Source organism: Robiginitalea sediminis (assembly GCF_002198115.1).
GTDB classification, from domain to species: Bacteria; Bacteroidota; Bacteroidia; order Flavobacteriales; family Flavobacteriaceae; genus Robiginitalea; species Robiginitalea sediminis.
Genome location: NZ_NGNR01000001.1, coordinates 812,296 through 869,966 on the forward strand (window position 1 = coordinate 812,296; position 57,671 = coordinate 869,966).

The following is a 57,671-nucleotide window of genomic DNA, read 5'->3' on the forward strand; positions in this document are numbered from 1 at the left end:
GCCGGCGTTTTTTTTGGTCTTGGTTTCGCTCGAACCAGGACCCTGCCACCGCGCCATCTGGCCCCTTCGCTAAAACAGTCCACCGGACTGTTTTTTAACGCTCGGTCCGGTTCGAGCCCAAGAGGGGGAGCCCAGTAAACATAAAGCTTCAGCGAGTCTCAGACTTCTGAAGCTTTTTTCATTTGCAAACATTTTGCAAACACCCCAAATTTTAACAGTTTTACCCCTTTTTTCTTGTTCTCCAAGGCTTTGTCGTATCATTCCCCGAGTCAATTCAAGAGCACTTTTTTAACCCAAATCTTACCAAATCTTACCAAAACTTACCTGCTTGCCTAGGCAATCATTTGGAGCAAAATCCACTTTTTTATCATAATTCATAACTGAATATCAATCAGTTGGGATGTTTTTATCATAAAAATGGAATCACTAGTCAAACAAGAGATTCTTCAAGTGATAGAATATAAGCGGATAATGATATCGTAACCGGCGGTAGCCGGTTACCCTCTTGCTTCTTCCGAACCCTTTGCGAAGCAAAGAAATAAATTGCGTCAAGTTGCACTATCCATTTACGGCTCCTACGGCCATTATTCTGAAAGATTGTTGAGTTTACAAGATGAAAGATCTTTCCAAAAATCCTGGAAGTAATAAGACATAATTAAAGCGAGACCACCGAGATTTATTCCCAGGTAGCTGAGCATTCCTTCCAGGAAATTCATGATCTACTATCTTGGGCCTATAAAGGATATTTAGTGCATAATGCACTATACAGAAACGTTGTACGCAAGTTGACCTAATATGACGATAAAAAATATCAAGTCGGAACAACAAGCCGAATTGAGCGAATTCGTGCTCGGAATACAAAACGGGGAATTTGGACTTCGGTTTTAAGAAAATGAACAACGGGACTTGATTGATACGGCAGAATTTTATAAAGGTGGTGGGTTTTGGATTGCGGAGTTGGAACGTGAAATTGTGGGATGTATCGGACTTCAAAAATTGAATGGGAATATTGGGGTTTTAAGAAAGATGTTCGTCAAAAAAGAACTGCGTGGGACGGACTTAAAAATTGCTCAAAATCTATTCGACAAATTAAAGTCGGAATCCGAAAAAATCGGATTTAAAAGTATTCTGCTGGACACACCTTCAGTTGCCAAGGCGTCGCACCGATTTTACGAAAAGAATGGATTTTTTGAATTGGACAGGTCACAAATCCCGCCTGAATATAAGTTTCCCGACAGGAATTCCAAAATATTCGAACTCAAACTGACGGAATAAAAACCTGCGTACAACAAGGTGTATAATTAATTGCGGTCGGAATTTCCAAGTGGAAATTCCTGCCATCAATTATCTTTAGGGCTAGGCGGACATTTTCCGTTGGAATAGTCCGCAACTAATCATACACGAACCGTTAGCGATAATGACAAAGTCAACTTCATTAGATATTTTGCATAGTAACTAAAAAGGTGAAATACATTTCAATCAATCTATATCGTAAAGTGATTAATCATGCTATCGCTGAAGGCATGACCAGAAATGATTTCATTGAACTTCCAACACCGATGTCTGATATTGACAACATTCAAGCTGTACCAGCTGATGAGTTTTTTAAACTCCATGAGATGATCGATGAAAGGCTAGGGCCTGGTTTCTCGGTTAGAGTAGGCCAACAAATGAAAATTGAAGATTATGGTGTTCTGGGGCTCTCATGGCGGACCTGTTCCTGGGCAGGTGAGATTTTCGATAGAAGTGAGCGTTATTTCAAATTACTCTCCAATACTTACGTTTTTAAAGTTGATAAAAAATCAAATATTTCAACTATTTACTTACTACGCGAGCCACATCGAAGAGGTTTAGAGCTTTCTAATGAAGCTACCCTTTCTGCTGCTGTGGTTGTATTAAGAGACATGACAGAAACGAATATTTCGCCCATTGAGGTTTCTTTTAAGCATAACCCGCCCAGCGATCTCAGCACTTATGAAGAAGCATTCCAATGCACAATACTTTTTAATCAACAGCATTACGCAATTACTTACAAGACTTCTGACCTGGAAACCCGTACAGCTAAGGCAGATGCAAGTATCAATCGTTTTCTCGTTGAGCGAGTCGAAGAAGAAACCAATAAACTTGAGGTTGCGGGTAATAAACTGGTTTTTGATGTAGAGAAGCTGATAACAGATGCACTCCCTAGCGGCATCCCAAGCATTCATCACATTGCCGAACATATGGGCATGAGCAATCGCACGTTGACACGAAGATTAACTGAAGCTGGAGTCTCTTACCGCGATCTAATCAAAAAGATTCAGGAAAGCGTTGCTACAAATCTGCTGAAAAAATCATCGAGAAGTATAGCTGAAATTGCATTCGAAACTGGTTTTTCAGAGCAAAGTGCTTTTAACCGTGCATTCAAGCGATGGAAGGGCCTTTCCCCTGTCGAATTTCGGAAAAACTAATTCACACCTCCATTTTGGCGTAAAGTATCAAAGCTTTGGCTCAAAATGTCAAGCATACCCCCTCCCTTACTTTCAATTTTACACTCGTAATCAATTACGAATAAAATGAAAGCAAGACTCATTTAAACATCATGGCTAGGAGTAATAACAGCAGCGCTGATTGTGATTAGCGCTTTTAATACCCAAACAGATATCCATGAGAATCATGGCGAGCTACCTTATAAGGACGAAAAGCTAAAAAAAGAAGCATTTAAGATTCTTGATACGAAATGTAATGTCTGCCATCGCAAACAGAACCCTTTCATGGTCTTTAATGAAAAGAACATATCCAGAAGGGCAAAAAAAATCTATCAGATGGTCTTTGTCGAACGGAGAATGCCTAAAGGAAACGAGATCCAATTGACCAATGAAGAATTCATCAAGCTGAAAAAATGGCTGTTCACTGAAAACATACTATAAATATGGAAATTTCACTAAAAGCAATGGTCTTGTTGGGAGCAGTAATCCTGACTGGCCTTTCAGCAGGCTTGTTATTCGCCTGGTCGGTTTCGGGAATCCAGGAACTAAGCTAATAGGGAATCAACCCTACCTAGAAACTATGCAGTCTATCAACAGGGCAATTCTCAACCCAGCATTCTTTATTGTATTCTTTGGTAGTGTGATTTTGCTAAGCATTGCCAGTATTTATGAGTTTCATTCTAACAAAGTCGTGTTCGGACTTATGCTATCCTCTGCTATAACCTATATGGCAGGAACGATACTAGTGACAGGGCTTGGCAATGTACCACTCAATGATCAATTAGATGTTCTCAAAATTGGAGAAATGAACGCCTCACAGATAGCGCAATTCAGACAGTTCTACGAAACCAACTGGAACAAGCTTCATCTAATTCGGACAGTATTTGCAGTAGTCTCATTCCTTCTGTCGGTAGTAGCGCTCTTTGTTCATGTAAAAGAATCTAATCCTTAAATCACAAATCAAATGGCCTTTTTTAGTTATCTCAACGAAAACTCCGATATAACAGATATTACCTTCAATGATCGTCCAAGGCTCGGCCCTATGGATAAAGCGTCACAGGAAATCATGAGAGGTAAATCCTCTTTTACCGAAGCAGAGCGCGAAATAATGGCTGCGTATGTTTCAGGGCTCAATGCTTGTGCATTTTGCCACGGCTCTCATAAAGCCGTAGCTGAGCAATTCGGTATCAGTCCTCAGGTAATAGAACAGCTGATTGAAGATGTCGATTCAGCACCTATTAACGAATCACTAAAGCCGGTCTTTCATTACCTGAAAAAATTAACCCTGACCGCAAGCAAACTCACCAAAGCCGATGTGGAAAAAGTAATAGCAGCAGGCTGGTCAGAAGATGCGCTGCATGAAGCCATTCTAGTCGGCTGTCTATTCAATTTCTACAACCGATTGCTAGACGGACACGGTATCAAAGGCAACCAGGCAATTTACCAATTTGGAGGGCAGCACCTCGCAAAGAATGGCTATGGTGTCCCTTGGTTCATAGGACTTATTAAGAACACCATCAAAAAAAGCAAACTCAAAAAGCTGCATGAATTAGAGAAGCAGCTTTGAGCAAAGATTTAAACTCAAAATTATAGAAATGAAAGACAATATCTTAGTAATCGGAGGAACCGGTAAGACTGGTCACCGAGTAGTAAAAGGCCTCTCTGAATTAGGCCACCATGTAACCGTAGGGTCAAGGAAAGGCACTCCTGCATTTGATTGGGAAGACTACTCCACTTTTGCGCCTGCCCTTAAAGGAATGGATCGTGCCTACATCGTTTATTATCCTGATCTGGCAGTTCCTGGCGCCAAAGAAGCCATCACAGCATTAACCGAGGCAGCTTTGAAAGCAGGTGTAGAAAAAGTTGTGCTGCTATCTGGAAAGGGAGAAACGGTAGCAGAAGCCTGTGAAGAAATCGTGGCGAATTCGGGGCTTAACTATACTCTGGTAAGGGCATCATGGTTTAACCAGAATTTTAGCGAAGGAGCTTTTCTTGATTTCGTCTTGGCGGGACAAGTAGCGCTACCTATGCCAGAGGCAGAGATTCCATTTGTAGATGCAGACGATATCGCTGAAGTAGTGACGAAGGTGCTGGTAGACGATTCCTACAACGGTGAAACCATCACCGTGACCGGCCCCAAAAAACTAACCTTTGGCCAGATAGTAAAAATAATGGAGCAAGCCATTGGAAGAAACATCCAATACATCCCTATCTCTATCGAAGAGTTCAAAGCAGGAATGAAAGCTGCAGGCCTTCCGGATTCTTATGTATGGCTCTTTGGCTATCTATTTAAAGAGGTGCTTGGAAACCCTGACAATCAGGCAGTGTCTAATGATGTCAAAAGAGTGCTAGGCCGCAGAGCCACTTCTTTTGAAGAATATGTGCAAAAGACCTTAGATACTGGTGTTTGGAATCAAGCCGTATCAGAAAGCATCTAACATCAACTACACACGGACATAGTCATAGCTAATTGGGGTAATAAATCGATGGAATGTATTAAAGAAACAGGCCGACTCTATAGAGACGCAATGATCTTAATCGTTGGCCTGATCTTTTTAGGCTGTTCCAGAATGTCGATCGAAAAGTAGAGTATTTAGTCATTTCAACTACTCAATTATCCGATTATCAAGAGTTGAGTGCTAGCTGTGAATTACTTAAAACGTACAATATTAATTCGGACTAAAAACTACACCCATAAACTCAACATCATGAATATAAGGCACTTAATGAACACATTCACGGCTATAACATCAATTATTCTTTCCTTTTTTGTTATTGGAATAGATGTTCAATTAAACCCAAATAGCTCAGAAAAATTACTCGAGGTTAAAACGGTTCTTTTTACATATACCTCAGATACAACACTAACACTAGAAGAGAAAAGTGTGATAGAAAAAGCACTAACTCAACATACAAATCAGGTGAGTATGGTATTAACAAAGCTTCCAGATACCATTATGTATAAAGTTAATATAGTAGATCACAATCTGGATATAGTCAAAGGTGTCTCGGGGATGACTTTAAGGCATAAGATGAACGCGTTAATTCAAGTTGATCTTTCAAGTCAATATCCTGGAGGGGTAGTTAAAGCAGGGCAAGATGGTTTAAAGAGCTTGCTATGGCACGAATTACATCATGTTCAACGAGGCTGGTCTATTGAGCAAAATGAATTTGAACAGGGTATAGATATCGCAGCAATAAATGAAGGATTGGCGGTAGTTTTTGCTGAAGAATATACAGGAGAGTCAGAAGTGGTGAACTCTACTGCCGATGTTACAGATGCTTGGGTAGATGAAATCCTACAACTGCCAAAAGAAGCCGATTATATGACATGGGTATCGGGAATACACCCTGATGGTAGAAGCTACATTGGCTATAGAACAGGCAATTATATAATCAGAAAAGCAATGGAGAAATCAAGCAAAAGTATATTAGCCTTGAGTGAATTAAGTCCGACTGAGATTCTTGAATTAGCTGGTTATTAACATGAATAAAATAAATCACAAAAAAAACCCCCACCTAAAATCATAGTCACCAATGTTCTGCTATCACCAAGCTCCTTGGCTAATTCAGTGTAGCACTTTTAGTGCTCAGTAGTTAGTTGAAACAGGAATTGAATCTAAATGATGTTTGCCAAGTAAATGAATATCAAACCAATCAATATTGTGGAACCTTGCTGGGGATGCTGTTTTATCTGGGTTTAAAACCATTCCGCATAAAAGTACATAACCTAAAATAGGTTCTTATAGCAGCCTTATAAACTTGATTTTTGAAATAAAATGAGATCTACAAACCTGCTTAAAAATACGAGACTGTCTACTCGAACTACTATATTCTTAACAGTCGGATTGATTGTTATTTGGTGTTCCAATCATATTACAAAAAAGTCGAGATTGATTTCGCTTAGTCAGTCACCTGCCTATGATGAGGCAGTAATTTTTAGTGAAGGAAAAATCTCAACAGATGCCTTTGAGTTTGCGATCACTTTCACACCAGCAATGGACGAAGTATTTTGGACCAGAAGGCAGCCTGACTCGAACAATGAGATTATGACGATGCAACTGGTGGAAGGTCATTGGACAGATCCGGAACCTGTGTTTTTTAAGGCTAAATCTGGATGGGACTTTGAGCCACAAATCAACCCTCAGGGAACGCGACTCTTTTTTGGAAGTACCCGACCTCTGCCAGATTCCTCTACATCTAATGGACTGCACCAATGGTATAGTGTGAGGAATCTAAACGGATGGAGTAATCCGGTTCCATTAGAAAGCCCATTCATTGATGAGTCAGTAATTATGTACTTAACTTCTTCAGAAAAGGGAAATCTCTTCTTCACTACCGGAGAAAAAGGAGACAAACCTGAAGACTGGGTAATCTATCAGTCTATCAATCAAGAAGGAAAGTATCAGCCAATTGAAAGAATGGGAAGTGCCATCAACTTTGAGGGCAAATATATAGCCCATTCTTATATAGCACCTGATGAAAGCTACCTCATCTACGATGCAAAACGTGACTCAGGTCAAGGTGGTAGTGACTTATACATCAGTTTCAACCGAAAGGGTCACTGGACGAAAGCATTGAATATGGGACCTCAAGTAAATACCCCTCTAACTGAAATGTGCCCGAGTGTTTCTCCCGATCAGAAGTACCTGTTTTTCCATAGAGGTGATGAAAACAAGGGAAATATTTATTGGATAGAATTCCAGCCTATAAAAGCACAATTAGAGTTTCAAAGTAAAAACAATTCAAAAAAATGAATAACAAAATATTAATTCTGGTAACACTTGCTCTGGTGTTTTCTTGCAAAGAAAACGACAAGCCACAGAAAACAGAAACGCAATCAAGAAATAACTACGCGGTTGAAATAGACAGTTTTTTGACAAATCTTGCAAAGGATCAAATATTCATGGGAAGTGTGTCTCTCTCAAAGAATGGTGAAGTTGTCTATTCCAATGCGATAGGTTACAGCGACCTTGAAAGTGAGATAAAAGCGAATAAAAACACAAAATACAGAATTGCCTCAATTACAAAAGTCTTTACTGCTGTCCTTATCTTTAAAGCAATTGAAGATGGCAAAATTCAACTTGATCAAACAATTGATAGTTTCTTTCCGACATTATTAGATGGAGACAAAATCACTATAGCTCACTTATTGCACCATCAAAGTGGAATTATGAGCTATACCAAAGACCAGTATTTTTGGGATAATCGCACTCAAAATCAATCTTCAAAAGATTTAATGAATGTGATAATCAGTCTTGATAGAAATTTTGAGCCAGGTGAAAATACCGAGTACAGTAACTCCAATTACTTTTTACTTGCACAACTGCTTGAGCTCGTTTATGACGATCGCTACGAAAACTTATTAGAAAAAAACATCATCAAACCGCTTGGGCTTCAAGATACCTATGTGGGTAAAACCACTCATTCAGATCATAACGAAAGCTTCTCATACACTTCAGAAAATGGAGAATGGAAATTATTCCCTGAAACTCATTTATCCATCGCTAAGGGTAGTGGCTCACTACTTTCAACTCCTTCAGATCTAAACATCTTTTTTAGAAGTTTGATGAATGGTCAATTAATTTCTTCAGCATCGATAGAGAAAATGACCACTATTATTCGCAATCATGGTATGGGTATTTTCAGATACCATATACATGATCAGTCTGGGTATGGGCATGGTGGAAATATCGATGGTTTTACAGCCAATAGCATTTACTTTATGGATCTTGATGTAGCCTTAACTATAAGCTCAAATGCATCATCCATGCCTATTGAGGAAGTATATTCTGAAATCTTGAAAGTCTATTTGGGAAAACAGGAAGTCACCATTTCTGAAGAAGAAGTTGCACAGTTTGTAGGAGTTTATATTTCTGAAAATGACCCTGAAGATCAATGTGTTTTCATTCAAGACAACAATGTTTTAGTCAATTTCATAAAAAATGAATTCAAAGCACCATTAGTTTATTGGGGCAATAATAGGTTTGTTTTAGAACAACTTTATGCAGAATCAATCTCGTTTACTTTTTCGGATGATGGGAACCAATTGATTTTTGAGCAAGGTGATTATAGGGGTGTCTACAAAAAAGAATAACCACCTAAAATACGGCACATGCACTATGCTCTTTGGGCTACGGGATTTATCCACATCGAAATAGTATTATTTATAAAACAGACTTCAATAATAGAGCTCAAATGATGATCAGAAAAGCAAAAGAGATTGATGTACCACTAATTGTAGCAATGCTAGCTGATGACAAACTCGGAAGCATCCGGGAAGATTACCAGCTACCACTACCCTCTTCATACATTGAGGCTTTCCATAAGATTGATAGGGATTCCAATCAGAAACTCATAGTGGTTGAGAACGAGCAGGGTGAGATCATTGGTGCCATGCAGCTTTCATTCATACAGTATCTGACTTATCAGGGCGGAATTCGAGCTCAGATGGAGGCAGTACGTATCCATAAAAATTATAGAGGAACTGGGCTGGGTACTAAGATGTTGAAATGGGCTATTTTCAGAGCCAAAGAAAATGGTGCCCATGTGCTACAGCTTACAACAGACAAAAAGCGACCTGATGCCATACGTTTTTATGAATCTCTTGGATTTAAGGCCACACACGAAGGAATGAAAATGCATTTATAGAGCATGAGAATGGTATGCTCAAATTAACAATACTTACTTTTTAACCTGTAGTAATCCCTCAGAACCAATTTAAACACCAAGTGAATAGAAAACATTTCCTATTGCTCGTAATTGGACTTCATTTAATGTTGCTTGGCTGTAAGCAAACTAATTCTAATCAATCGTATCTAGATCAAGCACCTCCTACATCTACTCCCAAAGTATTTGCATCATCAATTGTTAACACCGACAGTATTGAAATTAATACAGTGTTTAACACTTCTTTTACAGAAGTATTTTTCACAAGAATCATCAATAAGAAATTTGTTATCCATCATTCTGAGTTCACTGATGGTCATTGGAGTTCACCAAAACCTTTACAAATGTTTGCTGATCACGAGAAAGAGTCAGTTGCCATTGATCCTTCCATCAGCCAAGATGGAAATACAATGTATTTTCTGGGGATAAGTCCAGAGGACCGTTTGAAAAAATCTAAACCTGATATTTATAAAAGTCAAAAAGTTGATGGGAAATGGCAATTAGCTACTAAAGTTGAACAGCCTATATCAACTCAGGAATATGCAGAATCATACCCTGTTGTGGTTTCAGACGGTAGTTTATACTTTACATCTGATAGACCTGGTGGTTTTGGAGGAAGAGATATTTATCGTGCGCAATACTTAGGAAATGGAAAGTTTGATACACCAGTAAATATTGGCGCAGAAGTAAATTCTGATAAAGGAGAAAGAGGTACCTATGTTTCACCAGATGAAAGTTTCCTTATCACTGCTAATACCTATACTGATGAAAGGGGCTTTGCAGTTTCATTCAAAAAAAATGGCAAGTGGCAGAGACCTACTGTTTTTAACCTTGGTGAAACTATAGATGAAAACTGGGTTTATTATTGTCCTTATATGTCACCCGACAATAAATATTTTTTCTTTTCCAAAAGATATAGCTATCCATCAAATAGCGGATGGACGGGTGTTATGAAAGGCAAAGTATACTGGGTCAATTCTACTGAGATTTTTAAAAAATGTAATTAAAGTTTGAATCAAAAGAAAAAAAAGAGTGCGCCTTTATGAAAAGATGGGAAAAACAGCTACTTAGGAGGGTATGAAGCTATATCTATGATCAGGCGTTGATAATAAAAAATGAGTTAAAGCATATTATGAAGCCAAATTAGCTATTCGATTTCTACTTTCGATCTTAATTCCTCTTACCCTATTTCACATAAGTGTACTCCTAAAGATCATACCACAAGACATAATATGGGGAGGAAGTTTAGGTAGTGATAGTGAAATGTATATGCTTGAGTGCATTTCGATAATTGTTTCCATTTATTTGACAGTAGTTCTAATGATAAAAGGATCATTTATACGACCGCTTCTTACTTCGAAAGTTGTAAACTTCTCTCTTTGGGCATTTCTGGTGCTGTTTATCCTAAATACGGTTGGAAATGTGCTAGCAAAATCAGCTACAGAGCAACTTTTTGCACTGCTGACGATGGTAATGTCAGTTTTGCTATGGACTGTCTTGAAAAAACAAGATACCTAAAAGAGTTCATAAGTAGGGGTATAATTAATTGCTAACAATAGCTATACGTAAGCCGGGGTTTAGTGCTAAATTTATATTTAGAGAACATTAGCAAACATATTGGTAACCGGAAAGTGAAGTGCCATGAAATCCCGCACTACGAATAGCCAAACCGTTGAAAACTAATGCTCTTAGTCTAAATTGCCTCCACCAGCTTTTCATTTTATGCATCCAGAACGTCCGTTGGAAGTGATTTCAAATAGATTTGTGTTGTATTCAGCTTGCTATGACCCAGCATCGCTGAAATAGCCTGAAGGGGGATGTTTTGAAGCATGGCATGGGTCGCAAAGCTGTGCCGTGAGACATAGGTGGTCAGTCTATGCCGTATCCCACACAGTGCGGCTATTTCTTTCAAACCTCTGTTGTAGCGGTGGCGCTCCCAGTCGTTATCCTTGTGCTGATCTTCCAGGGAAGCCCGATTAATTACGGGAAGGATGAATTCCTTCTCCGATTTTCCTTCGATATAGTATTCGAGCAACTCCCACAAAGCGTCCGTAATCTTTATGTTGTAGTGTTTCGAGGTCTTTTTACGCCTCACCAGAATACGACCTTCTACAATATTCTCTATTTTCAGGAAGCACATATCTACAAAGGACATCCCATAGAGCATAAAGGAGATCAAAAAATAATTCCTGTAATGGAAGAGTTTCGTTCCCATTTCTACTTTGAGTGCCATTATCTTGCTAAGACATTCTGCATCTAAAGCCCGCTTGGCAGTTGGAGTCATTCGGATCTTGTAATGAAAAAATGGGTAGGCCTCTCTTTCGATGTACCCTTCCTTGATCCCTTTGTTGTAAATGGCTTTTAATACTCGCATATAGGAGGCCACCCCGTTTAGTGTATTACCTTCCTTGGAAAGATGGAATTGCTCGAACTTCTTGAGGAAATCGTAATTGATCTCGTTAAATCGAATGTCCCTTCCCTTGCTAAATACACGAAGTATCCTAATAAGTCCTGCATAGGACCGGGCAGTACCGAATCGTTGCGAGGCATTGAGCTCCTCAACTTTCTCTTCGCCAAATGCCAGGAAGGAGTCAAAATTTTTTCTACGAGAGATCCGTTCGCGCACCTGATTGATAGACATATAATCCAACTCTCCCCGGTCGAATAGCTTGTTTAAAACATCCACCATTCGTGTTTTCTCCTTGAGCAATAAATTGTTTATCCGGCTCACGTGGCGAGAACCAGGCCAGGAGGTTTTGATCTCTGATTTTCGAACATCCCAATAGGCAGAATGTACTGAAAATCCCGCGGTGATCGAAGTGGTTTTTCGATGGTGAGTAAGGCGAAAAACGATGGGATAGGATCCGTCCTTTTTCTTCCTTCTCGTATCTTGTAAAAGGCTTAAAAATGTCTTCACAAACCAGAAGGTAGTGAAACAATTTGCAAACAATTTGGTGATATCAATTGAATCCAATTGACATCAAATATTATGTAATGATCAGAAAGTGAGAGTTATATGAAGGATTTTGTATTTAATAATACCTCCCTGGCCGAGGCTGTTAATCAGAGGGTCCTTGGTTCGAGCCCAAGAGGGGGAGCTACAACATAGGCCGGTATTCACCGGCCTTTTTTATTTCTCTTGGTCTCGAGCCAACGCGCCATCTCGCGCCTCACTATCAAAGGTCCACCGGACCTTTGCTGGCCGTTCGGCCGGGTTCGAGCCCAAGAGGGGGAGCATAACGCCGGCGCCTGCCGGCGTTTTTTTTGGTCTTGGTTTCGCTCGAACCAGGACCCTGCCACCGCGCCATCTGGCCCCTTCGCTAAAACAGTCCACCGGACTGTTTTTTTTACGCTCGGTCCGGTTGGAGCAAAAAGCCCATCAGAGATGATGAGTGATCAACCCAGGGATTTGATATAATCCTGTCGAATGCGTTTGGCAGTCTTGTGATGCCCGTCATGGCTCCATCCCGGAGGCATCACTATGTAGGCCAACTTATTGGCTATTCCCGGAGCGTACCAGACGTCTTTGGCCAACGCAATGATTTCACCAAAATAGACGTCTACAAAACTTCCGCTATTGATCTTACGGGTAATGCCGTATTCGGGCTTTTGCTCCATGTCCTCTTCCTGATAGGTTTTAAACACCCGATCCCATATGTTTAAAAGGTTGCAAAAGTTTGTATCCATATACAAGGGATTTCGGGCATGGTGCACCCTATGATGTGAGGGGGTCAGGATCAGGTGGTTCAGCCATCCGAATCGGGCGTCCTTGATGAGATTCTCCCCTACGTGTATAAAGGCGCCATAGGTACCGTCTATGAACATAATCAAAAAGAGTAGTTCGGGACGAACCCCCAGCAGGATACAAATAGAGGTGCGGATGGTATCGGCATAAGGAGCTTCTAGAAAGAAGTGTGCGTGCGTTACCGACAAATTCATGTCTTCGGGAGAGTGATGCGTGGCATGCAGGCACCAAAACAACCGCACCTTGTGTCCCAGATAGTGGTAGATGAAATGCGCAAATTCCCAAATAATGTATCCATAGACAAACCAGTACCAGGTACCCGAGGTCTGAAAAGGTGCGAGGGGTTGAAGCCATCCGATGAGAAAACCGACCATGCCTATGGCGATGAAGCGGCCTACGATACGGTTGAAGACATAGATCAGAAAATTGACCTTGTATACCTTGGTCTGTGGCTTTTTATAGACCCATCCAAGTACAAATTCAAGCAGAATGAGCAAAGGGATGATGGGATAAATGAGTGATGCCACACCCTCATAAGTCCTGAGGGCCTCATAATTGCCGGAACTTAAAATTTCCCAGAGCGAACGGATGCCAAGAAATCCGACGATTTCCTGATACAGGGTTTCAAGAAATTCTATAAAAACCAATTCATACTGAGTTAGGCGAATCTATCTTAAGCACTCCTAAAGCTAACGAATTCTGACGTCTTATTTAAAAGGTCATCTGATTGGAGACAGCCGGGCTTAAAACGGCATTTGGTTTTGTTTGCGGTAATCGCATCGGGAATTTGCTCTGTGGTTGGGAATGAACAAACCATGCCAGGGCTACGGGTATCGTCAAATTGTTAAATCCCTCCCATTTTCCACTGCTGCCTCCTTAGTAATGCCGATCTTCTCAGAAAATTGAGGTAATGAAACAGGTATGCCTTTTTTGTGCGATGCTACTTCTGGCGCAAATACATCTGATTGCCCAGACGGAGTTTGAACTGGACCCCAACCAGAGTATGCTCATGACCGGGAAGGGCCCCGGGCAGGATGGCACTGTAAACCCCTATGCGGGGGAAGACTGCTACGCTATTGTCAGGAACCTTGGGGAGGTGGCCTTTTCCATCCGGATCCAGCAAAAGGGGGAAATTCTCGCAACCATCCCGGTGGGCGGGAGGGAAACCAAAAAAGTAAAACTCCTGGTGGGGCAGGAACTCTACCTGGACCCGGAAACAGACCAAATGGCCCGCGCGAGTGTGGATTACGAAAAAATCCCTTCGTAACTTAGCGCTCAACATTTTCACCGCATCCTATGAAGACTTCTATCCTCCTGCTGTTGTGCAGCATCCCATTCCTCGGGGTTTCCCAATCGGACACGTATACTGTTACCTCTTATTTGGATGAGGGCATGAAAGCCCCCAATACCCATTATATTGGCGAAGCCTGGCTCAATGGCCTGGTCCGGGCCGATGGTGATTTGGGCTACAACATCACCAAGGCCACCTTTAAGGCCAATTCCACCCTGGACTGGCACTGGCACGGAACCCCCCAGGTCCTCATCGTAGTGGAAGGCGCAGGCTATTACCAGGAGCGGGGGAAAGCGCCTATCCTCATGAAAAAAGGAGACGTGATCACCTGTCCGAAGGAAACCGAGCATTGGCACGCCTCCTCTAAGGAAGGCGACGTGACCTACCTGGCGATCTACGGAGGATCCACCCCAACAACCTGGACAGAGGTCCTCACCCAGGAGGCTTACGATGCGGTCGCCCGACAGGTAGGGGGTCAATAAGGGAGTCACCTCAAAACATAAGGCCGGTGTACCTTGTATATGCTCTGGCCGAATGTTAATTCCCAGCATTTCTCATAAAAATTGAGGGTTTCCTCTTGTGTTTTTGCTCTTGAGGATGGTATCTTTCTGTAAGAGTACGTCCTGTTTTCCGGACGCCTTTTGAAAAACCATCGAGCCCATGGCAAACAATGCCCAATGCAACCCTTTTGCAATAACTTTAAGTTGCAGCCACCACGGCCTGCGCCCGCTTCGGAGTTTTCTTTTGCTGTTTCTGACTTTCCTTGCATTCGAAGGAAAAGCCCAATCGGGGACTGACGGCTCCTCCGATTCATGGATCATCACCCCTGGCCGGGGGTACTCCAACCTTTCGTTCTCCCTGGACCAGCGCAAGGCCGAAAATGAGGACCAATTGCTTCGGCAAGTCGTAGACCAGGATAAAGTCAATTTCCGGATTACGGCCTCGGGCGGATATGCCCTGAAGGACGGCTTCACTGTTGGGCTGGGCCTGAGTTACGGGAGGGACCGTGAGGATATTACCTTCCTGAACGAGGACTCCGAGGAAGTCACCTCCCGCAGCATAGGCCAGGACATATCTTTTATCCCGAACATCCGTAAATACATCCCCTTCGGTGACGGGAAATTCCAGGTCTTTGTGCAGTCGGACCTTCGCATTTCACTGGGCGAGTCCGAAAGGCGGAACTTCCTGGTCTCCGACGTGGAACGCATCGAGAATAATTATGTGCAGTTACGGCTCGGGGTACAACCGGGGGCTGTCATTTTTTTCAACCGGAACTGGGCTTTTGAGACCTCCGTGGGGATTGTGGGGCTGTCTTCCAAATGGAGCAAGGAAACGGTGAACAATGACCGGGCCAACCAGACCAGGATCACGGAGAACAATATAGACCTGAAACTCAACCTGCTCGCCCTGAACCTGGGCGTGGCCTATTATTTTTGAATCTGAGTTATGGAAATGAAATCGGGAATAAAAACCATCGCGAAGCCCTTTCTCCTACTGGCACTTATACTCCTCCAGGGATGTATTAAAGAAGATAAGTTCGGGTTATCCGGGTTTAATCAGATAAGAGCCTTTGAAATTCCGGGGCAGGCCGGGCCTACCACCATTTCCCAGGACGAGCTCCGGATTACCATCCCCTTTGCGGAAGGGGAAGATGTCTCTGCCCTGGCACCACAGCGCATCGAGATTTCCAACCTGGCCCGGATATCTCCCCGGGCAGGGGAGGTGCAGGATTTCAGGGAACCTGTCTTGTACACCGTTACTGCAGAGGATGGGAGTGAGGCCGTATGGGAAGTTACAGTACGCGTGGCAGAACCCCAGCCCCAGCTGGCTAACAGCGGCTTCGACCTCTGGTACGATGCCGGGGGGTACCAACAGCCCGGTTCCGATGCGGAAAGTACCATTTGGGACACAGCCAACCCGGGCCTTGCCATAGTGGGAGGGGCCAATACCACCCCGGAAGACCTGGGCAATGGCGATTTTGCTGCCCGCATGGTGAGCGTTCGCGCCCCCTTATTTGTCCGGATGGCGGCCGCAACCCTGTACACCGGGTCTTTTACAGATGGTTTTCCCAACCCCACCGACCCGCGGTCCAATATCGATTTTGGCACCCTGTTCAGTGGCCGCCCCTCGGCCTTCAGGGTGGCCTATCGGTACCTGCCGGGGGCGGAATACCTGGACGGTTCCGGAAATCCTTTACCTGGAGGAGACCAGGCAGACTTGTACATCCTGCTGGAGCGCAGGGAAGGCGATCAGGTAGCCCGTGTGGGTACGGCCTGGTACCGGAGCGGCGATACCGTGGCAGACTGGCAGACCCTGGAGGTCCCGGTCAAATACGGACCGCTTTCCTCATCGGACCCTGAATTTGAGTATGCCAATATCCGACCCGGGGAAACCTGGGCAGACCCGGATGCCCGGCCCACCCATATCACTGTAGTTTTCTCCTCAAGCGCCCTGGGCGATTTCTTTACCGGGGCCATTGGGAGTGAGCTTTGGGTGAATGATTTTGAGTTGGTGTATTAGAGCCATCCCATAAGGTTACCATCCGAATGGCCGCGCCTGCTATTCCTTTTCCGGGGAATATCCCGACAGAAAACGGACCGCGAACATCCGGGAAAACTGCAATGCAACCCATGTTACAAACCCTTCTCCTCAGGATGCCTACCTTTACACCCTAAATAAAAATGTTATGCCCACTGTAAAACTTACAGCCCAGAAATTCAAGGAGGAGATCTTTGATTATACCACAGAAAAGGAATGGAATTTTAAAGGGGAAAAACCCGCCATTATCGACTTTTATGCAGACTGGTGCGGCCCTTGCAAAATGGTAGCCCCTATCCTGGAGGAACTCTCCGACGAAAACCCGGAGATTGTCATCTACAAGGTAGATACCGAAGTGGAGCAGGAGCTGGCGGCCATCTTCCAGATCCGGAGCATCCCGAGCATCCTGTTTATCCCAAAGGAGAAACAGCCTATGATGCAGGCCGGGGCCCTGCCCAAGCACGTCCTGCAGGATGTCATCGACAAGGAATTGCTTACGTCGGTTTCCTAAGCTGCCGTTCCTGAATCGTATGTGCCGGCCCCTCAGGGGGGCCGGTTTTTTTATTTCCAAAAGTGGCTTCTCCGGATGGAAAATCCAGCCACGCGCATGGGCACACAACGGCAGATTATTCCGTACATTTAAGGAGACGAAAACCAACACATACGATGAAAAAAGTACTCTTGTTGCTGGCCTTGAGCGCCGTGTTCCTTTTCGATGGGACATCTCTCAATGCACAGCGTCGAAAAAGCAATGCCCCTGCCAAGGGCCCCGAACTGCCACTGCAAGCCTTTACATTCCGCAACATTGGCCCGGCCTTCCTGTCGGGACGAATTGCGGATATCGCCATTGACCCGGAAAACGAAAGTGTCTGGTATGTGGCGGTGGGTTCCGGCGGGGTTTGGAAAACCGAAAATGCCGGTACCACCTGGATGCCCCTGTTCGACCAGCAGGGGTCCTACTCCACGGGGTGCATTACCCTGGACCCGCAGAATTCCGCAACGGTCTGGGTAGGCTCCGGCGAAGATGTGGGCGGGCGCCACGTGGCCTACGGGGATGGGGTTTACCGGTCCAAAGATGGCGGGAAATCCTGGGAGAATCTTGGCCTGAAAGAAACCGAACACATTGCCCGGATTATTGTTCACCCGGATAACAGCGACGTGGTCTGGGTGGCTGCGCAGGGTCCGCTTTGGAAAAAAGGCGGCCAGCGCGGGGTGTACAAAACCACCGATGGCGGGGCAACCTGGACCCAGGTCCTGGGCAACGATGCCTGGACGGGGGCAACCGACCTTATTATAGACCCGCGGGACCCTCAGGTTCTGTACGCCGCTACCTGGGACCGCCACCGAACCGTAGCTGCCCTTATGGGCGGGGGCCCGGGGACCGGGATCCATAAATCCACCGACGGGGGGGAGACCTGGGAGGAACTCACCAGCGGCCTGCCCAAATCGAACATGGGGAAAATAGGCCTGGCTATCTCGCCCCAGCAACCCGATGTGCTCTATGCCGCCATAGAACTGGACCGTAAAACCGGTGCCGTGTACCGCTCTGCAGACCGGGGGGCCTCCTGGAAAAAGATGTCCAATACGGTTTCCGGGGGTACCGGGCCGCACTATTACCAGGAGCTCTATGCCAGCCCGCATAAGTTCGACCGGCTGTACCTGATGAATGTACGCGTACTTACCTCGGAGGACGGGGGCAAGACCTTCGTCCAGCTCAAGGAGGAGGAAAAGCACTCCGACAACCACGCCATGGCCTTCAAGAAGGACGACCCCAATTACCTGATGATTGGCACCGATGCGGGCATCTACGAGAGTTTCGACCTGGCCGAAAACTGGAGGTACCATAAAAACCTGCCCCTGACCCAGTTTTACAAGGTAGCGGTGAACAACGCCGAGCCCTTCTACCATGTCTTTGGGGGGACGCAGGACAACGGTTCCGCAGGCGGGCCATCGGCTACCGACGAGCGGGAGGGGATTGCCAACAAACACTGGTATAAGACCCTTTTTGCAGACGGCCACCAGTCTGCCACCGACCCCCAGTACAACGACATTATCTATGCCGAGACTCAACAGGGCGGGCTGCACCGCGTGGACCTGAGCACGGGGGAACAGGTGTTTATCCAGCCCCAGGCGGGCAAGGGGGACCCGCACGAGCGTTTTAACTGGGATGCCCCCATCCTGGTATCGCCCCACGACCCGGCCCGGCTCTATTTTGCCTCCTACCGCGTTTGGAAATCCGAGAACCGGGGCGACAGCTGGACTCCTATTTCCGGCGACCTTACCCGCAGCGAGGAGCGCATCGAACTGCCGATTATGGGCCGCCAGCAGTCCTGGGACAATGCCTGGGATGTAGGGGCCATGTCCAATTACAACACCATTACCTCCCTGAGCGAATCCCCGGTGCAGGAGGGGTTGCTCTACGCGGGCACGGACGATGGCTTTATTGCCGTGAGCAGTGACGGGGGCGACAACTGGAACCGGATACCGGTGACGCGCCTGGGCCTTCCGGCCCGGAGCTTTGTGAATGACATCAAAGCGGACCTCCACGACGTGAATACGGTCTACGCAGTGCTGGATAACCACAAGGAAGGGGATTTCCGGCCCTTCCTGTACAAGAGTACAGACCGGGGGCAGACCTGGACCTCACTTTCCTCCGGCCTTCCGGAGCGCACCCTCTTATGGCGTATTGTGCAGGACCACGTAAATAAAAACCTGCTGTTCCTGGCCACCGAATTTGGGGTATACACTTCCTTAGACGGTGGGTCCAACTGGCAGAAATTGCCCGGCACCCCCAGTATGGGCTTCCGCGACCTGGCCATCCAGAAGCGGGAGAACGACCTGGTGGCGGCCTCCTTCGGACGCGGGTTCTTTATCCTGGACGACTACAGCGCCCTGCGCCAGCTTACCCCGGCAACCTTACAGGAAAAGGGAAAACTCTTTGCCCCCAGGACCGCCAAATGGTATGTGCCCCGCAGCAACCTCGGGAATACCGGGGCAGACTTTTACCTGGCCAAAAACCCGGAGTTCGGCGCGGTATTCACCTATTATCTTTCCGACGACTACACCACCGCCAAAGAACGCCGTCAAAAGGCCGAAAAAGAAGCGGATAAGACCGGGGCGGATATTCCGTTCCCCGGATATGAGGGTATCGACAAAGAGAACAGCGAGCAGGAAGCCCGCGTCTGGATTACCATCCGGGATGCCAGTGGCAACGTGATCCGCAACCTGAGCGAGAAGGCCTCCAAGGGGACCCATCGCCTGGCCTGGGACCTGCGCCATGCCAGCACGGGGGCCATAGATCCGGAACTCAGCGGCGGCGGCGGCTGGTTCAGCCGTGGCCCGATGGCAACCCCGGGGACCTATACGGCCTCCATGTCCCTGCAAAAGGACGGACAGGTAACACCCATGGGAGAAGCTGTAAGCTTCCAGGTGAAGCCCATCCGGGAAGGCGTGTTAAAGGGTATGGATTATGACAGCTATAATGCCTATCGCGGGGAGCTTACCCAGGTTCAGGACCAACTGGAGCGGATGCGCGACCAGTTTGAACAGGCCGAAACGGCTTTGAAGGGCTTTAAGCAAGCCCTGGCCCGGACACCTGCGGCCCCCGCCGGATTGGCTTCCGACCTTTTCGCACTGGAAGAAGCAGTGCGTGCGCTGAAAATCAAGGCCGAGGGCAGCCCCGCCCGGGAAGAGATCGGGGAGCGCAACCCCCCGTCCATCCAATCCCATTTTTCAACGGCCTTCCGCGGGATGACTACCACCTATGGGCCTACGCCCCTGCACAGACGCAGCCTGGGGATAGCCCGGGAGATGCTAGCGGAAATGCAGCCGGAACTCAGCCGGATTACCGGGCAGATGATCCCGGCCCTGTCCAAAAAGCTAAAGGACGCTGGTGCCCCCTACATCAAAGGGCAGGACTAAGCTAAAGAAGTGTAATACCACTAAGCCCCACGGGACTCTGTTCCGCGGGGCTTATTTTTTTGATGCGTCTGGGTTATTCTTTTCCGGCCGGTTTGCGCAGGACCTGCCCCGCGCGAAGGTCCATAAACCTTCCCTGGTCGATGGCCACCTGCCCGTTTACCAGGACATAGGGGATGCCTTCCGGATATTGGTGGGGCGCCTCAAAGGTCGCGAGGTCCTTAACGGTAGCAGGGTCAAAAACCGTAATGTCGGCTTTCATCCCGGGTTTCAACAGGCCCCGGTCCGCAAGGTTCAGGGTCCGGGCTGGCAGGGCGGTCATTTTATAGATGGCCTCTTCCAGGGAGAGCAGCTTTATGTCCCGCACATAGTGGCCCAGGACCCTGGGGAAGGTGCCGTACCATCTGGGGTGCGGATGACCTTCTCCCGGCCAAACCAGCCGGCCGTCCGAGGCGATCATGGTTAAGGGGTGCTGCATGATGCGCTGCACGTCGGACTCGTCCATGGCAAAAAATACGCACGAGGCTCCACCGTTTGCCTGGGCTTCCGAAACCAGGAAGGCGCCGTTTTCAGGGGTGGGATCCAACCCGCGCTGCCGGCACCAATAGGCCAATGTTTTGCCCTCGAGCTCCGGCATCCAACTGACTTTGGCAAACTGGATGCGCTCCAGGTCTTCCCCGCCCCGGTCGTTGAGGATGTTAAAGACGATCCCCCTTTGGATGCTGTCCCGGGTTATGGGGTCATCCAGGCGCTGCAGGAAGGCCTCTTGTCCTCCTGCCCGGGCCCAGGCCGGAATCAGTACTGAAATCCCGGTATAACTCGCATTGTAAGGGTACTGGTCTATGCGTACATCCAGCCCTTCTTCCACTGCCGCATCGACCATGGCCAGGGTCTGGGCGCTCTTTCCCCACATGGGCTTCCCGATAACCTTATGGTGGGTCAGGACCACGCGGATTCCGGCTTCCCTGGAAATGCGGATAGCTTCTTCCACCGAATGGAAAATGTCCAGGCCTTCCTCCCGCAGGTGGGAGGTATAGATGCCTCCTGCCTGGGCAGCAACCGCTGAGAGGGCCACCACTTCTTCCGTTGCGGAGAAACTCCCGGGGAGGTATTTCAGCCCTGTTGAGATCCCGAAGGCGCCCTCTTGCATGGCCTGGGCTACATGGGTTTTCATTTGCTCCAGTTCGCCGGCGGTCGGGGCGCGGTTTTCCAGCTCCATAATGTTGCGGCGAACCGTATTGTGGCCAATCAGGTAGGCCACATTCATCCCAACCCCAAGTTGTTCAAGGCTGTCCAGAAATGACCCGAAAGGCCAGGGACTGGTGCCGTCCGGACCCCCCAGGCTGGTGGTAACCCCCTGCCGAAGGTGGCTTTGGCAATCCGAATGCGATAGAATGGGATCCAGGTGGACGTGCAGGTCGATAAAACCCGGGGCAACCGCAAGGCCGGTTACATCGATGGTCCGCTCTGCGGCCTTCCCCTGCAGGTCACCAATGGCAGCAAGCGTATCGGCCCGGATTCCGATGTCGGCTACCACGGGAGCTCCCCCGCTGCCGTCATAGATAGTACCTCCTTTCAGGATAAGGTCGTATGGGGCTTCTCCTGCACATCCGGTCAGGAGCAGCACCAGAAAAAGGAAGACAGGAATCCGGCGCCATGCCGGTTTGGTACTGCCAGGTTGCGAGCCCGGATCAGCCGTTGTGCGACCCATCACAAAACGGGGCATCCCCGGTTTTGCCGCAGTTGCACAGCGAGAACCGGTTGCGGGTGGGGATTTCATTCCCGTCTGCATCCAGGAGCTGGATTTCTTTGGCGTTTAATACGGTAACCTTTCCGGTTTTGGAGATTTGGATAGTGGGTTTTGTGTTTTCCATCTGATTTGTGCATTACCCCCTAAAGGTACAACCCCGGAGGGTTTCCGTCAAAGGGCAGGGTGATGGAAATGAAAATGCGATTGGGGTTTAAACCTTTTGTGCCCGGCAGACTCTAATTACCTGTTGTCCGAGGACCTCATACAGAAACACAAACCCTTTATAACCCATATCCCATGAACCGTAACATCAGCAATCAATTCCGCGTCTTCCACCGCTATCTCGGCTTTTTCCTGGCCGGGATTATGGCCGTATACGCCATTAGCGGCATCGTCCTAACCTTCCGCAACACCGATTACATGAAAAGCGAGGTGGCGGTGAGCCGGACCCTGGAGCCAGGCCTGGAAGGCGATGCCCTGGGGGCTGCTCTCAGGAAGCGTGGGTTTAAGGCCGATAGGACCGAAGGTGATATGGTCTACTTTGACGGGGGCAGTTACAACAAGGCAACGGGAGCAGCCGAGTATACTGAATTGCGCCTCCCGCTGGTGCTCGAGAAGATGAACAACCTGCATAAGATGCATTCGGGTAACCCTTTATTCTGGCTCGGAATCTTTTTTGGCGTGGCCCTGCTGTTCTTTTCGGTTTCGGCCTTCTTTATGTTTATGCCCGGGGCGCCGGTCTATAAAAAAGGGCTGTATTTTGCGGCCGCCGGCTTCCTGCTTACAGTTGTCCTGCTCTTTGTTTAGTCCCTTCCCGCATAGGGCTTACTACCGGATTATGCCCTGGCAGGAGGGCTCAAGGTCCCGTTATACAGAGAAGGGAGGGGAAGCCTTTGGTCCAATTCCGTACCTTTAGGGGAAACCCTCCAGATGAAACAGACGATTCTGGCAGTACTTGGGTGCTGCCTGTTGGCGACGGCCTGTCGCCAGCAACCCCTTTCCTCCGGGGAACATGCCCTAGCCGGGGTCTCCGAGCCCGTAGAAGTCTACCGGGACCCGTATGGAATCAACCATATTTATGCGCAGAACGAACACGATCTGTTCTTTGCCCAGGGATACCTGGCGGCCAAAGACCGGTTGTTCCAGTTTGAAATCTGGCGCCGCCAGGCCACCGGTACCGTTGCGGAAATCCTCGGGGAACGGGCGTTGAAACGGGATATCGGCACCCGGCTTTTCCAATACCGGGGAGACCTGGATGCTGACCTGAACCAGTACCACGACCGGGGCTCGGAAATTATCCGCGCCTATACCGACGGGGTTAACGCCTACATTGCCGAGGCCCGGGAAAAACCGGAGCAACTCCCCCTGGAATTCCGCGCCCTGGGAATCCTGCCCGAACCCTGGACCCCGGATGTGGTGATTTCGCGCCACCAGGGCCTTTTGGGCAACAGCCAGGAAGAACTCGCCATTGGGCGTGCTGTGGCTGCCATCGGGGCAGATTCCGTTAAGGCCTTGCTTTGGTTCCACCCCAGGGAACCCGATCTGACCCTTCATGGGGGGGTCGATGCCGAGGGCTTGTCTGAAGACATTCTGGAGTTGTATAACGCCTACCGCAAATCCGTGGTTTTCCAGGCAAATGACCTCTTGCCCGAGTACCGTAGCCAGGCGGCGGCCCTTAGCTTTCCTGCTCCCAATAACAACCCTCCTGACAGCCTGGGGATAGGCAGCAACAACTGGGTGGTGCGGGGCGAGAAAATGGCCAATGGGAAACCCCTGATGGCCAACGATCCCCACCGCAGTATCCGGGTGCCGTCCCTTCGGTATATGGTGCACCTGTCGGCCCCGGGCTGGGATGTCATAGGTGGGGGAGAACCCGAGATTCCGGGGGTGTCCATCGGGCACAACCCATACGGCGCCTGGGGCCTTACCGTTTTCGAGACCGATGGGGAGGATTTGCTGGTGTATGAAACCGACCCGGAAAACCCGAATCGCTACCGCTACCAGGATGCCTGGGAGGAGATGGAGGTCATCCGGGAAGAAATACCTGTTAAGGGCCAGGACCCGGTGTCGGTAGCCCTGCGCTATACCCGCCACGGTCCTGTACTTTTTCAGGATACCCTGCGCCACCGGGCCTATGCCATGCGGTGTGCCTGGATGGAACCTGGGGGTGCGCCCTACCTGGCGTCCCTGCGCATGGACCAGGCACAGAACTGGGAGGAATTCCGGGAAGCGTGCCGCTACAGCAACATCCCGGGGGAGAATATGGTTTGGGCAGGCGTCGATGGGGCTATCGGGTGGCAGGCCGTTGGGATAGCGCCTGTACGTAAAGGTTTTTCCGGACTGGTGCCCGTGCCAGGAGACGGACGGTTTGAGTGGGACGGCTACCTTCCCATTAAACAAAAACCCTCCGCCTATAATCCTGAATCGGGCTATATAGAAACTGCCAACCAGAATGTTACCCCGGCTTCCTACGACCGTTGGGATGCCATTGGCTATACCTGGTCCGATTCGTTCCGGGGCAGGCGGATCGAGGAGGTACTGGAGCAAAAAGACCTGCTTACCCTGGAGGAGATGAAGGCCCTCCAGAACGACTACCTGTCCCTCCCGGCCCGGACCCTGGTGCCCTACCTGGAGGCCTTACAGTTGCCGCCTGCTGCAGACAGCCTCCGAAGGCGCCTTAGCGGGTGGGATTACCGCCTGGACCCGGATGCAGTGGCTGCGGGCATTTATGTGGCCTGGGAAAATGCCATCAGGGAGCTAGCCCACGAGCGGTTTGTACCGGCCCGCGCCAAGGCTTATATACAGACCCTTCAGCTGGAGCGTATCCTGCAGTGGGTAGCGTCCCCGGAACCCCATTTTGGCAGTACGGCTGCTCGGGATGCCTTCCTGCAGGAAGCCTTCCTCCGCGCAGAGAGTTTCCTGAAAAAACAGTTGGGCCCGGATCCGTCCAAGTGGGCCTATGGCCAACCCGATATGAAGCATATCACTATAAGGCACCCGCTTAGCCGCTCCCTGGTTGCCGATTCGGCCCAGGGCCTCGATTTCGGCCCCGTATCCCGGGGTGGAAATGGGTTTACCCCGGGTTCCACCGGGAACAACCTGAACCAGAGCAGCGGGGCTACCTTCCGGGTTATTGTCCCGGTAGGAGAATGGGACAAAGCCCTGGGGATTAACAGCCCCGGACAATCGGGGAACCCGGAAAGCCCATACTATGGGAACCTGTTCGAAACCTGGGCGTCAGATGGGTATTTCCCCCTCTACTATTCCCGCGATTCCGTCCAGCGGCATGCCGATGCCCGTTTGGTCCTGACACCGGCTAGGTAGCAATAGGCTACCCTAGGTTGCTTTATTCCGGTGCCACCAGGTTAAACGCCCCCCGGAACAGGACTTCAGTATCCGCACCCAACGCGGGGCTGCTAACCGGGATGTACCCGCCCCGGGGAGTACCGGTTTCAACAGCAGCCTGGCGGAAGAGGTAGCCTGTATCCGTACGCTCCTGCAGGAGTAGTATATAGGACTTCCCCTGTTGGGTGACCACCGCAGATTCGGGTACGGCCCACTGGGGTGCTTCCGCGGTTTCTACCCCTACTTCAATAGAAGCGCGTACGTACATACCCACCAGGAAACCGGAATGCGCTTCCTCCTCCAGATGGGCGTGGACTTTTACTGTGCGGTCCTCATCGATGGCGGCCCCGATCAGGTGGACATGTGCCGCATAGGTATTCTCGGAGTATTCCGGCAGGCGAAACCGTATCTCCTGGCCAACCTTTAGTTTTGAAATGTCTTTTTCGTAGACATTGAGTTCCAGGTGCAGGTGGTCGTTATTGACAATTTCGGCAATTTCCGTTGCCGGGGAAACAAAGACTCCCTTACGCACATTGACCCGTGTGAGGGATCCTGCTATGGGGGCGTAAACCGGGCTTTCCGAAGTAAGCTCCCCCGCTTCCACCCGGCCTGCCGGGATGTTGAGCAATTCCAGCTGTTTTTTAAGGCTGTTCTGTTGGGCCAGGGTAGTCCGGTATTGACTCTCGGCTTGCAGATATACTTTTTCCGAGGTGATGTTTTCGGAAAACATGGTTTTCTGCCGCTCGTATTCGGCCTTGAGGTAGGGCAATTGTTCCCAGGCTTCCAGGTACTGTTGCTGCAACTTCAGGAACTCCGGGCTTTCCAGGGAAACAATGCGCTGCCCTTTGCGTACCTGGTCGCCAACCAGCAAGGAGATATCTTTTACAAAGCCGCCGTTCAATGCGCTTACCACTGCCCGGTTCTCCGGGGGTACGTCTATGATCCCGCTTACTTCGAGGGTTTGAGGGAAGGCCTTTTGTTCCGGTTTCCCGAGGACCATACTATTGGCTTCGAACTGATTGTGAGCTATGGAGATCAGTCCTTCCTGCCCGGTAGGTTCCGACGGTTCAGAAGGGTTCTGCTGGGCTTCCCTGCACCCGGGGAAGGCCAGGAAGACCAGGGCTGGGATAAGGAAGAAGCGAAAGGAGGTGCGTTTCATGTTAATACGTAATAAAATTAATGTTCAGGACACTCTGGTTATAAGCGTGGAGTTGGTCCAGGTATGCCAGCCGGATTTCGTATCCGTTCTCCAGGGACTGTATGTATTGGAAATAGTCGATTTCCCCATTTTGGAAACTCATTTCTGCGGCGCGCAGAATGGCTTCCGCCAGGGCGTTGCCTTCGTTTTCGTAATAGGCCAAGGCCTCCTGCTGCCGTTCCAGCTCCACCTGTAGCTGTGCCAGTCGTGAACGCAATTGCAGGGCATAGTCGTTGCGCTCTTCGGACAGGGCCTGCACAGTTAAGCGGGCCGTCCGGATCCTCGAGGCCTGGGCCCCGAAAAGCAAGGGGATTTTCAGGCCGAAACTAAAGCCCTCCAGGTTGCCTTCTATGGCGGAGTTGGTTCCATAGAAGTACTCGGCGCTGAGGTCTGGCAAAAGGCTGTTGACCTCTGCGCTTCGTGCCGCCTGGCTTGCGCCGATTCGGCTATCGTACAGGCGCATTTCAGGCGTGGAGGCCAGTTCGGGGGGCATTGGGGTAAACCGAACAGGGTCTGCCGGGGTAAGCTGCAGTGCGCTGTCTGCCTGTATCAGGTGTTGCAGCCGGGTTTCCAGCTGGGAAACCAGTGTGATTGAGGCTTCGAGCTGCAGGCGTACCTGGCGTTGTTTGGAACGCGCGGTGACCTTCTCCAGGTAGTTGGTTGCCCCGAGATCGAAGCGGCGGTCTGCCGCATTTGCAAATTGTATGTACAAGCTATCCAGGCGTTTATAAATGAGCGTTTTGGCCGAGGCAGTCAGATAGGAACTGTACGCGAGGCTCACCTGGTAATGCAATTCCCGGCGCTGGGCATCGTATTGGCTTTTGGCCCCTTCTGCCTGATAGCGGAGGTTCCGCCTGCGGGCCGCATAGACTGTGGGGAAGGCAATTTCCTGTCGGACCCCGTACACATCCAACGGAAGGTCTGCGGCCAGGTTATTCTGGTCCCGTCCAAAAAACAACTCGGTTTTGCCAAAATCCAATGCGGTTCCCTTGAAGGCCTCAGCGGTTTCCCACCGGAGGCGGGCGGCCTCCAGGCCGGTATTATTCTGGTCTGCCAGTTCCAGCAACTGCTCCAGCCCCTGAGGTTGCTGGGCTCCTGCACCGAAGGTTCCCCCAAGGAGCAGCAGCAGGGTAAGGGCTTGTGTTCTCCGTTTTTTCAACAATTGTTTGTGGTGCCCGCCTCCTGTACCGAACAAGGTGTAGAGCACCGGCAGGACCACCAGGGTAAGCAGGGTAGCGCTTACCAGCCCGCCGATGACCACAGTGGCCAGGGGTCGCTGCACCTCTGCCCCGGCACTCGATGAAATGGCCATGGGCAGGAAACCCAGTGCTGCCGCCGCGGCCGTGAGGAGGACGGCACGAAGGCGGTCCGAGGCTCCCTGAAGGACCAGGGCATCAAGGTCTTTTTGGCCTTCTTTACGGAGTTCCTTAAAATGCTCTACCATGACGATCCCGTTGAGCACGGCAATCCCGAAAAGGGCGATAAAACCAACCCCTGCCGAGATGGAAAACGGCATCCCCCGCACCCAGAGCATGAGGACACCTCCAACGGCAGCCAGGGGGATGGCCGAGAAAACCATAAGGGCTTCCCGCAAGGACCCAAAGGCAAAATACAGCAGCACAAATATGAGCATCAGGGCTATGGGGACGGCGATTTTAAGACGCTCCTTGGCGCTCTGTAAGTTCTCGAACTGCCCGCCATAGGTCACGGTATACCCGGGAGGGAAATTTACTTGTTCCCCGATCAGCCTTTGGATATCATCTACCACCGATTGCAGGTCCCGGTCGCGCACATTGATGCCTACCACGATCCGCCTCCGGGTATCGTCCCGGGAAATCTTGGCAGCGCCCTCCTGGTAGGTCACCTCCGCAACTTCCCCCAGCGGGACCTTGCCACCACCGGGTAAATCGAGGTAGAGCTGACGCAGGTCTTCCAGACGGGTGCGCTGGCTCTGGTCCAGGCGGATGGCCAGGTCAAAGCGCCGTTCCCCCTCAAAAACCTGCCCTACCGTGCGCCCTGCATAGGCCAGGGAAATCATGTCGTTGATGTCCTGGATGTGCAGGCCGTAGCGCGCAATCCGGGTGCGGTTATAAGCTACATTCACCTGGGGCAGGCCCTCTACCTTTTCGACAGTGATGTCCGCAGCACCCGGCACGTTTTCGGCTAGGGCCCGGATTTCTTCCCCTTTCCGGGCCAGGACGCCCAGGTCCTCCCCGAAAACCTTGATGGCGATATCGGCCCGGACCCCGGTAATGAGCTCATTAAACCGCATCTCTATGGGCTGGGTAAACTCCACTTCCATGCCGGGAATAACTGATAAGGCTTCCTTAAACCGGTTAGCCAGCCCGTCCTTGGTCTGGGCTGAAACCCATTCGGACCGGGGCTTCAGGGTAATGATCACGTCGCTCTCCTCCATACTCATAGGGTCTGTGGGGACTTCTGCAGCCCCAATCCGCGTCACTACCTGGTCTACTTCCGGGAAGCTCTCGATCAGGATCCGTTCGATCCGGGTAGTGGTTTCAATGGTCTCTGCCAGGCTGGTACCCGTTTTCAGGACCGGTTGTATCACAAAATCCCCCTCGTCCAGGGTGGGGATGAATTCCCCTCCCATCCGGGAAAACAGGAAAACAGCCCCCAGCAGGAACGCCGCGGCCAGCCCCAGGACGGTCCGTTTATGGCCCAGGGCCCAGGTAATGGTAGGCCGGTACAGCGCGTTGATCCGGCGTACCAGTCGAAGGGCAAAGTTGTTGTCCGGGTTTTTGACGGGCCTAAGAACCATGGAAGCCATTACAGGGACATAGGTAAAGCACAGCACCATGGCTCCCAACAGGGCAAAACTAAAGGCCAGGGCCATGGGGCGGAACATTTTGCCCTCTACCCCCGTCAGGGCCAGGATGGGAATAAAAACAATCAGGATTATGAGCTGGCCGAAGATGGCACTATTCATCATTTTGACCGCGCCCTTCTTGGTGATGTCGTCGCGCATGGCCCTGAACTCGGAAGGGGACAGGTGGTCCTGCCCCTGCATCCTGACCGAAATCTGGTAGGCGATGAATTCCACAATAATCACTGCCCCATCGATGATAATACCGAAATCGATGGCCCCGAGGCTCATCAGGTTGGCGTCTACCCCAAAGAGGTACATCAGGGACAGGCCCATCAGCAGGGAGAGCGGGATCACGGAAGCCACCACCAGGCCCGAGCGCAGGTTGCCCAGTAATAAGACCACCACAAAAATCACGATCAGACACCCCAGCAGCAGGTTTTCCTTTATGGTATCAGTAGTGCGGCTTATCAGTTCGCTCCTGTCCAGGAAGGCGTTGATATAAACCCCTTCCGGAAGGGTTTGGGAAATGGCGGCAACCCGCTCTTGTACCGCCCCGATGACTTCATTGGAGCTCGCCCCTTTGAGCATCATAACCTGCCCCAGGACTTTTTCCCCTTCCCCATTCCCGGTGATGGCCCCGAAACGGGTGGCGCTCCCGAAGCCCACTTCCGCCACATCGCGCACAAACACGGGTAACCCGTCAACGTCCTTTACCACCGTATTGCGGATGTCCTCCAGGTTCCCCACAAGGCCCTCGCCCCGTATAAAGTAGGCCTGGTTCACCTTTTCGATATAGCCGCCCCCGGCCACGCTGTTATTGCGTTCCAGGGCCGTAATCAGGTCGCCCACCGTAACGTCCATGGCGGTTAGGCGGTCTGTGCGGACAGCCACCTCGTATTGCTTCAGGTACCCGCCCCAGGTATTGACTTCCACCACCCCGGGGATACCCGATAGCTGGCGTTTTACGATCCAGTCCTGGATGGTCCTCAGGTCCGTGGTGGTATACCGGTCCTCATACCCGGGTTTCACATCGAGGATATACTGGTAGATTTCCCCCAGGCCGGTGCTGATAGGGCCCATTTTTGGGGTGCCAAACCCTTCAGGGATCTGTTCTTTGGCAGCTTCGATTTTTTCGGCAATCAGCTGCCGGGGCAGGTAGGTGCCCAGGTCGTCCTCAAAAACAATGGTAACCACCGAGAGCCCGAATTTCGAGATGGATCGGATTTCGGTAACCCCTGGCAGGTTGGCCATCTCCAGTTCCACAGGGTAGGTAATAAACCGCTCCATATCCTGGGTGGAGAGGTTGCGGGAGGTGGTAATAACCTGTACCTGGTTGTTGGTCACGTCGGGTACGGCCCCTATGGAGATCCGCGTGAGGGAATACAGGCCAAACAGAACCAACCCCATTGTAAAGAGGAGGATCATGAATTTGTTCCGCAGGCTGAAATGGATAATATGTTGAAGCATAAATGCTGGGTGTCAATAGGTAATACCCCGGAGCCCTGGGTAGGCTGCCGAGTTCAAAAAAAGGCGAGCAAGGAGTAAGGCTACGCCTGTCTGGGTGGCTGAAAGACCCCTGGGGTGAAGGCTGCAGAGCCGGAAAGGAGATAGTGGAAGTTCCGGTCGTTGTTGCGCGTGCTTTCCTGGGAGGTTTGCAGCTCAAGGTCGAGGTGCTTTACCAGGAACACAGGGGATATACATAGTTGCAGGTGTTGCTGGAAGGGTAGCCTTTCGTGTTGTTCGCGCTCCTCCTGGTGGTTCTGGTTGTGGTCTTCTTTCAGGTCACCATAATGTTTGGAAATGAAGGTCACCAGGTTGTCCCCGAATTGTTCCTTGTGGTAACGGGCGTGCTCCAGCAAATCGTCCAATTGCGCCAGGTCCTGAAAACTCAGGTGCAGGCTTTGCAGCAGGAGCAGAGCAGAGAGCACTATGGAACAGGCACGCAGCATAACAAGCTTAAAGGTAATGATTTTGCCTTTAAGTGCGCAGACAACACCTACAGACGATCCTTAGACGTGGAATTCCGCCATGGGTTTAATGCGCTGTTTCCGGATATGGGTGCATTTTGTACCTTTCTGGTGTAACCAACCCTGTATAAAAATGAAAACCCGTTTCCCCCTGATGGCAGCCGTGCTGGTCTTTGCCCTTGCCCTGCCCTCCGGAATCTGCGCCCAACAGGCATATGCCAAATCCAGTATCCGAAAACAAAAAGCCCGGGCTTCGGAGGCTGTGGCCAAGCGCCACAAGCAAACCCAGGTGATGATCGACAAGGTCTTCAGCTTTGCTGAGCTGGGCTTCCATGAAAAGGAATCTTCTGCCTACCTGACCCAAATCCTGGAGGAAGCGGGCTTTGAGGTCACCTACGGTATTTCCGGAATCCCAACGGCCTGGCTGGCCAGGTGGTCCAGGGGCGAAGGCCCGGTGATTGCCCTGGGAAGCGATGTGGATTGCATCCCCAAGGCTTCCCAGTACCCCGGGGTGGCCTACCACAAACCCATCGTGGAGGGGGCGCCCGGCCATGGGGAGGGACATAACTCGGGATTGCCCCTACTGGTAACAGCCGCCTTGTCGGTTCAGGAAATCATGGAAAGCGAGAACATTGGGGGTACCCTGGTGTTGTGGCCGGGTATCGCCGAGGAATTGCTGGGCTCCAAGGCCTGGTTTGTCCGGGATGGGTATTTTGAGGATATAGACATGTGTATTTTCACCCATGTGAGCAGCAACCTGTCGGTTTCCTGGGGGCAGGCCAGGGGAACGGGCCTTATTTCGGTGGAGTACGGTTTTAGTGGGGAAGCGGCCCATTCGGCCGGTGCCCCCTGGCGGGGCCGTAGCGCCCTGGATGCTGCAGAGCTGATGAATATCGGCTGGAACTACAAGCGCGAACACCTGCATCCGCTCAAAAGGTCCCATTCCATCTTCACCGACGCCGGGGACCAGCCCAATGTGGTACCTTCCGAGGCAGCCATCTGGTTTTACCTCAGGGATGTCACCTACGAGGGGATTATGGAAATGTATGAAGACGCCAACCACATTGCAGAGGGGGCCGCGCTGATGACCGATACGCAAATGCACTCCCGCGTGCTGGGGGCTGCCTGGCCGCGGCACTTCAACAAGGTGATTGCCGAAACCATGTACGAGAATATCAAAGCGGTGGGCCTGCCCCAGTGGTCCGATGCCGACCAGCAGCTCGCCCGGGCTGTTCAGAAAGAAGTCGGTTCCCGAGACACCTCCGGCCTGGCTACCGAGCTTTCGGAACTCGGCCTTCCGGTAGAGCAGCCGGTTAGCGGCGGCTCGGATGATATCGGGGATGTGAGCTGGACCGTGCCAACGGTAACCCTGCGTTTCCCGTCCAACATCCCGGGCCTGCAGGGGCACCATTGGTCCAATGCCATTGCCATGGCTACCCCCATTGCCCACAAGGGTGCCACGGCCGGGGCCAAGGTAGTGGCCATGACGGTGCTGGATTTCCTGATGCAACCCCAGCTGGTGGCCCAGGCCAAAGACTACTTCGAGAATGTCCAGAAAAAGGAGACCACCTACCGCCCCATGATCTCGGAATCGGATCCGCCCCCGGTGGAACTCAACACCACCATAATGGAAACCTACCGGCCACAGCTGGAGCCGTTTTATTTTGACGAATCCCGGTACGATACCTATCTGGAGCAGCTGGGGGTGGAATACCCCACGCTGAAGCAGGAATAGGGGATTGCCAGAGTGGTTCTGCTTTAGGAGATAAAAAAGGACTTATCCGAGGGTCAGGGTCATCAGGTAATCGTCCATGATAAAGCCGTCCCCGATGTCCGTAATGGTCCCGGGGCCCTGTTCAAAACCCATTCGCAGATAGGCCCGGATAGACTCGGTATTGTCCTTGTTTACGGTAAGGGCAATATGCGAGCAGCCCCAGGCAGCTGCCCGGGCCCGGACAAAATCCATGGCATGCCTGCCAAGGCCCTTGCCCCGGAATTCCTGGGCCACGTAGATTTTACTCAGGAATAAATGGCCCTCCCGTTTTTCAAAGGCCAGGTAACCCGCGGGCTCTCCATCAGCGCGGACCAGGTAATACCCCATGCCTCCGGCCACCTGCGCTGCAATGGCCGGTACGCTTTGGTATTTTTCCAGCATGTAATCTACCTGGGGTTTCCCGATGATGGGGATGTAGTGTTCCCGCCAGATCCGGTCTGCCAGCCGGGCAATGGTTTGGAAGGCAACATTATCCTGCGCCGGTTCAATCTGAATCATGGTAAAGCTGAAAATGCAACGCCTAAAATACGCATTCGCGGCGGGACGCAGGATTTCGCCCCTTTCAAATATTCCCTACATTTAAGCGAAACAAAAAATGTCTGAACTTATGCGTACTTCCCTTCACCTCTGTTTACTGGCTACTGTTGTTTTAGGGGTAGCCCAAATGACTGCCCAAGGGAACGAACTGCTGGGCCGATGGGACCTGGAAGTCCAGTATGGGGACCGGTGGTTGCCTTCCTGGCTGGAAGTGGAGCAATCCGGAAACAAGGCCCTTGTGGGTCATTTTGTGAGTATGGCAGGAAGTGCCCGCCCCATTTCCGAAGTGCACCTCAAAGACGGCCTGTTTTCCTTTTCGATCCCGCCTCAGTGGATAGGGTCCCAATACATGCACCTCACCGGCACGGTCAATGGGGATGCGGTGGAAGGAAATATCCTGGACCATATGGGGATGTCGCGTGCCTTCCGCGGCGTTCGTGCCCCCCTGCTGATGCACGAGGAGCCTGCTGCTTGGACCGAACCCCGCTCCCTGATCCCGGCCTCTGGCCTCGACGGGTGGACCACTACCCCCGGGAGCCAGACCAACCAGTGGGTGGTGGAGGACGGGATCCTGAAGAGCCCGGCCTCGGGTGCCAACCTTATGACCACCGAGACCTTTATGGACTTTAAGCTTCACATTGAGTTCCGGTATCCGGAGCATTCCAATTCCGGGGTGTACCTGCGCGGCCGTTATGAGGTGCAGGTAGAGGACAGCCAGGGCAAGGAGCCCAATTCCCATTTCCTGGGAGGGGTATATGGTTTCCTCACCCCCAACGAAAATGCGGCCCGGAAGCCTGGGGAATGGCAGGAATACGATATTACCCTGGTAGGCCGGCGGGTAACGGTGGTCGCCAACGGGAAAACCATCATCTACAACCAGATCATCCCCGGTATTACAGGGGGCGCGCTGGACAGTAACGAGGCTTCGCCCGGCCCCATCATGCTGCAGGGCGACCACGGCCCGGTGGAGTACCGGAACATACGGATTGCGGTTCCGCAATAAGAACCGGATACCTAGTCCGGCTTTCGCTCCAGGGTTTCCCCCAGGAACTCCACGGCCCGGACCTGGCCCTGCGGGTCCATAAGGAACTGGGCAAACTGTTTCATACGGTAGCGGTTTTCCGGGGTTGTCCGGAAGGTGTCGTAGTGCCAGTGAGTGGCCTGGAAGCGGGCATATCCATTGAAATCCAGCAGCAGCCCCTCCCCATCCGGGCGCACCTCCAGGGTGCCCAGCATGGGGTGGGTATACCTCCCGGCATAGGCCGTTAATGGCAGGGTAGTACGTGTATCGGGAAGCCTTGCCTCTTGTATCTTTCGATCCTGTTCCTGGGCCTGTATCCGCACCCAGCCATAGAGGTTCTGGATTTCGCTGTTCCAGTCCCGGCTGTCGTCCTGGAAGGCCCACAGGTCCATGGCCTTGTAAAGGATGGCGTGGCGCAGTTCCGCGTGGTCGAGGTTGGCCATGACATACACGGCTGTTTTGGCGTGGTGCATGACCCCTGCGATGGCCACCAGCCCGGTTATACTACCGGTGTGGAAATCGAGTTTCTGCCCCCTGTAGTCGTGCTGGAACCAGCCAAGGCCATAGGTATGCCATTGGGGCGCGGTAAGCTGACGGGTTGGGTAAAAGTCCCGCTCCGGCACAAAGGCGTGGGGTTTGAACAAATAGTCGAAGGTTTGGCGGGACAGGAGTTGTTTGCCTTTGTAGGCACCATTGCTGGTAAGCATCTGCAGGTAGTGTTCCACATCTTCCAGGCAGGTGTAGATCATCCCGGCTGCCCCGATCTGGTCACTTTGGTTGAGGGGCACCGGGTGGATGCTACCATCGAGGTCCTTGTAGTATGGCGTGGCGCAATTCCCGGCGCTCTGTACCTCCCGGGCCATAGCCACGGTGCGGTCCATCTCCAGGGGGGCGAAGATTTCATCCTGGACAAAGCGGGTCCAGTGTTTTCCGGAAACTGCGTGGACAACCTCCCCGGCCACCGCGTACATCAGGTTGTTGTACTGGTAGCCGCCCCTTGTGGGGTAGGCTTTTTCGGCCCGGGCGAAACGGGCCAGGGCCTCGGTTGTGGAAGTGCTGTCTGCAAACCAGATAAGGTCTGCCTGGGAAATACCCAGGTTGTGGGTTAGCAGGTCCTTGATGCGGGCTTCCTCCCTAATGTATGGGTCAGAGAGTTGGAATTCGGGTAAGTGCCGGTACACCTTGTCCTCCCATTGCAGCTGCCCCCGGTCCACCAGGATTCCCAGGGCCATACAGACCACGGCCTTTGTGGTGGAGCCCATATTGAAAAGCGTTTGGCGGTCTACAGCAGCCTCGGATCGCAAGTTACTGACCCCGTACGCATTACTAAAGACCACCTCTCCGTCCTGCACTACTGCAGTGACCATTCCCGGGATTTTCCAGTCTGCCATGCCTTTGCGGACCATGGCATCGAGGGATTCGCCGGGGTTCTGTGCGCGCAGTGCAGGCAGGGCAATCAGCAACAGGTGAAATAAACAAAGAAGGTAGCGGGATCGGGCCATGGCGGGTATTGGTTTTAAGGTTATCCCGTTAAAGTACAAAACCGGGGCGAATTTTGTGGCCCGGGGGTTTTAATTCCGTTGCCAATCTCCTACATTTAGCAGATGATATAAATCCAACCCATGCGTAACTTTTACTTTACCCTCATCCTTTCCGTTTTGGCGATTCCTGTCTGTGCGCAGGACCTGAACACCTATCTGGAACCCGTTAAGTACCGGAATGTAGGACCTTTTCGAGGAGGTCGTTCCACCGGATCTTCTGGTGTTAAGGGGGATCCGCTCACCTATTACATGGGAACAACCGGCGGTGGCCTCTGGAAAACCACAGATGCAGGGCAGTACTGGCGGAATGTCTCCGACGGGTATTTCAAGACCGGTTCTGTGGGGACGGTTTCGGTTTCCGAAAGCCATCCCAACGTGGTCTACGTGGGGATGGGGGAGCACGCCCCGAGGGGGGTGATGACCTCGTATGGGGACGGGGTGTACAAGTCCACAGACGGGGGCAAGACCTGGCAGCACATGGGCCTGGAACTCACCCGGCATATTTCCCGGATCATCATCCATCCGGACAACCCTGATATCGTCTGGGTGGCCGCACAGGGGGCCCTCCATGGCCCGGGCATGGAGCGCGGGGTATATAAGTCCACAGACGGGGGCCATACCTGGAAGCAAACCTTATTTGTGAATGAAAGAACAGGTTGCAGCGACCTTTCGATTGATTACCACAACCCCATGGTGATGTATGCCGCCATGTGGGAGCACCAGCGGAAACCCTGGACGGTGATCAGCGGGGGCAAAGGCAGTGGGTTTTATAAATCTGTAGACGGCGGGGAGACCTGGAGCCCCATAGACAATGGCTTCCCCAAGGAGAAGGGGAAAACGGCCATCGCGGTTTCCCGCGCCAACCCGGACCGCGTTTACGCCCTTCTGGAAAGCGATTCCCAAAAGGAACTCGGTGGGCTTTTCACCTCTTCGGACGGGGGCGCGAACTGGAAGCGCGTAAGCGGGGACCACCGGCTTATCCAGCGGGCCTGGTATTATATAGAGGTTTTCCCGGACCCGGTGGAGGAACATACGGTATATGTACTGAGCGCTTCGGCATATCGCTCCATCGATGGCGGCCGGAACTGGGAGGAGATCCAGACCCACCATGGGGATTACCACGACCTGTGGATTAACCCTGACAACCCCGACAACATGGTTATTTCCGATGACGGGGGGGCTGAAATCACCTTCGACGGGGGGAAGAACTGGTCCCGCCAGGACCAGATGCCCACCGCACAGTTTTACCGCGTGGCCGTAGACAGCCTGTTCCCCTATAATCTCTATGGCGGGCAGCAGGATAATTCTTCGGTGAAGATCTCCAGCATCGGGCTGGGGTCCTCCGGGATCGGGAGGGAGCACTGGGAACCTTCCGCCGGGGGTGAAAGCGCCTTCCTGGCCTTCGACGCCAAGAACCCGGTAAAAGTGATGGGGGGTAGTTACCTCGGCACCGTGGACCTCCTGGATGTGGAGGCCCAGACGAGCACCCAGGTCATGATAGAACCCAACCTGTACCTGGGGCTGCCGGCCCGGGAGATGAAATACCTGTTTAACTGGAATGCGCCCATCATCAAATCCGTGCATGAGCCCAATACCTATTACCACGCCGCCCAGTACCTGTTGCGCACCAGGGACGACGGCCTCACCTGGGAGGTGGCCTCCCCGGACCTGACCGGGAACCAGGACGAAAAGCAGGGCAACGGGGGCGGGCCCTATACCAACGAGGCTGTGGGGGCTGAGAATTATGGCACTATTGCCTACGTCATTGAATCCCCCCACCAACCGGGGGTTATCCTTACCGGGAGCGATGACGGGAAGGTCTACCTTACCCGGAACAACGGGGCGGATTGGGAAGACATCACCCCTAAGGGGATGGGCGAGACCCTGGTGAATGCCATCGAGGTTTCCCCCCACGACCCGGGCACATTTTACCTGGCCGCCACCCGCTACAAATTCAATGACTTTGCCCCCGCACTGTACAAGAGTACCAACTATGGTAAAACCTGGGTCCGCATAGACCAGGGGATTCCCTACGGGGCCTATACCCGGGTGGTCCGTGAGGACCCCGCACGTAAAGACCTGCTCATTGCGGGGACGGAACTGGGGGTTTACCTCTCCTTCGACGGGGGGAAATCCTGGGAACACTTCCGCTCCAACCTGCCTATTGTTCCCATCACAGACCTGCAAATCCGCCACGGCGACCTGATCCTGGCTACCCAGGGGAGGTCCTTCTGGATTTTGGACGATATGGGCCTGATCCGACAGTTCGAAGGCCCGGCAAAAACGGCAAAACTGTACCGCCCGGAAGATGTTGTCTTCCCCAACTGGTACAGCAGCATGAACGGGGCCAACCCCACAGGGTATTCCGATACGGAGGGTGTTAATCCCGCCAGTGGGATGGTGATTTATTATGAATTACCGGAGTTGCCGGAGTCTGCCGAAGTGACCCTTACGATTCGCGATGCAGCCGGGGCCACGGTCAGGACATACAGCTCAAAGCCGGATCCCAGCTACCAGGAATATGAAGGCGCCCCGCCAAGGGAGCGGGTGCTGCCTGCCAAAAAAGGCCTGAACCGATTGGTCTGGGACCTGCGGTACCCCATGCTGCCCGGGGCCCCGGAAGTGTATATCGAAGGGAGTTTCCGGGGCCACAAGGCTGTTCCCGGAACCTATACGGTGGTACTGGAAGCAGGCGGTCAGCCCCTGAGCACCTCTGCTGCCATCCTGCCCAACCCGAGGATTCCGACCACCCCGGAGCAGTTTGCCGACTACCACACTTTTATGGCCTCGGCAGAGGCTGCCTACCGGGATATGACCGAGATCACGAACCGCATGCACGGGATGCACCTTAGGCTCAAGGAGGTGATGAAACACCTGGAAGCCATGGGGCATAAAGCCCAGTTCGAAGAGGCAAAGGAGCTTTCAGGTGCCCTGGAGGCCTGGGATAAGACCATGGTCCAGCGCCTTTCAAAGGCCTATGACGATGTGGAAAATTTTGTGAACGGGTTTACAGCCGAGTACATTACGGCCTTTAACCATGCAGACAGCGGCATTCCCCGCGTGAACCAGGGCACGAAGGAGAAAGTGGCTGCCCTGAACCGACAGTGGGCGGGCTACCGGGCTGAGGCTCTGAAGCTTATCAATGATGCCGTGCCCGCCTTTAATGCATCCCTTCGGGACGTGGGAGTCGGGGCGGTGTATTATCCCGGCCCGGCCCCGGAGTAAAAGCCTGGCTCCCGGAGGCTCAAAGCGGGCGCTTGGTCGATGAAATCGGGTCATTGGCCAAAGCTATTTTCCGGTTCGCGCGAAAAGTGCTTTTTTCACCTTCCGAGAACCGTAAAGCGTGAAAATCCCCGTTGTTTACACCTATCCCATCCTTTTGGGAGCCTTTTTGCTGTTAACCTCCTGTGCCGGGGGGAAACAGGAGGATACCTATGGGGATGCATGGGGCACCGTTGTGGCCTCGGAGCAGTGGGAGACTGCCGCCGCCCAGCCTTCCGCTTCACCCTCCCTTCAGCAGACTACCTATTTTGCGCTCCCGGACCTGGAACAGATAACCGACGAGAACGTGGACCCTGCCTTTATTGAGCGGTACCCGAAACTGGTAAGCCGGGCCTATTTTCGGCTCATCTCAGAGGCCCTCGAGGCAGACCGCCGTATTGCCCGATCCTACCAACAGCTTTACACCGAGGCAGCCAAACCGCAAAACGCTGCCAACCGGATAGTTCAGGAAGACCTCGAAGCAGCGCGTAAACGGTTTTTGGCCCACCGCAGGATGCTGGAGGGCCTGCGCTCCTGGAAGTCCTTTAACCCCTATGGCTCAGACGACTTGGATTTCTTCCTGGAGGAACAGCTGCGGATATCCTATGCCCTCCACCGCAAGGGGGCGGCAGACCGCCGTATTGTGGACCACTTGATGACCGAGCTCGCCGACCTTTTCCACAAGTATGGGGAGGGGAGCACCACCTCGCCCCTTTAAGTCGCCTTTTTGCCTTCTGAAAACCCTTCCTTTTTCGGGCAAGGAAAAGCCCTTTCCAGAATTTTTTGTAAACAACACTTGACATTTGTTAAATATTGTTTACATTTGTCAAACAAACTTTACAAATTTCACCTAAAATCTCGTATATGAAAACAACACAAAATGAATCCAGGATGCGCCGAATGCGCGTGTTGCGGCAACTGTCCCTGTGGACCTTGTTCTGGGTCCTCACGAAAGCCCTGGTAGTCTTCGGGCATAAATCCCTGTGGTCGGGTACGCCATGGATAACCGCGGTGTTCCTGGCACTGAATCTTCTGGTGGGCATCGGGATGGTTTGGACCTATAAACACCTGATGACGCTGATGGACGAATTGGAGCGCAAGATCCAGCTGGAATCTATGGGGATTACCCTGGGCCTGACCCTGGTGGCAGGGATCGGGTATTCCGTTATGGACATCACCAACCTGATCCCCTGGGATGCGGAAATCGGGATCCTGATTTTCTTTACCGGGGCCTGCTACATTATCAGTATGATCGTAAATACGCGCCGCTACTGTTAGGACAGGGCGAAAAACAGACCTAATGAAGAATAACATCCGAGATCTGCGCGCCGAAAAGCAACTCACCCAGGGCGACCTGGCCGAAGCGGTAGGGGTATCCCGGCAGACCATCAACGCCATCGAGAAGGAGAAGTTCGACCCCAGCCTCCCCACGGCTTTCCGGATTGCCCGCTTGTTCGGAAGAACCATAGAAGAGGTGTTCCGTTACGAAGAGGTATAGTGCGCCTTGCGGATTGGCGCTTTGCTCCAAATGTTTACCTTAGTGTTGATCCATACCATAGCCATATGATTTTTCCCCTGTTTTCGGGAATGTTCGCTGCGATCCTGCATGTGATATCCGGTCCGGACCACCTGGCGGCCGTCACCCCCTTTGCCATTGAGAGCAAGCGCAAAGCCTGGAAAATTGGCCTGAACTGGGGGGTGGCGCACCTTACGGGGATGCTCCTGATAGGCCTGTTATTCATGCTTTTCCGGCAGATGATACCGGTAGAAACCATTTCCCAGTACAGTGAACAATTGGTGGGCCTGGTACTGGTGGTGGTGGGGCTGTGGGCGCTCTACGGGGTGGTGCGCAAAGGGAAACACTCGCATTTGCACATCCACCAGGATGGGGCGCCCTATATGCATAAACACACCCATTCCCACGAGAAATCCCCCGCACACAGCCATACCCATCAGGGAAGGCCGCGCAACAGGGGGTTGGCCACCTTCTCCATCGGCTTTCTGCACGGCCTCGCGGGCATTGCCCACTTCCTGTTATTCCTGCCGGTGCTCGGGTTCGAAACCCGGGCAGAATCCGCGGCGTATATCGGCGGCTTCGGGTTGGGCACCGTCCTGGCCATGACTCTGTTTACCCTGCTGCTGGGGCGCTTGTCTGAACTGGCCAAAAACTGGCATAACCCCATGTTCTTCCGTGGGATTCGCCTTGCCGGCGGGCTTTTTGCCCTGCTAATCGGGGTGTACTGGATGCTGATCAATTAGCAAATACGGGGGAGTTGCTCTCCGAGTAATGGGGTTACGATTCGCGTTCCCCCAATGGTGCTGCGCATGACCACTTTCCCGACGTGCTCTGCGGTCACGTTTCCCACCAGGGCAGCCTGCCTGCCGTTTTTATGGTCCTGGACAAGGGCAAGGGCTTCCGCTGCTATTCCGGGTTCCACAAAGGCGCAGAACACCCCTTCGTTGGCTACGTAAAGGGGGTCGAGCCCTAAAATTTCGCAGGCGGCCGAAACCTGGCTGTCTACCGGAATTTGGGTTTCGTCCAAAAAGATTCCCAACCCGGCGTCCCCGGCAATTTCGGAACAAACGCTGGCCAGCCCCCCACGGGTAGGGTCCCGAAGCAGGTGGACCTTATCCCCGAAGCGGTCCAGCAACGCCAGGATTATCTCGTGCAGGGGGGCGGTGTCGCTGCGAATCTCCGATTCGAATTCCAGCCCTTCCCGCTTGGACATAATAGCCATCCCGTGTGCGGCGAGCGGCCCGCTAAGCAGCAGAGAGTCCCCTTCCTTTACCCGTTCCAGACCGATATTTGCCCCAGGGTGGAGCGTGCCAATCCCGGTGGTGTTGATAAAAATCTGGTCCCCTTTGCCTTTTTCCACCACCTTGGTATCCCCGGTTACGATCTGCACACCGGCCGCATCGGCTGCCTTGCGAACCGACTGGACCACCCTGCGGAAGGCCTCCAGGGGCAGCCCTTCTTCCAGGATAAAGCCCAGGCTCAGGTACCGGGGCCGTGCCCCGCACATGGCCACGTCATTGACCGTCCCGTTGATGGCCAGGTCGCCGATATCCCCTCCGGGAAAAAAGATGGGAGAAACCACAAAGCTATCGGTGGAAATAGCCACAGGCCCGGGAATATCCAGAACCGCACCGTCGTGCTTCCGGTCCAGAAGGGGATTGCCAAAATATTCGAATACAATCTGATCCAGCAGTTCGCGGGTCATGATTCCGCCACTTCCGTGGCCCAGTTGGATGGTTTCCGGCAGGGTTGGGTCTTTCATAGCTAATTACTGGTGGGCAAAATGATAGTATGCGGCGCAGGCGCCCTCGGATGACACCATGGGGGCGCCCATTGGCGACCTCGGGGTGCACTCTTTTCCAAAATACGGGCACTCCCGGGGTTTTTTCTGCCCCTTCAGGATAGCCCCGGCCATGCAGGGGTTTTCCCGAGACTCCGAAGGTTGTTGGAGGTCCAGTTTCTGTTCTGCGTCGAAGGCCGCGAATTCCGGTCGCATGGCATACCCGCTGTTTGGGATAGTGCCGATGCCGCGCCATTTGCGGTCTGAGACCCGGAACACCTGTTGGATGACTTGCTGGGCAGCCGTATTTCCTTCTTCCGTAACGGCCCGCGTATACTGGTTTTCCACCCGGTATTCCCCGGCTTCCAGCTGCCGTACGGCGTGGTAAATCCCCTGTACGAGGTCCAGGGGTTCAAAACCCGTTACCACGATGGGGATCTTAAAACGAGCGGCGATGGGGTGGTATTCCCGGTAACCCATGATGGCGCAAACGTGGCCCGCGCCTAAGAAGGCGTCTATCTGGCAGAACGGGTCGTCCAGAATGCCTTCCATGGCCGGGGGGACCAGCACATGGGAAACCAGGATGGAATAATTCTGTAAGCCTTCCTTGCTGGCCTGCAGGACCGAAAGCGCATTGGCCGGAGCGGTAGTTTCAAACCCCACAGCGAAGAAGACGACTTCCCGGCCCGGGTTTTCGCGGGCAATGCGAACGGCTTCCAGGGGGGAGTACAGCACCCGGAGGTCACCTCCGTTGGCCTTGGCCTCAAGCAAACTCATACGGTTGCCGGGCACCCGGATCATATCGCCGAAGGAACACAGGATAACCCCTTTTTCCATTAGGGCTACGGCCTGGTCTATCAGGTCTGCCGGGGTTACGCAAACCGGGCATCCGGGGCCGTGGATCATCTGGATGGTCTCCGGTAGCAATTGCAGGATGCCGTTTCGGACCAGGCTGTGGGTCTGACCACCGCAGATCTCCATGATCTTCCAGGTGCGCGTAGCGGTTTTCCCGATTTGCGCAATAACCTTCTGGGTGGCTTCCAGGTCCCGGTATTCGGTAAGGTGCTTCATCGGTTGCAGTATAAATGGTACATGAGCTGGCCGTAGGCAATATTTTCGTCGTTGGGTGGCAGTTCCCGGTGCAGGATGAGCTGGAACCGCCCTTCGCACAGGCGGCTTAAAGCTTCGACCAAAAAGGCGTTCTGGAAGACGCCCCCGCTGCACCCGATCCGGGAATACCCGCCACGGGTAGCCTTTTCGAAAACTATTCGGGCCAGGGTGTACATAAAGTTACCAATAATCTGGGGGACTTCCACCCCGGCCTGCCTGTCTTTCAGGACCCTTGTGAGCAAACCCCTGGCCGGGATATTTCCTTCTGGTGTCAGACCAGCGTAACAGGTGGCCTTGTCCCAGTCAAAAGCCCTGGCCTGGGCTTCCAGTTTCATTGCAGCTTCCCCTTCGAAGGTATTGTGGTCGCAAAGACCTGTAAGGGAAGCCACGGCATCGAACAGCCGACCCACCGAAGAGGATTTAACCCGGTTTTTGGGCAGGAGCCTTTGGTATACCTGCCATTCTTCCGCACGGAACTTTCGCCTGGTTTCATCCCAGGATAGATCCCCAATGGCCAGGAGCGATAGCCTGGGTTCCCGGGACATTTTATCCCCGGCCAGCCAGTCAAAGTACTCCACGTGACCCTGGCGGGTCATCTTTCCCCTCGAATAGTCGAAAAACTCCCCTCCCCAGATGTGTCCGTCCGTGCCATACCCCGTCCCGTCCCAAACCACTCCAAGGATAGGCTCAGAAGCCTCCAGGAGGTTGTGTTCGCCCAAAAGTGCCGCAAAATGGGCCATGTGGTGCTGGACCAGGTGGCAGGGAACCCCCAATTTTTGGGCCCACTTTTGTCCGTAATGGGTACTGTGGTAACCGGGGTGGGCATCGGCTAGGATGGCCTTGGGGAGGCTGTTGAATATGGAGGTAAAACCAGAGGCTACCCGGGAGAAGCGGTTGTAGACCTCGTAGTTAGTGAGGTTTCCCAGGTATTCGCTGAGGTAGAGGAAGCCATTGGGCAGGTACGCCAGGGTACTCTTCAGGTCTGCCCCCATGGCCAGGAGCCGGGCCCCTTCCGCCCCATCAGGTGCAGCCCCGGCGTTGGGGGCAAACCCCCTGGAGCGACGGAGCATAATACGTTGCCCACCGGGCGTATACCGAACCACCGAATCGTCCTGGGGGTGGAGGATTTCCAGGTCGTGCTCAAAGAAATAGTCCGCCACCCCCCGGAGTTTTTCCCGCGCTTCATCAGGTCTGTGGCAGATAGGGGAACCATGGAGGTTCCCGCTGGTGGCGATTATAGGCTGTGGAAACGTGCTCGAAAGCAATTCCAGAACCCCGCTGTAGGGAAGCATCACCCCAAGCTGGTCGAGCCCGGGGGCCACCTCCTCCAGGCAAACACCCCCGGTATACGTATGAGTTGAGAGCAGGACGATGGGGTGCTCTGGGGACAGGAGTTCGGCCCACTCCCGGGGAGAAGGCGACAGCTCGGCTTCCAGGCGCTCCAGGGACGGATAGAGCAGGGCAAAGGGTTTAACCGGTCGCTGTTTTTGCTCCCGAAGGCGCCTGATGGTTGGGGCTTGGGCGGCATCGCAACACAGCAGGAAGCCCGACTGGTTTTCTATGGCCAGGATGGCCCCCGATTCCAGTAGCCTGCCCATTTCCTCGAATACGGCCAGGCCCTGCAGTCCGCAATCGGTTCCATCTGCTTTCCGGAGCCGGAAACCGATACCGCAAGTAGGGCAGCTGTTGGTTTGGGAATGGAAGCGGCGGTGGGTGGGGTTGGTATATTCGGCCAGGCAATCCGGGCATTGTGGAAAAGCCTCCATGCTGGTGTGTTCCCGTTCGAAAGGAAAGGTACGGGTAACCGACCAGCGGGGGCCGCATTTCACGCAGCTGGTAAAAGGATAGGCCCAACGACGGTTTTGTGGGTCCTGCAATTCGGCCGCACACTCCGGGCATAAGGCGAAATCCGGGGTGAGTTGCAGATTCAGCGGGGCACTAGTTTCGGAAGGAACAATCCGGAATGCCTCGCTGTAATGAATCTCAGAAATGGTGTAGTCGTGATGGTGTATCCGTGCCAGGGGAGGGGGCTTGGAGGTAACCTGGGTATAAAATTCCTGTAGTTTCTTTTCCGGCCCGGTGGCCAGGATAAGCACCCCTTCTTCGTTATTGGAAACCGTTCCAAAGAGGCCTAGCCGCGATGCCTCCCGGCAAACAAACGGCCGGAACCCCACCCCTTGCACCCTGCCCTGGAGCACAATGCGGTAGGTGCGGTTCACACAGCCTGTTTTTCGTGGAACAGGTTTTGCGCCAAGGTCAGGATTTGCTCCGAGGCTGTCGGAATGGCGGCCTTTACGGCATCGGAAAGGTCCACCGTCATGGGAGTAATCCCGTCTATGGATACGGTAAGGAGGTACAAGTCCGGCTGGTGTTCCATCAGGTATACCGCCTCGATCATATCCTTAAGCCCCAGGTCGTGGACGCTAAGGGCAGAAGGAAAGTCGCTTGCAAATTTCGGGCGAAGCCATTGGGTGGTCCCCGCAGGTTCGCCATCCATAGTGGCATCCACGAAGATGATGGTGCCATATGCATGGAACCGATCCAGCAGCAGGAACCCGCCCGTACCCCCGTCCAGTAAGTCCACGTACTGTGGCAACGACTGACGCGATAGGGCCTCTATGATGCGGACACCAATCCCCTCATCACCCATCAGGTAATTGCCAACTCCCATGACCAGGATGGCTCCGGACTTGTCTTTTTCAAAGTAATAGGCGTCGCTGCTTACAGCCTCGGGCATGTCGGGTATTCCATCCATAATCTAGCTTGCGGTTTTTGCAGGGGTTTCCTTTTCCTTGTCAGGTTGTAATTCCACGATGTCCTCCTTGTGGATCCGCTCCTCACAAACGAATTTATATCCGCCAAACATGGAAGATACCTCGCCCCGGCCTTCCAGCCAGTCGTGGTAGAACACCAGGTAGACATGGACCAGGGTAAAGAGGATAAACACCCATGTAGCCACATGGTGGATGGTGCGGACCATAAAATCGCCCCCGAACAGCGGGACCACCCAGGCAAATAGCTGGGGCAGCCACCATTCAGAAGAACCCGAATACAGCCCGAAACCGGTAAAGACCTGCACCAGGCCCACTGCAAAGAGTGCCAGGTAGGACAGGGCGGCAACGGAATTGTGCCCAACGCTGATGTTGCGCACGTCTTCCACCTTGTCGTTGCGCAGCAGGATATCCACTTTCAGGACATGGAGGATGTTGCGGCGCATTTTCCGGCTAAAGGGAAGGAACGACTTCCAGTGGGAAAACCGGTTGCCCACAAAGGACCAGTAAACCCGCAGGATCATATTGAAAAAGAACACATAGGCCGCGGCAAAATGGATAAACCGAACGGTCCCGAAAAGGTAAGTCTCCGAGGCTTCCCGGCTCGACATGAGGGCAGGGGGGTCTGCGATGATAAACCCGGTAACTGCCAGGACCGTAATGGAGAGTACGTTAATCCAATGGAAAAAGCGCACCGGGAGTTCCCAGACATAAACGCGTTTATAGTTCTTAGAAGCCATAGTGCCGGGGTTTAGATGTCACAACTGGACAGGTTCTGTACCTGCGAAATATGCCTTCCCTTCTCATCATACAGGTGCACCGCACAGGCAATGCAGGGGTCGAAGGAATGAATGGTTCGGATAATTTCAAGCGGCAGCTCCGGGTCGGCTACCGGGGTGTCCAGTAGCGTGGACTCGTAAGCCGAACGCTGGCCTTTGGGATCCCTCGGGGAGGCATTCCAGGTAGAGGGTACCACCAACTGATAATTGGCGGTTTTTCCTTCCTCTATGCGGATCCAGTGAGCCAGGGAGCCCCGGGGCGCTTCGCTGAACCCTACCCCTTTGGCATCTGCCGGCCAGGTGTCGGGTTCCCACCGCTCGGTATTGGCCATGCGCGTATCCCCATTTTTGATGTTGTTGAGCAGGGTATTGTAGAATTCCATGGTCCAGTTGGCCACCAGCCGTGTTTCCAGGCCTCTGGCCGCAGTCCGGCCCAGGGTGGAGAACAGGGCGTCTACCGGCACATCCAGCTGGGCGAGGGCGCCGTTGACCAGTTCCTGGATTTCCTGGTTGCCCCGTGCATAACCTACCAATAGTCTGGCTAGCGGACCCACTTCCATGGGCTTGCCTTGCCAGCGCGGGGTTTTGATAAAGCTGTAGGGCTGGCTTACGTCCAGGGAGTCGTAGGGAGGTTTGGGTCCGGTATATTTGATGTTGGTCTCCCCGTCCCAGGGGTGTTTCCCGGCTTCGCGCCCCTCGGCGTAGTCCTCATACCAGGAGTTGTTTACGAACTCCTCGATGTCCCCGCCCCGGTGGTCTACATCGTAGACCTTGCTCAGGTCGCGGTCCAGGATAATGCCCTGCGGGAATTTAAAGCTAGATACGTCGGCATAGCCGTTAGTGGGGAAGTCCCCATAGCACATATAGTTTCCAAACCCTTTGCCAATAGCCCCCCAATCCTTATAGAAGGAGGCGATGGCCATCAGGTCGGGCAGGTAGACTTGTTCCACGAATTGTTGCCCCTCTTTCAGCAGGCGACCCACATAGGCCAGGCGTTCGGCATTTATGCCGCCCGGACTTTCGGTATTGATGGCGCATGCCATCCCGCCTACCAGGTAGTTGGGGTGGGGGTTTTTCCCGCCAAAAATGGTGTGAACCTTGACGATTTCCTTCTGCCATTCCAGGGCTTCCAGATAGTGGGCCACGGCCAGCAGGTTTACCGCCGGCGGGAGCTTCATTTGCGGGTGCCCCCAGTAGCCATTGGCAAAAATGCCGAGCTGTCCGCTCTCTACGAACCGGGTGATCCGTTTCTTGATGTCGGAGAAATACCCGGGGGAGCTTTTCGGCCAGGAGGAGATACTCTGCGCCAGGGCGGAGGTTTCCGCCGGGTCGGCCTGGAGGGCATTCACCACATCTACCCAATCCAGGGCGTGGAGGTGGTAGAAGTGGACCACGTGGTCGTGCATATAAAGGGCACCCTCCATGATGTTGCGGACCATTTCCGCATTGGGCGGGATCTGGATGCCCAGGGCGTCCTCAACAGAACGGACCGAGGCCAGGGCATGGACAGTGGTACACACCCCGCAGGCGCGCTGAACAAAGGCCCAAACGTCCCTCGGGTCCCGTCCCTTTACGATATTTTCGAGCCCCCGGACCATTGGGCTCGAGCTATAGGCGTCTGTGATTTTCCCATCTTTGACTTCCACCTCAATGCGGAGGTGGCCTTCTATCCGGGTAATGGGGTCCACTACAATTCTATTGGCCATGGTGGTTTATTTTGCGTTAGCGGGTGTTAGGATTCAAAGCGTTTTTCGTTCTCTTTGCCGAGCTTGATACTTTCCTTGAGTTGCTTGCGTTTGGAAATATTCGCAGCAATGGCGTGGGCGGCCAGACCCCCGGCCAGGGCGCCGGCGGCCACCTTGCCGATGGTATCTGCGGAGGACTCGATACCGAAGCCTGCGAGCCCGGTGAGCCGTTCGTAGAACGGGCCATTATCCCAGAAGTCCTCCTCGCTGCAGCCGATGCAGCCATGTCCGGACTGGATGGGGAAGCTCACCCCGTTGTTCCATTTAATGGTGCCACAGGAATTATAGGTCATCGGGCCGCGGCAGCCTACCTTATAAAGGCAATACCCTTCCTTGGCATTGGCGTCGTCGAAGGTTTCGGCAAACAGGCCTGCATCGTAATATGGCCGGCGGTAGCAGCTGTCGTGCACCCGCTTGGCGTAGAATGCCTTGGGCCGTCCCAGGTTGTCGAGTTCCGGCAGGCGGTCGAAGGTAATCAGGTGGACAATGATCCCCGCCATGACCTCTCCGATGGGCGGGCACCCCGGAACCTTAATGATGGGCTTGTCCTTAATGATTTTGTGGATGGGGGTGGCTTCGGTTGGGTTCGGGTAGGCAGCCTGCACACAACCGTTGGAAGCGCAGCTTCCCCATGCAATAATGGCTTTGGCCCCTTCCGCCGCTTCCAGTAGCAGTTCCTTGGCGGACCGCCCTGCAATACAACAGTAGTTACCGTCGTCCCCCAGCGGGACAGACCCTTCAACACAAAGGATATACTCTCCTTTGTATTTCTCCATGGTGGCGTGTTTGGCTGCTTCGGCCTGGTGGCCGGAGGCTGCCATGAGGGTAAGGGTGTAATCCAGGGAAATTTTGTCCAGGATAATGTCCGAAACAATCGGGTGGTCCGAGCGGATAAAGGATTCGCTGCAGCAGGTGCATTCCTGGTAGTGCTCCCAGATCACGGGGATCCGGAACGTAGTTTCAAGGGATTTTGCCACCTGCCCGATCATGGAAGTCTCCAGACCCATATAGGCTGCAATGTAGGTGGCGAATTTCATGAAATCCCTGCGCGAGTAGCCTTGCCTGATGATGCTCTCGTAATAGGTTTCCTGAGGGGTTCTTTCAAAAGCCATTTGATTACCAGTTGGTTAAAGGATGTCTTGAGGGTGAATTCCTTAAATGTAGGAGTACCTAACTGGGCGAGAAATGATATTTATCAGGTTTTTTGGATGGGGAAACCTGTATTATTGGAAGATATCCCAATTGCTGAAAACCAGGGACATGCACGAACTCTCCATCGCCATGGGCATTGTAAAGATTGCAGAGGACCAGACCCGGAAGGCTGGGGCGAGCCGTGTTGAGGTGATCGAGATGGAAATCGGGGAATTGGCCGGGATCGCCTTCGATTCCCTCGATTTTGTCTGGCCCGTGGCCGTGAAAGATACGGTGCTGGAACAGGCAGAAAAGCGCATAGCCGTCATTCGCGGGGAAGCGCTTTGCATGGATTGCCAAACCCGGTTCGGGTTGCAGCAGCTCTACGAGCCCTGCCCCAAGTGCAGCAGTAACCTCAAGGTTATCGAGAAGGGAAAGGAATTGCGCGTTAAGGCGCTGGAAGTGGTTTAAACCTTAATAAAGTAGTATCATGTGCGGAACATGCGGTTGCGGAAGCGGGGAAGACGGGGTTCGGATTTTGAGCCCGGATTTGGGTAACCATCCCCACCACCATCACGATCACAGTCACGACCATCACCATCACGGGCATGGTCACGACCATCATCACCACGATCACCACCACCATGATCATCATCACCACGACCACGATCATAGCCACCATCACCACGCACATACCCATGCGCACCCCCATGAACATCATGCAACGGATACGGTCCGCAGCCGGGTGGTAGCGGTAGAGCAGGATGTCCTGCGGGAAAACGATGTGATGGCTGCCCGGAACCGGGGCTATTTTGAAGCCCGGAACATCCTGGCGTTAAACCTGGTGAGTTCCCCGGGGTCTGGTAAAACCACCCTCTTAGAGCGAACCCTCCGGGACCTGGGAGAGGAAATGGACTTCTACGTAATTGAGGGCGACCAGCAAACCACCAACGATGCCGAGCGTATTGCAGCCCTGCAGGTGCCGGTCCGTCAAATCAATACCGGCAAAGGGTGCCACCTGGAAAGCGACATGATCTACGAGGCGGTCCGGCAGCTGGATATTGCCAATGACGGGGTGCTGATGATCGAAAACGTGGGCAACCTGGTTTGCCCGTCCATGTTTAACCTGGGCGAACAGGCCCGCGTGGTGATCATTTCGGTTACGGAAGGGGAGGACAAACCCATCAAGTACCCGGACATGTTCCACACCTCCCAGATTTGCCTGATCAACAAAACGGATCTGTTGCCCTACCTGGAATGCGACCTGGAGCGTTTGAAGAACTATGCCCTGCAGGTGAATCCCGACCTGAAATTCTTCGAGGTTTCCGCCCTGAAGGGCGAGGGCATGGAGCAGTGGTACAACTGGCTCAGGAGCCAACGCAACCCTTAGAAACCTTCGGCCATGTGTCTGTCCATTCCCGGTAAACTCATCGAAATCACCTCCGTCCTGGACGATACCTTCCGCCTGGGCCGGGTGTCTTTCGACGGCGTGGTCAAAGAAGTAAACCTGACCCTGGTGCCCGAAGCCCGCGTGGAGGATTACGTCATGGTCCACGTGGGCGCCGCCATTGCCGTGGTCAACGAGGAAGAGGCCAGGAAGACCTTCGAGGTGCTCCGGCAGCTGGGCGAACTAGATGAACTGGAACCGCCTCAACCCCCGGAGGCCTGAGACATGCCATATTTCGAACTCCAACAAGAAAACCCCGTTTTTCCGCCTGCCCATTTTGCAGACCCGGAAGGCCTGTTGGCTGTTGGGGGGCAAATGACGGAAGCGTTGCTGCTTAAGGCCTACCAGGGCGGCATCTTCTACTGGCACCACCCCATGAAGCACGTGCGTTGGTGGAGTCCGGACCCTCGGATCGTACTGTATACAGACGCTGTGGACCTGGAACAAGCAGTCCGCCCATCTCCATGGACCACTACCGGGAACAACGCCCCTGAAGCCCTCTTGCGCCTGTGCCAGGAAAGCCATAACAAGGAAGGGGCAATGTACCCTTCCTGGCTGTCCGAACGCATGTACCGGATTTTTATGTCCCTGCAGGCAAAGGGCCGGCTCTTTACGCGGGAAGTCTGGGACGGGGACATGCTTATTGGCGGTTTTTTCGGCGTGATTTCCGGGAGCATCTGCCATGGGGAGTATGCGGTTGCCACCCGGGAAGGGGTAGACACCCTGGCCATTGCCAGTGCTGCCGGGCAACTGCGCAAAATGGGGGTAACCCTTATGGATATGCATAAAGAAACCGCCCGGGATGCCGGGCTGGAGTACGATACCCTATCGAGACTGGAATTTGTCGGCCGCTGCCGTATGGCAGCTGTATCCGATGCAGCTAACTAATTGGACAAAACCATGGAAACATTTCAGGAAACCATTCAGGCACTGACCCAAAAAGGGCGGTTTTCAGAGGCAGCGTCCTTTTGTCGCGACCTGCTTTTACAGGAACCCCAAACCATAAACCGCGTCCAGGTGGCAACCACCCTGGCCCATTTGCTGGCCTGGGAGGAGGACCGGGAAGCAGCAGAAGCCGTTTACCGGGAACTCCTGGACTCTCTGGCAGAAGGGGAGCGGGCCTACCGGGCATCGACTTGTAACAACCTGGGGGAACTCCTCCGCCCTTCCCGGCCAAAGGAGGCCATCGAATGTTTTGACCAGGCGTTGGCCCTGTATTCCGATTTGGGCAAGGGGAATGACCAGTATCGGATGCACCTTGGAAACACCCTCATGGCGCGGGGCAGTACCTATGAAGCCCTGCAAAAATTCGGTTTTGCCAAAAAGGATTACAAAGCAGCCCTGGAGGTTTACAACGGCCAACCTGGGCAGCAGGCCCAGGAAATGAGGGCCCTGGCCCGCTACCAACTTGGGGGTGTGTATATGGAGGAGTTCAATGCCTTCGATGCACGCGTCCATTACACCCGTGCATGCGAAAGGTACAAGGAGCTGCTGGAAGCCAACCCGGGTTCCGGCAGGGAAAGTTTCCTTCCCATGCTTGCCGCCACCTGGAACAACCTGGCCCTTGCGGAAAGGGACGCTGAGCAATATGAGAGGGCATCGGAATGTTACCGGGAAGCGATAAAATCCTATGGCGAACTAAGTGCGGACCGGCCGGAGGTATTCCTGCCTTACCTGGCCCAGTCCTACTCCGGGATGGGAATTTTGCTTGCAGAAAAATTCCGCCACTTCGAAGAAGCCCTGGACTATAACCAGAAGGCACTCGACATTTATGAGGACCTCAGCGCAAAGCAGCCGGAGCAGTATTCGCACTACAGGGCCACTGCCTGGCACAACGCCGGGGTATACTGGGCCGAATTGCGCAACTGGCAGGCTGCAGAGCAGGCATTCGACCACGCCCTGGAAGCCAGGCGGAAACTGGAGGAGGCGGCTCCCGGAACCTTCACTGCAGACCTTGGCTCTACGGCCATGAACCTGCTCGAACTCTACCGGGAACGTTTGGAAGATCCTGAGCTCAGTGGGTACCGGGAACGGGCAATGGAACTTTCCACTTCCCTGCAAGGCTGGCTTGCTGCCCTGCAGGGAGGTCCGGTAATCCGCAATATGAAGGCAGACCTGGAACTCCTTACGTCCTATTTCTCCAACCTTGATGAATCCGGGATTGCTATCCGCGCCGCCCGCAAGGAACAACAAGCCTTGATGGAGGAGATTGACAGCACCCTTGAGGTAGCTGAAAAAAAAGGCTATCAGGCCCGGATTCTGGATATTTGGCGAGGGGTTCAACAGAACTATACAGCGCACCCCCAGGCAGTTGAAGGCCTTGTCCTGGCCCTGAGCAACATGGCCTGGCTGGAGACTTTATCGGGAAACCCTGAATTGGCCCTCTCCCTACTGGACGAGGCGGCAGCTTTTGAGGTACACCCCCGGGCTGTGCTTTGCAACAGGGCCCATTGCCACCTGCTGATAGGCCAGGCCGACAAAGCCAACACCATGTACCGGGAACTTTGGAACCAGACGCACCCTTCCGGGGAGTCTTACGGGGCCATCATAAACCGGGACCTTTGGAGCCTGCTCCGGCACGGGAGGATTACAGCAGACCAGCTCCCTTCCTCCGACAGTTTCCGGGACCCGGCTTTGCAGGACTAATGTTGCCGGAAAGCATGTATCTTTAGGGAAACCATATCCCTATGAAAATCCAATCGCTTTTATTATTTGGGTGGGCCCTGCTGGTTGTGGCCTGTGCCCAGCCATTGGACCGTCCGGTGACCGAGGCCCCTGTTGATTCCCCGCCTGCCGGCTATAATCCTGAGGCCCGGTTACAGGAGTTGGGTATAGAATTGCCCGAAGCGGCTACCCCTGTGGCCAATTACGTCAATGCCGTACGCGCCGGCAACCTCATTTTCCTTGCGGGGAAGGGACCCAAGCAGGCAGATGGCACCTACATTACCGGGAAGGTGGGCCAGGACCTGACCCAGGAAGAGGGGTACCAGGCCGCCCGGGTTACGGCCATCAATCAATTGGCGGTCCTTAAGGCCGAATTGGGAGACCTCAGCAAAGTAAAACGGATTGTAAAGGTGCTGGGGATGGTCAATGCCACCCCGGAGTTCACCAACCAACCCGAAGTGGTCAACGGGTTTTCCGACCTGATGGTTGAGGTGTTCGGAGAAAACGGGAAACACGCCCGGGCCGCTGTGGGTATGGGCTCCCTACCCCGGAACATTGCCGTGGAGGTGGAATTGGTGGTGGAGGTTTACGAGTAGGCCTGCGTAGCCACTTTAAAGCAATTTGTCACTTAGAGGGACGAAGCCCAGAGAATCCACGGCGTGGCAAGCAGGAAAATGACCGTATTCATTACAGTGATAACGGCACCCTGCCGGTAAATGTCCTCAGAGGGGAGAAAACCGCTTCCCGCAAACAAAACATTCGAACTGGACGCCTGCGGGGTTACCACCGCAAAGTAATTCGTGGCAAAAGACAGCATAAAGGCCATCAGGGCAGCCGGCACCTGGGCATCCACGGCCACCTGCAAAAAGACGGCATACAGCGCCAGCAAATGGGCCGTCTGACTCACAAAGAGGTAATGGATTAGAATATAGAGTACCGTTAGGAGGACATAGACGGTTATCCAGTGGAAGCCCCCGATATAGGATGCGATCTGGCCTCCCAGGGTCTGCATAAAGCCCATATCGTTCAGCGCGGTACTCATCATATACAGGATGGCAAACCAGACATAGGTTTCCAGGGCATCCCCTGCACCCTGGCGGATATCGTCCAAAGTATACACATTGGCCAGGATCAGGACGGATAGCCCGAGGAAGGCGACGATGGCCAGGTTAATGTCCAGGACGGGGGAGAAGGCCCAAAGCAGGATCATCCCGAAAAAAGTGACTCCCATAATCCACTCCTGCCGGCTCATGGGTCCCATCTCGCGAAGCGCTTTCCGGGCCACCTCCGGGGCCTGAGGGGTGTACTTGCTTTCCGGGGGGAACCGCTTATACAGGACCAGGGGGATCAGGATCAGGGCCAGCAGGCAGGGGACCGAGGCCACCAGCAGCCAGTTCCCGAAGTTCATGGTTACCCCGAATTGGGCGGCCAGGCCAGCCCCTACCGGGTTGGCAGCCATACCCGTAAACCAGAGGGCAGAGCTGATGGTATGCCCCGAAATGGCCGTCATCATCAGGTAGGTCCCGGTATTGCGGCGTTTCTCCGGGGTAGGCTCCGACCCGGTATCGAGGGCCAGGGCGTGGGTAATGGGGTAGAGGATCCCCGAACGGGCTGTATTGCTCGGGATGGCAGGCCCCAGCAGGGTGTCGGTCGCCACCACGCAGTACCCCAGGTTTAAGGTGGAATGCCCGAAACGACGGATCAGCAAAAAGGCAATCCGCCTGCCCAATCCGGATTTGATGACCCCTTTGGCCACCAGGAATGCAGCCAGGATGAGCAGGATGAAACTCTCCGAGAACCCCGAGAACGCCGTTTCCGGCGGTAAGACCCGAAGCAGGACCACAGCCACCAGTGCCAGGATGGAGGCGGTAAAAATAGAGAGCCCCTCAATGAGCACCCCGATAATGGCGGTAATGAATATGGCGAAAAGGTGCCAGGCTTCCGGGGACAGGTTCCAGGGTGCCGGCAGGTTCCAGATGAGGATACCAATAATGAGGGTTATGGCCCTTTTGATCCAAAGCGTCTTCCGGGAAGGTTCCAAGGTAGTAAGGTTGATTCCGTTCCAAGGTAGCGAAAATCGGAAGAAGCCTGACCGTGGTCCGGGAAGTGTGCTCGTGGCTCAGTAGGGCTCAGTCTGAAAATACCAAAACACCGGTCTTGCTTCGCAACCCCGGGTTTTATTTCTAGGAAGCCCTTGTTCAGGGCGATGCCGCTAGGAGATACCTTCCCCTGAAGTGCGCTCCGCTCTACTTCAGGGTCGGTGTTCCTAAGGAGGGCTCAGTCTGAAAATACCAAAACACCGGTCTTGCTTCGCAACCCCGGGTTTTATTCCCGTCGGTCTGCTTAGGAAAGCGAGCTTTCCACGCAAACCTTCGGAAATAAAACACCCCGGCAACTGCCGGGGTGTTTTGGTGCTTATTTGTAGCCCCGCTAGGAATCGAACCTAGATCTTGGGTACCGGAAACCCACATACTATCCATTGTACTACGGAGCCGCAAGGGGTGCAAAGATAAAAAGGTTTCTGTGTTTTGGAATAAAAAAGTGTTTTGAGTTTGGAAGGGTACAGACTGAAAATACCCAAACGCCGGTTTTGCTTTGTAACCCCGGGTTTTATTTCTCGTCCTCGCTTAGGGAGGGGTAGGCCAAGAGATAGCTTCCCCTGAAGTGCGCTTCGCACTACTTCAGGGTTGCTGTTCTTGAATGGGGCTCAGTCTGAAAATACCCAAACGACGGTTTTGCTTCGCAACCCCGGGTTTTATTCCCGTCGGTCTGCTTAGGAAAGCTCGCTTTCCACGCAAACCTCCGGAAATAAAACGCCCCGGCAAGTGCCGGGGCGTTTGGGTGCTTATTTGTAGCCCCGCCAAGAATCGAACTTGGA

At 53.0% G+C, this 57,671-nt stretch carries 49 protein-coding genes and 2 tRNA genes (1 of these 51 running past the window's edge); 31 read left to right on the top strand and 20 right to left on the bottom strand.

The annotated features are described in order from the left end of the window. Positions 1–906: 906 nt before the first annotated feature. From CA832_RS03645 to CA832_RS03695, 10 genes are all read left to right on the top strand, one after another. A complete protein-coding gene (locus CA832_RS03645) occupies positions 907–1,275 on the top strand; it encodes a GNAT family N-acetyltransferase (protein WP_088340188.1) in 369 nt (122 codons plus the stop codon). Between the two features lie 188 nt (positions 1,276–1,463). Further along, on the top strand, positions 1,464–2,450 hold the full coding sequence (locus CA832_RS03650) for an AraC family transcriptional regulator (protein WP_088340189.1): 987 nt from the start codon (positions 1,464–1,466) through the stop codon (positions 2,448–2,450). A gap of 598 nt (positions 2,451–3,048) precedes the next feature. Beyond that, entirely contained in the window at positions 3,049–3,420 is a 372-nt protein-coding gene (locus tag CA832_RS03660; protein WP_233131722.1) for an anthrone oxygenase family protein, read from the top strand. Between the two features lie 12 nt (positions 3,421–3,432). Next, the gene (locus CA832_RS03665) at positions 3,433–4,035 is read left to right on the top strand and encodes a carboxymuconolactone decarboxylase family protein (RefSeq protein ID WP_088340191.1); all 603 of its coding nucleotides are present in this window, start codon (positions 3,433–3,435) and stop codon (positions 4,033–4,035) included. A gap of 28 nt (positions 4,036–4,063) precedes the next feature. After that, positions 4,064–4,906 carry an NmrA family NAD(P)-binding protein gene (locus tag CA832_RS03670; RefSeq protein ID WP_088340192.1) on the top strand — a complete coding sequence of 281 codons (843 nt, stop codon included), beginning with the start codon at positions 4,064–4,066 and terminating at the stop codon, positions 4,904–4,906. Between the two features lie 288 nt (positions 4,907–5,194). Continuing rightward, on the top strand, positions 5,195–5,953 hold the full coding sequence (locus CA832_RS03675; protein ID WP_158211872.1) for a DUF2268 domain-containing putative Zn-dependent protease: 759 nt from the start codon (positions 5,195–5,197) through the stop codon (positions 5,951–5,953). A 408-nt stretch (positions 5,954–6,361) separates the two neighbouring features. Further along, positions 6,362–7,225 carry a TolB family protein gene (locus CA832_RS03680; protein WP_088340194.1) on the top strand — a complete coding sequence of 288 codons (864 nt, stop codon included), beginning with the start codon at positions 6,362–6,364 and terminating at the stop codon, positions 7,223–7,225. Next, positions 7,222–8,565 (top strand): serine hydrolase domain-containing protein, encoded by a 1,344-nt coding sequence (locus tag CA832_RS03685; RefSeq protein WP_088340195.1) that lies wholly within the window; start codon positions 7,222–7,224, stop codon positions 8,563–8,565. The genes CA832_RS03680 and CA832_RS03685 overlap by 4 nt, the downstream gene beginning before the upstream one ends. A gap of 101 nt (positions 8,566–8,666) precedes the next feature. Next, positions 8,667–9,119, top strand: coding sequence for a GNAT family N-acetyltransferase (locus CA832_RS03690; RefSeq protein ID WP_088340196.1), 453 nt, complete (start codon positions 8,667–8,669; stop codon positions 9,117–9,119). A 101-nt stretch (positions 9,120–9,220) separates the two neighbouring features. Then, positions 9,221–10,144, top strand: a complete 924-nt coding sequence (locus CA832_RS03695) for a TolB-like translocation protein (protein WP_233131723.1) — start codon at positions 9,221–9,223, stop codon at positions 10,142–10,144. Positions 10,145–10,857: 713 nt separating this feature from the next. On the opposite strand, the gene CA832_RS03705 is transcribed toward CA832_RS03695, so the two are convergent. Together CA832_RS03705 and CA832_RS03710 are read right to left on the bottom strand one after the other, a co-directional pair. After that, the gene (locus CA832_RS03705) at positions 10,858–12,054 is read right to left on the bottom strand and encodes a site-specific integrase (protein WP_088340746.1); all 1,197 of its coding nucleotides are present in this window, start codon (positions 12,052–12,054) and stop codon (positions 10,858–10,860) included. A gap of 479 nt (positions 12,055–12,533) precedes the next feature. Further along, positions 12,534–13,379: a sterol desaturase family protein gene (locus tag CA832_RS03710; protein WP_233131724.1), complete on the bottom strand. Its 846-nt coding sequence runs from the start codon at positions 13,377–13,379 to the stop codon at positions 12,534–12,536. 413 nt (positions 13,380–13,792) lie between these two features. Between CA832_RS03710 and CA832_RS03715 the strand changes: the two genes are divergently transcribed. The 6 genes from CA832_RS03715 (at position 13,793) to CA832_RS03740 (ending at position 20,632) form a co-directional block, all read left to right on the top strand. Next, positions 13,793–14,149: a hypothetical protein gene (locus CA832_RS03715; protein ID WP_088340199.1), complete on the top strand. Its 357-nt coding sequence runs from the start codon at positions 13,793–13,795 to the stop codon at positions 14,147–14,149. 29 nt (positions 14,150–14,178) lie between these two features. Further along, a complete protein-coding gene (locus CA832_RS03720) occupies positions 14,179–14,655 on the top strand; it encodes a cupin domain-containing protein (protein WP_088340200.1) in 477 nt (158 codons plus the stop codon). 178 nt (positions 14,656–14,833) lie between these two features. Next, positions 14,834–15,610 carry a hypothetical protein gene (locus tag CA832_RS03725; RefSeq protein WP_088340201.1) on the top strand — a complete coding sequence of 259 codons (777 nt, stop codon included), beginning with the start codon at positions 14,834–14,836 and terminating at the stop codon, positions 15,608–15,610. 15 nt (positions 15,611–15,625) lie between these two features. Beyond that, a complete protein-coding gene (locus CA832_RS03730; protein ID WP_158211873.1) occupies positions 15,626–16,693 on the top strand; it encodes a PCMD domain-containing protein in 1,068 nt (355 codons plus the stop codon). A 166-nt stretch (positions 16,694–16,859) separates the two neighbouring features. After that, positions 16,860–17,222, top strand: coding sequence for a thioredoxin (trxA, locus tag CA832_RS03735; protein ID WP_088340203.1), 363 nt, complete (start codon positions 16,860–16,862; stop codon positions 17,220–17,222). A gap of 155 nt (positions 17,223–17,377) precedes the next feature. Then, positions 17,378–20,632 carry a VPS10 domain-containing protein gene (locus tag CA832_RS03740; protein WP_088340204.1) on the top strand — a complete coding sequence of 1,085 codons (3,255 nt, stop codon included), beginning with the start codon at positions 17,378–17,380 and terminating at the stop codon, positions 20,630–20,632. Positions 20,633–20,705: 73 nt separating this feature from the next. Here CA832_RS03740 and CA832_RS03745 read toward each other — a convergent pair whose 3' ends face one another. Both CA832_RS03745 and CA832_RS03750 read right to left on the bottom strand, forming a co-directional pair. After that, positions 20,706–22,355, bottom strand: coding sequence for an N-acyl-D-amino-acid deacylase family protein (locus CA832_RS03745; RefSeq protein ID WP_198944437.1), 1,650 nt, complete (start codon positions 22,353–22,355; stop codon positions 20,706–20,708). Continuing rightward, on the bottom strand, positions 22,321–22,503 hold the full coding sequence (locus tag CA832_RS03750) for a CDGSH iron-sulfur domain-containing protein (protein WP_088340206.1): 183 nt from the start codon (positions 22,501–22,503) through the stop codon (positions 22,321–22,323). Before CA832_RS03750 ends, CA832_RS03745 begins: the two co-directional genes overlap by 35 nt. A gap of 173 nt (positions 22,504–22,676) precedes the next feature. Between CA832_RS03750 and CA832_RS03755 the strand changes: the two genes are divergently transcribed. Continuing rightward, positions 22,677–23,186, top strand: a complete 510-nt coding sequence (locus CA832_RS03755; protein WP_088340207.1) for a PepSY domain-containing protein — start codon at positions 22,677–22,679, stop codon at positions 23,184–23,186. 123 nt (positions 23,187–23,309) lie between these two features. After that, positions 23,310–25,703 carry a penicillin acylase family protein gene (locus CA832_RS03760; RefSeq protein WP_088340208.1) on the top strand — a complete coding sequence of 798 codons (2,394 nt, stop codon included), beginning with the start codon at positions 23,310–23,312 and terminating at the stop codon, positions 25,701–25,703. A 22-nt stretch (positions 25,704–25,725) separates the two neighbouring features. Here CA832_RS03760 and CA832_RS03765 read toward each other — a convergent pair whose 3' ends face one another. The 3 genes from CA832_RS03765 to CA832_RS03775 form a co-directional block, all read right to left on the bottom strand. Next, positions 25,726–26,883, bottom strand: a complete 1,158-nt coding sequence (locus tag CA832_RS03765; RefSeq protein ID WP_088340209.1) for an efflux RND transporter periplasmic adaptor subunit — start codon at positions 26,881–26,883, stop codon at positions 25,726–25,728. Between the two features lies 1 nt (position 26,884). Further along, positions 26,885–31,216: a CusA/CzcA family heavy metal efflux RND transporter gene (locus tag CA832_RS03770; protein WP_088340210.1), complete on the bottom strand. Its 4,332-nt coding sequence runs from the start codon at positions 31,214–31,216 to the stop codon at positions 26,885–26,887. An 80-nt stretch (positions 31,217–31,296) separates the two neighbouring features. Next, complete coding sequence (locus tag CA832_RS03775; protein WP_088340211.1) at positions 31,297–31,698, bottom strand: hypothetical protein; 402 nt, start codon at positions 31,696–31,698, stop codon at positions 31,297–31,299. A 151-nt stretch (positions 31,699–31,849) separates the two neighbouring features. On the opposite strand from CA832_RS03775, the gene CA832_RS03780 reads away from it, so the two are divergent. Next, positions 31,850–33,451, top strand: a complete 1,602-nt coding sequence (locus CA832_RS03780; RefSeq protein WP_088340212.1) for a zinc-binding metallopeptidase family protein — start codon at positions 31,850–31,852, stop codon at positions 33,449–33,451. Positions 33,452–33,493: 42 nt separating this feature from the next. Here the strand turns inward: CA832_RS03780 and CA832_RS03785 are convergent, their stop codons facing one another. Then, positions 33,494–33,988, bottom strand: coding sequence for a GNAT family N-acetyltransferase (locus CA832_RS03785; protein ID WP_088340213.1), 495 nt, complete (start codon positions 33,986–33,988; stop codon positions 33,494–33,496). Between the two features lie 109 nt (positions 33,989–34,097). Between CA832_RS03785 and CA832_RS03790 the strand changes: the two genes are divergently transcribed. Then, the gene (locus tag CA832_RS03790; RefSeq protein WP_233131725.1) at positions 34,098–35,030 is read left to right on the top strand and encodes a 3-keto-disaccharide hydrolase; all 933 of its coding nucleotides are present in this window, start codon (positions 34,098–34,100) and stop codon (positions 35,028–35,030) included. A gap of 11 nt (positions 35,031–35,041) precedes the next feature. Here the strand turns inward: CA832_RS03790 and CA832_RS03795 are convergent, their stop codons facing one another. Then, a complete protein-coding gene (locus CA832_RS03795) occupies positions 35,042–36,550 on the bottom strand; it encodes a serine hydrolase (RefSeq protein ID WP_088340215.1) in 1,509 nt (502 codons plus the stop codon). A 120-nt stretch (positions 36,551–36,670) separates the two neighbouring features. Here CA832_RS03795 and CA832_RS03800 point away from each other — a divergent pair, with 120 nt between their 5' ends. The 5 genes from CA832_RS03800 (at position 36,671) to CA832_RS03820 (ending at position 42,109) form a co-directional block, all read left to right on the top strand. Continuing rightward, on the top strand, positions 36,671–39,814 hold the full coding sequence (locus CA832_RS03800; protein WP_088340216.1) for a glycosyl hydrolase: 3,144 nt from the start codon (positions 36,671–36,673) through the stop codon (positions 39,812–39,814). A 118-nt stretch (positions 39,815–39,932) separates the two neighbouring features. Continuing rightward, positions 39,933–40,568 carry a hypothetical protein gene (locus CA832_RS03805; protein WP_088340217.1) on the top strand — a complete coding sequence of 212 codons (636 nt, stop codon included), beginning with the start codon at positions 39,933–39,935 and terminating at the stop codon, positions 40,566–40,568. Positions 40,569–40,714: 146 nt separating this feature from the next. Continuing rightward, a complete protein-coding gene (locus CA832_RS03810) occupies positions 40,715–41,128 on the top strand; it encodes a hypothetical protein (RefSeq protein WP_088340218.1) in 414 nt (137 codons plus the stop codon). A gap of 22 nt (positions 41,129–41,150) precedes the next feature. Continuing rightward, the gene (locus CA832_RS03815) at positions 41,151–41,348 is read left to right on the top strand and encodes a helix-turn-helix transcriptional regulator (RefSeq protein ID WP_088340219.1); all 198 of its coding nucleotides are present in this window, start codon (positions 41,151–41,153) and stop codon (positions 41,346–41,348) included. Between the two features lie 65 nt (positions 41,349–41,413). Beyond that, a complete protein-coding gene (locus CA832_RS03820; protein WP_088340220.1) occupies positions 41,414–42,109 on the top strand; it encodes an urease accessory protein UreH domain-containing protein in 696 nt (231 codons plus the stop codon). Here CA832_RS03820 and hypE read toward each other — a convergent pair. From hypE to CA832_RS03855, 7 genes are read right to left on the bottom strand one after another with little or no spacing between them, the layout of a single operon-like run. Then, positions 42,106–43,128, bottom strand: coding sequence for a hydrogenase expression/formation protein HypE (hypE, locus tag CA832_RS03825; RefSeq protein ID WP_088340221.1), 1,023 nt, complete (start codon positions 43,126–43,128; stop codon positions 42,106–42,108). The two genes, CA832_RS03820 and hypE, sit on opposite strands and share 4 nt — an antisense overlap. 6 nt (positions 43,129–43,134) lie before the next feature. After that, positions 43,135–44,217 carry a hydrogenase formation protein HypD gene (gene hypD / locus CA832_RS03830; RefSeq protein WP_088340222.1) on the bottom strand — a complete coding sequence of 361 codons (1,083 nt, stop codon included), beginning with the start codon at positions 44,215–44,217 and terminating at the stop codon, positions 43,135–43,137. Then, a complete protein-coding gene (gene hypF, locus CA832_RS03835) occupies positions 44,214–46,475 on the bottom strand; it encodes a carbamoyltransferase HypF (RefSeq protein ID WP_158211874.1) in 2,262 nt (753 codons plus the stop codon). Before hypF ends, hypD begins: the two co-directional genes overlap by 4 nt. Then, on the bottom strand, positions 46,472–47,011 hold the full coding sequence (locus CA832_RS03840; RefSeq protein WP_088340224.1) for a hydrogenase maturation protease: 540 nt from the start codon (positions 47,009–47,011) through the stop codon (positions 46,472–46,474). The genes hypF and CA832_RS03840 overlap by 4 nt, the downstream gene beginning before the upstream one ends. A 3-nt stretch (positions 47,012–47,014) precedes the next feature. Then, complete coding sequence (gene cybH / locus CA832_RS03845; RefSeq protein WP_088340225.1) at positions 47,015–47,767, bottom strand: Ni/Fe-hydrogenase, b-type cytochrome subunit; 753 nt, start codon at positions 47,765–47,767, stop codon at positions 47,015–47,017. 11 nt (positions 47,768–47,778) lie between these two features. Next, positions 47,779–49,512, bottom strand: coding sequence for a nickel-dependent hydrogenase large subunit (locus CA832_RS03850; protein ID WP_088340226.1), 1,734 nt, complete (start codon positions 49,510–49,512; stop codon positions 47,779–47,781). A gap of 26 nt (positions 49,513–49,538) precedes the next feature. Then, complete coding sequence (locus CA832_RS03855; RefSeq protein WP_088340227.1) at positions 49,539–50,663, bottom strand: hydrogenase small subunit; 1,125 nt, start codon at positions 50,661–50,663, stop codon at positions 49,539–49,541. Positions 50,664–50,811: 148 nt separating this feature from the next. On the opposite strand from CA832_RS03855, the gene hypA reads away from it, so the two are divergent. Next, positions 50,812–51,153 carry a hydrogenase maturation nickel metallochaperone HypA gene (gene hypA / locus CA832_RS03860; RefSeq protein WP_158211875.1) on the top strand — a complete coding sequence of 114 codons (342 nt, stop codon included), beginning with the start codon at positions 50,812–50,814 and terminating at the stop codon, positions 51,151–51,153. Here the strand turns inward: hypA and CA832_RS15170 are convergent. Continuing rightward, on the bottom strand, positions 51,131–51,394 hold the full coding sequence (locus CA832_RS15170) for a hypothetical protein (protein ID WP_233131726.1): 264 nt from the start codon (positions 51,392–51,394) through the stop codon (positions 51,131–51,133). The genes hypA and CA832_RS15170 overlap by 23 nt on opposite strands. Before the next feature lie 33 nt (positions 51,395–51,427). Here CA832_RS15170 and hypB point away from each other — a divergent pair, with 33 nt between their 5' ends. Genes hypB through CA832_RS03885 form a run of 5 tightly spaced genes read left to right on the top strand, consistent with a single transcriptional unit; the run spans position 51,428 to position 55,389 of the window. Then, entirely contained in the window at positions 51,428–52,072 is a 645-nt protein-coding gene (hypB, locus tag CA832_RS03865; protein WP_233131727.1) for a hydrogenase nickel incorporation protein HypB, read from the top strand. Positions 52,073–52,084: 12 nt separating this feature from the next. Continuing rightward, positions 52,085–52,351, top strand: a complete 267-nt coding sequence (locus CA832_RS03870) for a HypC/HybG/HupF family hydrogenase formation chaperone (protein ID WP_088340230.1) — start codon at positions 52,085–52,087, stop codon at positions 52,349–52,351. 3 nt (positions 52,352–52,354) lie between these two features. Beyond that, positions 52,355–53,017, top strand: coding sequence for a GNAT family protein (locus CA832_RS03875; RefSeq protein WP_088340231.1), 663 nt, complete (start codon positions 52,355–52,357; stop codon positions 53,015–53,017). Positions 53,018–53,029: 12 nt separating this feature from the next. Continuing rightward, complete coding sequence (locus tag CA832_RS03880; RefSeq protein ID WP_143542328.1) at positions 53,030–54,775, top strand: tetratricopeptide repeat protein; 1,746 nt, start codon at positions 53,030–53,032, stop codon at positions 54,773–54,775. Positions 54,776–54,816: 41 nt separating this feature from the next. After that, a complete protein-coding gene (locus tag CA832_RS03885; RefSeq protein ID WP_088340233.1) occupies positions 54,817–55,389 on the top strand; it encodes a RidA family protein in 573 nt (190 codons plus the stop codon). Between the two features lie 32 nt (positions 55,390–55,421). On the opposite strand, the gene CA832_RS03890 is transcribed toward CA832_RS03885, so the two are convergent. From CA832_RS03890 to CA832_RS03900, 3 genes are all read right to left on the bottom strand, one after another. After that, positions 55,422–56,834, bottom strand: coding sequence for a DASS family sodium-coupled anion symporter (locus CA832_RS03890; protein ID WP_233131728.1), 1,413 nt, complete (start codon positions 56,832–56,834; stop codon positions 55,422–55,424). Between the two features lie 381 nt (positions 56,835–57,215). After that, positions 57,216–57,287, bottom strand: a tRNA-Arg gene (locus CA832_RS03895). Between the two features lie 358 nt (positions 57,288–57,645). Next, positions 57,646–57,671, bottom strand: a tRNA-Arg gene (locus tag CA832_RS03900) (it continues 46 nt past the right edge of the window).

Excerpts from the sequence above, each read along its gene's own strand:
- CA832_RS03660 (WP_233131722.1), top strand. The coding sequence starts at position 3,049 with ATGCAGTCTATCAACAGGGCAATTCTCAACCCAGCATTCTTTATTGTA.
- CA832_RS03665 (WP_088340191.1), top strand. The coding sequence starts at position 3,433 with ATGGCCTTTTTTAGTTATCTCAACGAAAACTCCGATATAACAGATATT.
- CA832_RS03670 (WP_088340192.1), top strand. The coding sequence starts at position 4,064 with ATGAAAGACAATATCTTAGTAATCGGAGGAACCGGTAAGACTGGTCAC.
- CA832_RS03675 (WP_158211872.1), top strand. The coding sequence starts at position 5,195 with ATGAACACATTCACGGCTATAACATCAATTATTCTTTCCTTTTTTGTT.
- CA832_RS03685 (WP_088340195.1), top strand. The coding sequence starts at position 7,222 with ATGAATAACAAAATATTAATTCTGGTAACACTTGCTCTGGTGTTTTCT.
- CA832_RS03690 (WP_088340196.1), top strand. The coding sequence starts at position 8,667 with ATGATGATCAGAAAAGCAAAAGAGATTGATGTACCACTAATTGTAGCA.
- CA832_RS03715 (WP_088340199.1), top strand. The coding sequence starts at position 13,793 with ATGAAACAGGTATGCCTTTTTTGTGCGATGCTACTTCTGGCGCAAATA.
- CA832_RS03720 (WP_088340200.1), top strand. The coding sequence starts at position 14,179 with ATGAAGACTTCTATCCTCCTGCTGTTGTGCAGCATCCCATTCCTCGGG.
- CA832_RS03725 (WP_088340201.1), top strand. The coding sequence starts at position 14,834 with ATGGCAAACAATGCCCAATGCAACCCTTTTGCAATAACTTTAAGTTGC.
- CA832_RS03730 (WP_158211873.1), top strand. The coding sequence starts at position 15,626 with ATGAAATCGGGAATAAAAACCATCGCGAAGCCCTTTCTCCTACTGGCA.
- trxA (WP_088340203.1), top strand. The coding sequence starts at position 16,860 with ATGCCCACTGTAAAACTTACAGCCCAGAAATTCAAGGAGGAGATCTTT.
- CA832_RS03740 (WP_088340204.1), top strand. The coding sequence starts at position 17,378 with ATGAAAAAAGTACTCTTGTTGCTGGCCTTGAGCGCCGTGTTCCTTTTC.
- CA832_RS03745 (WP_198944437.1), bottom strand. The coding sequence starts at position 22,355 with ATGCCCCGTTTTGTGATGGGTCGCACAACGGCTGATCCGGGCTCGCAA.
- CA832_RS03750 (WP_088340206.1), bottom strand. The coding sequence starts at position 22,503 with ATGGAAAACACAAAACCCACTATCCAAATCTCCAAAACCGGAAAGGTT.
- CA832_RS03755 (WP_088340207.1), top strand. The coding sequence starts at position 22,677 with ATGAACCGTAACATCAGCAATCAATTCCGCGTCTTCCACCGCTATCTC.
- CA832_RS03760 (WP_088340208.1), top strand. The coding sequence starts at position 23,310 with ATGAAACAGACGATTCTGGCAGTACTTGGGTGCTGCCTGTTGGCGACG.
- CA832_RS03765 (WP_088340209.1), bottom strand. The coding sequence starts at position 26,883 with ATGAAACGCACCTCCTTTCGCTTCTTCCTTATCCCAGCCCTGGTCTTC.
- CA832_RS03770 (WP_088340210.1), bottom strand. The coding sequence starts at position 31,216 with ATGCTTCAACATATTATCCATTTCAGCCTGCGGAACAAATTCATGATC.
- CA832_RS03775 (WP_088340211.1), bottom strand. The coding sequence starts at position 31,698 with ATGCTGCGTGCCTGTTCCATAGTGCTCTCTGCTCTGCTCCTGCTGCAA.
- CA832_RS03780 (WP_088340212.1), top strand. The coding sequence starts at position 31,850 with ATGAAAACCCGTTTCCCCCTGATGGCAGCCGTGCTGGTCTTTGCCCTT.
- CA832_RS03785 (WP_088340213.1), bottom strand. The coding sequence starts at position 33,988 with ATGATTCAGATTGAACCGGCGCAGGATAATGTTGCCTTCCAAACCATT.
- CA832_RS03790 (WP_233131725.1), top strand. The coding sequence starts at position 34,098 with ATGCGTACTTCCCTTCACCTCTGTTTACTGGCTACTGTTGTTTTAGGG.
- CA832_RS03795 (WP_088340215.1), bottom strand. The coding sequence starts at position 36,550 with ATGGCCCGATCCCGCTACCTTCTTTGTTTATTTCACCTGTTGCTGATT.
- CA832_RS03800 (WP_088340216.1), top strand. The coding sequence starts at position 36,671 with ATGCGTAACTTTTACTTTACCCTCATCCTTTCCGTTTTGGCGATTCCT.
- CA832_RS03810 (WP_088340218.1), top strand. The coding sequence starts at position 40,715 with ATGAAAACAACACAAAATGAATCCAGGATGCGCCGAATGCGCGTGTTG.
- CA832_RS03815 (WP_088340219.1), top strand. The coding sequence starts at position 41,151 with ATGAAGAATAACATCCGAGATCTGCGCGCCGAAAAGCAACTCACCCAG.
- CA832_RS03820 (WP_088340220.1), top strand. The coding sequence starts at position 41,414 with ATGATTTTTCCCCTGTTTTCGGGAATGTTCGCTGCGATCCTGCATGTG.
- hypE (WP_088340221.1), bottom strand. The coding sequence starts at position 43,128 with ATGAAAGACCCAACCCTGCCGGAAACCATCCAACTGGGCCACGGAAGT.
- hypD (WP_088340222.1), bottom strand. The coding sequence starts at position 44,217 with ATGAAGCACCTTACCGAATACCGGGACCTGGAAGCCACCCAGAAGGTT.
- CA832_RS03840 (WP_088340224.1), bottom strand. The coding sequence starts at position 47,011 with ATGGATGGAATACCCGACATGCCCGAGGCTGTAAGCAGCGACGCCTAT.
- cybH (WP_088340225.1), bottom strand. The coding sequence starts at position 47,767 with ATGGCTTCTAAGAACTATAAACGCGTTTATGTCTGGGAACTCCCGGTG.
- CA832_RS03850 (WP_088340226.1), bottom strand. The coding sequence starts at position 49,512 with ATGGCCAATAGAATTGTAGTGGACCCCATTACCCGGATAGAAGGCCAC.
- CA832_RS03855 (WP_088340227.1), bottom strand. The coding sequence starts at position 50,663 with ATGGCTTTTGAAAGAACCCCTCAGGAAACCTATTACGAGAGCATCATC.
- hypA (WP_158211875.1), top strand. The coding sequence starts at position 50,812 with ATGCACGAACTCTCCATCGCCATGGGCATTGTAAAGATTGCAGAGGAC.
- CA832_RS15170 (WP_233131726.1), bottom strand. The coding sequence starts at position 51,394 with ATGGGGGTGCGCATGGGTATGTGCGTGGTGATGGTGGCTATGATCGTG.
- CA832_RS03870 (WP_088340230.1), top strand. The coding sequence starts at position 52,085 with ATGTGTCTGTCCATTCCCGGTAAACTCATCGAAATCACCTCCGTCCTG.
- CA832_RS03875 (WP_088340231.1), top strand. The coding sequence starts at position 52,355 with ATGCCATATTTCGAACTCCAACAAGAAAACCCCGTTTTTCCGCCTGCC.
- CA832_RS03880 (WP_143542328.1), top strand. The coding sequence starts at position 53,030 with ATGGAAACATTTCAGGAAACCATTCAGGCACTGACCCAAAAAGGGCGG.
- CA832_RS03885 (WP_088340233.1), top strand. The coding sequence starts at position 54,817 with ATGAAAATCCAATCGCTTTTATTATTTGGGTGGGCCCTGCTGGTTGTG.